Annotated in this window: 61 protein-coding genes, 1 tRNA gene, 1 other RNA gene and 2 riboswitches; of the genes, 3 read left to right on the top strand and 60 right to left on the bottom strand. The window is 30.4% G+C overall.

What is annotated here, in order from left to right; all coding sequences use genetic code 11:
• Positions 1-228: 228 nt before the first annotated feature.
• From rsmG to cobM, 14 genes are all read right to left on the bottom strand, one after another.
• Positions 229-951, bottom strand: a complete 723-nt coding sequence (gene rsmG, locus HMPREF1552_RS02640) for a 16S rRNA (guanine(527)-N(7))-methyltransferase RsmG (RefSeq protein ID WP_021743498.1) — start codon at positions 949-951, stop codon at positions 229-231.
• A gap of 54 nt (positions 952-1,005) precedes the next feature.
• The gene (mnmG, locus tag HMPREF1552_RS02635) at positions 1,006-2,928 is read right to left on the bottom strand and encodes a tRNA uridine-5-carboxymethylaminomethyl(34) synthesis enzyme MnmG (RefSeq protein ID WP_021743497.1); all 1,923 of its coding nucleotides are present in this window, start codon (positions 2,926-2,928) and stop codon (positions 1,006-1,008) included.
• Positions 2,929-3,129: 201 nt separating this feature from the next.
• Positions 3,130-3,468: a transfer-messenger RNA gene (gene ssrA, locus HMPREF1552_RS11755) on the bottom strand.
• 185 nt (positions 3,469-3,653) lie between these two features.
• The gene (locus HMPREF1552_RS02630; protein ID WP_039900996.1) at positions 3,654-4,160 is read right to left on the bottom strand and encodes a small multi-drug export protein; all 507 of its coding nucleotides are present in this window, start codon (positions 4,158-4,160) and stop codon (positions 3,654-3,656) included.
• A gap of 165 nt (positions 4,161-4,325) precedes the next feature.
• A complete protein-coding gene (locus HMPREF1552_RS02625) occupies positions 4,326-5,051 on the bottom strand; it encodes a bifunctional 2-polyprenyl-6-hydroxyphenol methylase/3-demethylubiquinol 3-O-methyltransferase UbiG (RefSeq protein ID WP_021743495.1) in 726 nt (241 codons plus the stop codon).
• 154 nt (positions 5,052-5,205) lie between these two features.
• A complete protein-coding gene (locus HMPREF1552_RS11750; protein ID WP_021743494.1) occupies positions 5,206-5,880 on the bottom strand; it encodes a cupin domain-containing protein in 675 nt (224 codons plus the stop codon).
• Positions 5,881-6,119: 239 nt separating this feature from the next.
• Positions 6,120-7,133, bottom strand: coding sequence for a type I glyceraldehyde-3-phosphate dehydrogenase (gap, locus tag HMPREF1552_RS02615; RefSeq protein WP_021743493.1), 1,014 nt, complete (start codon positions 7,131-7,133; stop codon positions 6,120-6,122).
• A gap of 214 nt (positions 7,134-7,347) precedes the next feature.
• Positions 7,348-7,422, bottom strand: a tRNA-Gln gene (locus HMPREF1552_RS02610).
• A gap of 244 nt (positions 7,423-7,666) precedes the next feature.
• The gene (locus HMPREF1552_RS02605) at positions 7,667-8,383 is read right to left on the bottom strand and encodes a hypothetical protein (RefSeq protein WP_051311977.1); all 717 of its coding nucleotides are present in this window, start codon (positions 8,381-8,383) and stop codon (positions 7,667-7,669) included.
• Between the two features lie 200 nt (positions 8,384-8,583).
• Positions 8,584-8,766: a hypothetical protein gene (locus HMPREF1552_RS02600; RefSeq protein WP_021743491.1), complete on the bottom strand. Its 183-nt coding sequence runs from the start codon at positions 8,764-8,766 to the stop codon at positions 8,584-8,586.
• A 26-nt stretch (positions 8,767-8,792) separates the two neighbouring features.
• Entirely contained in the window at positions 8,793-9,497 is a 705-nt protein-coding gene (locus tag HMPREF1552_RS02595; protein ID WP_021743490.1) for a hypothetical protein, read from the bottom strand.
• A 264-nt stretch (positions 9,498-9,761) separates the two neighbouring features.
• Complete coding sequence (locus HMPREF1552_RS02590) at positions 9,762-10,787, bottom strand: hypothetical protein (RefSeq protein WP_021743489.1); 1,026 nt, start codon at positions 10,785-10,787, stop codon at positions 9,762-9,764.
• Between the two features lie 35 nt (positions 10,788-10,822).
• Entirely contained in the window at positions 10,823-11,458 is a 636-nt protein-coding gene (locus HMPREF1552_RS02585) for a hypothetical protein (protein ID WP_021743488.1), read from the bottom strand.
• On the bottom strand, positions 11,458-12,219 hold the full coding sequence (cobM, locus tag HMPREF1552_RS02580; protein ID WP_021743487.1) for a precorrin-4 C(11)-methyltransferase: 762 nt from the start codon (positions 12,217-12,219) through the stop codon (positions 11,458-11,460). Before cobM ends, HMPREF1552_RS02585 begins: the two co-directional genes overlap by 1 nt.
• A gap of 266 nt (positions 12,220-12,485) precedes the next feature.
• Here cobM and HMPREF1552_RS02575 point away from each other — a divergent pair, with 266 nt between their 5' ends.
• Positions 12,486-12,899 carry a pyridoxamine 5'-phosphate oxidase family protein gene (locus HMPREF1552_RS02575; protein ID WP_021743486.1) on the top strand — a complete coding sequence of 138 codons (414 nt, stop codon included), beginning with the start codon at positions 12,486-12,488 and terminating at the stop codon, positions 12,897-12,899.
• A 20-nt stretch (positions 12,900-12,919) separates the two neighbouring features.
• Here the strand turns inward: HMPREF1552_RS02575 and HMPREF1552_RS02570 are convergent, their stop codons facing one another.
• The 15 genes from HMPREF1552_RS02570 to HMPREF1552_RS02510 all read right to left on the bottom strand — a co-directional run bounded on the left by HMPREF1552_RS02570 (position 12,920) and on the right by HMPREF1552_RS02510 (position 25,179).
• Positions 12,920-13,249, bottom strand: a complete 330-nt coding sequence (locus tag HMPREF1552_RS02570) for a helix-turn-helix domain-containing protein (protein ID WP_021743485.1) — start codon at positions 13,247-13,249, stop codon at positions 12,920-12,922.
• Positions 13,250-13,336: 87 nt separating this feature from the next.
• Positions 13,337-13,510: a hypothetical protein gene (locus tag HMPREF1552_RS11980; RefSeq protein ID WP_021743484.1), complete on the bottom strand. Its 174-nt coding sequence runs from the start codon at positions 13,508-13,510 to the stop codon at positions 13,337-13,339.
• Positions 13,507-15,144, bottom strand: coding sequence for an AAA family ATPase (locus HMPREF1552_RS02565; RefSeq protein ID WP_021743483.1), 1,638 nt, complete (start codon positions 15,142-15,144; stop codon positions 13,507-13,509). Before HMPREF1552_RS02565 ends, HMPREF1552_RS11980 begins: the two co-directional genes overlap by 4 nt.
• A gap of 106 nt (positions 15,145-15,250) precedes the next feature.
• On the bottom strand, positions 15,251-16,099 hold the full coding sequence (locus tag HMPREF1552_RS02560; protein ID WP_021743482.1) for a hypothetical protein: 849 nt from the start codon (positions 16,097-16,099) through the stop codon (positions 15,251-15,253).
• Positions 16,075-16,803, bottom strand: coding sequence for a precorrin-2 C(20)-methyltransferase (gene cobI / locus HMPREF1552_RS02555; RefSeq protein ID WP_021743481.1), 729 nt, complete (start codon positions 16,801-16,803; stop codon positions 16,075-16,077). Before cobI ends, HMPREF1552_RS02560 begins: the two co-directional genes overlap by 25 nt.
• Positions 16,804-16,895: 92 nt before the next feature.
• On the bottom strand, positions 16,896-17,192 hold the full coding sequence (locus HMPREF1552_RS12705) for a DUF4417 domain-containing protein (protein WP_231370732.1): 297 nt from the start codon (positions 17,190-17,192) through the stop codon (positions 16,896-16,898).
• A 97-nt stretch (positions 17,193-17,289) separates the two neighbouring features.
• The gene (locus HMPREF1552_RS12700) at positions 17,290-17,565 is read right to left on the bottom strand and encodes a hypothetical protein (protein ID WP_231370731.1); all 276 of its coding nucleotides are present in this window, start codon (positions 17,563-17,565) and stop codon (positions 17,290-17,292) included.
• 192 nt (positions 17,566-17,757) lie between these two features.
• Complete coding sequence (locus tag HMPREF1552_RS02545) at positions 17,758-18,996, bottom strand: ATP-binding protein (protein ID WP_021743477.1); 1,239 nt, start codon at positions 18,994-18,996, stop codon at positions 17,758-17,760.
• A 303-nt stretch (positions 18,997-19,299) separates the two neighbouring features.
• Positions 19,300-20,406 carry a cobalt-precorrin-5B (C(1))-methyltransferase CbiD gene (gene cbiD / locus HMPREF1552_RS02540; RefSeq protein ID WP_021743476.1) on the bottom strand — a complete coding sequence of 369 codons (1,107 nt, stop codon included), beginning with the start codon at positions 20,404-20,406 and terminating at the stop codon, positions 19,300-19,302.
• A gap of 139 nt (positions 20,407-20,545) precedes the next feature.
• Positions 20,546-21,202, bottom strand: coding sequence for a precorrin-8X methylmutase (locus HMPREF1552_RS02535; RefSeq protein ID WP_021743475.1), 657 nt, complete (start codon positions 21,200-21,202; stop codon positions 20,546-20,548).
• A gap of 149 nt (positions 21,203-21,351) precedes the next feature.
• Complete coding sequence (locus HMPREF1552_RS02530; protein WP_021743474.1) at positions 21,352-22,695, bottom strand: cobyrinate a,c-diamide synthase; 1,344 nt, start codon at positions 22,693-22,695, stop codon at positions 21,352-21,354.
• Entirely contained in the window at positions 22,692-23,498 is an 807-nt protein-coding gene (locus HMPREF1552_RS02525) for an energy-coupling factor ABC transporter ATP-binding protein (RefSeq protein ID WP_012806219.1), read from the bottom strand. The genes HMPREF1552_RS02530 and HMPREF1552_RS02525 overlap by 4 nt, the downstream gene beginning before the upstream one ends.
• The gene (locus tag HMPREF1552_RS02520) at positions 23,491-24,183 is read right to left on the bottom strand and encodes a CbiQ family ECF transporter T component (protein WP_012806218.1); all 693 of its coding nucleotides are present in this window, start codon (positions 24,181-24,183) and stop codon (positions 23,491-23,493) included. The genes HMPREF1552_RS02525 and HMPREF1552_RS02520 overlap by 8 nt, the downstream gene beginning before the upstream one ends.
• Entirely contained in the window at positions 24,170-24,472 is a 303-nt protein-coding gene (locus HMPREF1552_RS02515) for an energy-coupling factor ABC transporter substrate-binding protein (RefSeq protein ID WP_006805277.1), read from the bottom strand. The genes HMPREF1552_RS02520 and HMPREF1552_RS02515 overlap by 14 nt, the downstream gene beginning before the upstream one ends.
• The gene (locus tag HMPREF1552_RS02510) at positions 24,472-25,179 is read right to left on the bottom strand and encodes an energy-coupling factor ABC transporter permease (RefSeq protein WP_021743473.1); all 708 of its coding nucleotides are present in this window, start codon (positions 25,177-25,179) and stop codon (positions 24,472-24,474) included. The genes HMPREF1552_RS02515 and HMPREF1552_RS02510 overlap by 1 nt, the downstream gene beginning before the upstream one ends.
• 192 nt (positions 25,180-25,371) lie before the next feature.
• Positions 25,372-25,555, bottom strand: a riboswitch (cobalamin riboswitch).
• A 156-nt stretch (positions 25,556-25,711) separates the two neighbouring features.
• Between HMPREF1552_RS02510 and HMPREF1552_RS02505 the strand changes: the two genes are divergently transcribed.
• Positions 25,712-26,119, top strand: coding sequence for a hypothetical protein (locus tag HMPREF1552_RS02505; RefSeq protein WP_021743472.1), 408 nt, complete (start codon positions 25,712-25,714; stop codon positions 26,117-26,119).
• A 12-nt stretch (positions 26,120-26,131) separates the two neighbouring features.
• Complete coding sequence (locus tag HMPREF1552_RS02500; protein ID WP_039900994.1) at positions 26,132-26,578, top strand: MarR family winged helix-turn-helix transcriptional regulator; 447 nt, start codon at positions 26,132-26,134, stop codon at positions 26,576-26,578.
• Between the two features lie 440 nt (positions 26,579-27,018).
• Here HMPREF1552_RS02500 and HMPREF1552_RS02495 read toward each other — a convergent pair whose 3' ends face one another.
• From HMPREF1552_RS02495 to HMPREF1552_RS02345, 31 genes are all read right to left on the bottom strand, one after another.
• Complete coding sequence (locus HMPREF1552_RS02495; protein ID WP_021743469.1) at positions 27,019-27,573, bottom strand: hypothetical protein; 555 nt, start codon at positions 27,571-27,573, stop codon at positions 27,019-27,021.
• Between the two features lie 211 nt (positions 27,574-27,784).
• Positions 27,785-28,048, bottom strand: coding sequence for a Txe/YoeB family addiction module toxin (locus HMPREF1552_RS02490; RefSeq protein ID WP_021743468.1), 264 nt, complete (start codon positions 28,046-28,048; stop codon positions 27,785-27,787).
• Entirely contained in the window at positions 28,048-28,302 is a 255-nt protein-coding gene (locus HMPREF1552_RS02485; RefSeq protein WP_021743467.1) for a type II toxin-antitoxin system RelB/DinJ family antitoxin, read from the bottom strand. Before HMPREF1552_RS02485 ends, HMPREF1552_RS02490 begins: the two co-directional genes overlap by 1 nt.
• An 88-nt stretch (positions 28,303-28,390) precedes the next feature.
• Positions 28,391-29,194 carry an ABC transporter ATP-binding protein gene (locus tag HMPREF1552_RS02480; protein ID WP_051311976.1) on the bottom strand — a complete coding sequence of 268 codons (804 nt, stop codon included), beginning with the start codon at positions 29,192-29,194 and terminating at the stop codon, positions 28,391-28,393.
• Positions 29,187-29,972, bottom strand: coding sequence for an ABC transporter ATP-binding protein (locus HMPREF1552_RS02475; protein WP_021743465.1), 786 nt, complete (start codon positions 29,970-29,972; stop codon positions 29,187-29,189). Before HMPREF1552_RS02475 ends, HMPREF1552_RS02480 begins: the two co-directional genes overlap by 8 nt.
• A gap of 9 nt (positions 29,973-29,981) precedes the next feature.
• On the bottom strand, positions 29,982-31,547 hold the full coding sequence (locus HMPREF1552_RS02470; RefSeq protein WP_039900991.1) for an ABC transporter substrate-binding protein: 1,566 nt from the start codon (positions 31,545-31,547) through the stop codon (positions 29,982-29,984).
• Between the two features lie 48 nt (positions 31,548-31,595).
• Complete coding sequence (gene nikC / locus HMPREF1552_RS02465) at positions 31,596-32,417, bottom strand: nickel transporter permease (protein WP_039901019.1); 822 nt, start codon at positions 32,415-32,417, stop codon at positions 31,596-31,598.
• 11 nt (positions 32,418-32,428) lie between these two features.
• Positions 32,429-33,370 carry a nickel ABC transporter permease gene (gene nikB / locus HMPREF1552_RS02460; protein WP_021743462.1) on the bottom strand — a complete coding sequence of 314 codons (942 nt, stop codon included), beginning with the start codon at positions 33,368-33,370 and terminating at the stop codon, positions 32,429-32,431.
• Positions 33,371-33,617: 247 nt separating this feature from the next.
• Positions 33,618-33,801, bottom strand: a riboswitch (cobalamin riboswitch).
• Positions 33,802-33,820: 19 nt separating this feature from the next.
• Positions 33,821-34,561 (bottom strand): sirohydrochlorin cobaltochelatase, encoded by a 741-nt coding sequence (locus tag HMPREF1552_RS02455; protein WP_021743461.1) that lies wholly within the window; start codon positions 34,559-34,561, stop codon positions 33,821-33,823.
• Positions 34,562-34,836: 275 nt separating this feature from the next.
• Positions 34,837-36,216: a nicotinate phosphoribosyltransferase gene (gene pncB, locus HMPREF1552_RS02450; RefSeq protein WP_021743460.1), complete on the bottom strand. Its 1,380-nt coding sequence runs from the start codon at positions 36,214-36,216 to the stop codon at positions 34,837-34,839.
• Positions 36,217-36,354: 138 nt separating this feature from the next.
• Entirely contained in the window at positions 36,355-36,816 is a 462-nt protein-coding gene (locus HMPREF1552_RS02445; RefSeq protein WP_021743459.1) for a cupin domain-containing protein, read from the bottom strand.
• A 25-nt stretch (positions 36,817-36,841) separates the two neighbouring features.
• On the bottom strand, positions 36,842-37,939 hold the full coding sequence (locus HMPREF1552_RS02440; RefSeq protein WP_039901017.1) for an HAD family hydrolase: 1,098 nt from the start codon (positions 37,937-37,939) through the stop codon (positions 36,842-36,844).
• 83 nt (positions 37,940-38,022) lie between these two features.
• The gene (gene eutH / locus HMPREF1552_RS02435; protein ID WP_039900988.1) at positions 38,023-39,126 is read right to left on the bottom strand and encodes an ethanolamine utilization protein EutH; all 1,104 of its coding nucleotides are present in this window, start codon (positions 39,124-39,126) and stop codon (positions 38,023-38,025) included.
• A 263-nt stretch (positions 39,127-39,389) separates the two neighbouring features.
• Positions 39,390-40,043 (bottom strand): ethanolamine utilization microcompartment protein EutL, encoded by a 654-nt coding sequence (gene eutL / locus HMPREF1552_RS02430; RefSeq protein ID WP_006805299.1) that lies wholly within the window; start codon positions 40,041-40,043, stop codon positions 39,390-39,392.
• 44 nt (positions 40,044-40,087) lie between these two features.
• Positions 40,088-41,014, bottom strand: coding sequence for an ethanolamine ammonia-lyase subunit EutC (gene eutC, locus HMPREF1552_RS02425; RefSeq protein ID WP_021743456.1), 927 nt, complete (start codon positions 41,012-41,014; stop codon positions 40,088-40,090).
• Between the two features lie 13 nt (positions 41,015-41,027).
• Positions 41,028-42,392, bottom strand: a complete 1,365-nt coding sequence (locus HMPREF1552_RS02420; RefSeq protein WP_006805301.1) for an ethanolamine ammonia-lyase subunit EutB — start codon at positions 42,390-42,392, stop codon at positions 41,028-41,030.
• 30 nt (positions 42,393-42,422) lie between these two features.
• Positions 42,423-43,853 carry an ethanolamine ammonia-lyase reactivating factor EutA gene (eutA, locus tag HMPREF1552_RS02415; protein WP_021743455.1) on the bottom strand — a complete coding sequence of 477 codons (1,431 nt, stop codon included), beginning with the start codon at positions 43,851-43,853 and terminating at the stop codon, positions 42,423-42,425.
• 26 nt (positions 43,854-43,879) lie between these two features.
• Entirely contained in the window at positions 43,880-45,283 is a 1,404-nt protein-coding gene (locus HMPREF1552_RS02410; protein WP_039900986.1) for a sensor histidine kinase, read from the bottom strand.
• Positions 45,276-45,854 carry an ANTAR domain-containing response regulator gene (locus tag HMPREF1552_RS02405; RefSeq protein WP_021743453.1) on the bottom strand — a complete coding sequence of 193 codons (579 nt, stop codon included), beginning with the start codon at positions 45,852-45,854 and terminating at the stop codon, positions 45,276-45,278. The genes HMPREF1552_RS02410 and HMPREF1552_RS02405 overlap by 8 nt, the downstream gene beginning before the upstream one ends.
• 21 nt (positions 45,855-45,875) lie before the next feature.
• Positions 45,876-46,994 (bottom strand): 1-propanol dehydrogenase PduQ, encoded by a 1,119-nt coding sequence (locus HMPREF1552_RS02400; RefSeq protein ID WP_021743452.1) that lies wholly within the window; start codon positions 46,992-46,994, stop codon positions 45,876-45,878.
• A 118-nt stretch (positions 46,995-47,112) separates the two neighbouring features.
• On the bottom strand, positions 47,113-47,415 hold the full coding sequence (locus HMPREF1552_RS02395) for a hypothetical protein (RefSeq protein ID WP_021743451.1): 303 nt from the start codon (positions 47,413-47,415) through the stop codon (positions 47,113-47,115).
• Positions 47,416-47,419: 4 nt separating this feature from the next.
• Positions 47,420-47,689: a EutN/CcmL family microcompartment protein gene (locus HMPREF1552_RS02390; RefSeq protein ID WP_039900985.1), complete on the bottom strand. Its 270-nt coding sequence runs from the start codon at positions 47,687-47,689 to the stop codon at positions 47,420-47,422.
• A 1-nt stretch (position 47,690) separates the two neighbouring features.
• Complete coding sequence (locus tag HMPREF1552_RS02385; RefSeq protein ID WP_039901016.1) at positions 47,691-48,335, bottom strand: ethanolamine utilization protein; 645 nt, start codon at positions 48,333-48,335, stop codon at positions 47,691-47,693.
• 22 nt (positions 48,336-48,357) lie between these two features.
• Positions 48,358-48,996 carry an ethanolamine utilization phosphate acetyltransferase EutD gene (eutD, locus tag HMPREF1552_RS02380; protein ID WP_021743448.1) on the bottom strand — a complete coding sequence of 213 codons (639 nt, stop codon included), beginning with the start codon at positions 48,994-48,996 and terminating at the stop codon, positions 48,358-48,360.
• Between the two features lie 20 nt (positions 48,997-49,016).
• The gene (locus tag HMPREF1552_RS02375; protein ID WP_021743447.1) at positions 49,017-49,802 is read right to left on the bottom strand and encodes an ATP--cob(I)alamin adenosyltransferase; all 786 of its coding nucleotides are present in this window, start codon (positions 49,800-49,802) and stop codon (positions 49,017-49,019) included.
• 17 nt (positions 49,803-49,819) lie between these two features.
• Positions 49,820-51,286, bottom strand: coding sequence for an acetaldehyde dehydrogenase (acetylating) (locus tag HMPREF1552_RS02370; protein ID WP_021743446.1), 1,467 nt, complete (start codon positions 51,284-51,286; stop codon positions 49,820-49,822).
• Positions 51,287-51,337: 51 nt separating this feature from the next.
• Complete coding sequence (locus tag HMPREF1552_RS02365; RefSeq protein WP_021743445.1) at positions 51,338-51,634, bottom strand: BMC domain-containing protein; 297 nt, start codon at positions 51,632-51,634, stop codon at positions 51,338-51,340.
• A 2-nt stretch (positions 51,635-51,636) separates the two neighbouring features.
• Positions 51,637-52,389 carry a BMC domain-containing protein gene (locus HMPREF1552_RS11535; RefSeq protein WP_021743444.1) on the bottom strand — a complete coding sequence of 251 codons (753 nt, stop codon included), beginning with the start codon at positions 52,387-52,389 and terminating at the stop codon, positions 51,637-51,639.
• Positions 52,390-52,839: a EutP/PduV family microcompartment system protein gene (locus tag HMPREF1552_RS02355; protein ID WP_039900984.1), complete on the bottom strand. Its 450-nt coding sequence runs from the start codon at positions 52,837-52,839 to the stop codon at positions 52,390-52,392. It abuts the gene before it with no gap.
• Positions 52,840-52,841: 2 nt separating this feature from the next.
• On the bottom strand, positions 52,842-53,192 hold the full coding sequence (gene eutS / locus HMPREF1552_RS02350) for an ethanolamine utilization microcompartment protein EutS (RefSeq protein WP_021743442.1): 351 nt from the start codon (positions 53,190-53,192) through the stop codon (positions 52,842-52,844).
• A 26-nt stretch (positions 53,193-53,218) separates the two neighbouring features.
• Positions 53,219-53,481, bottom strand: a 263-nt coding sequence (locus tag HMPREF1552_RS02345) for a BMC domain-containing protein (protein WP_021743441.1), incomplete at its 5' end; no start/stop codon positions are given.

The following is a 53,481-nucleotide window of genomic DNA, read 5'->3' as shown; positions in this document are numbered from 1 at the left end:
ATAAAAATTAAAGAGCAGAAAAATCTCTGCCCTTAAAAAAACTTTAACTTTATATTATTTTTACTTTCTGTTGCACTTGACTTGACAATACACCGTTTTTTATAATTTTATACTAATCCTGTAACTTTTATTCCTCTGTTAACTATTGCCTTTATAGAGTTATTTCCTAAAAGTCTGTTGCTCCATACAAATGAATGCTTTATTTTTACAACTTTTTAATTCTTTTATCTATAACGGCTTCTTGGATGGAATCCCTATTTTTCTTGGGTATTTTTTGTCTGTTTTTTGTAGTTTTAAAATTTCCAAAATTATCCTTTTATCCATACTTTCTGGAAGATTAAATTCAAAAGTTTTGTTTATTTTTGCATTTAAAATCTTTAGAGCATTTTTCGATTCCCCTATTTCGTTTAAATTCAATTTTTGTGGTAAAAATCGTCCATTTACTTTTATGAATGGAATCATATACTCCAGTATTATTCTTAAATTTGCTACTCCTCGACAAAGAGCAACATCAAAACATTCTCTTCTATCTTTTATTAATCCTTCTGCACGTTCAAAACTTGTGGTTACATTCTGTAAATTTAATTCTTTTATTACTTCATTTATGAATTCTATTTTTTTCCTTACTGAATCTACTAACAAAAACTTTTTCTCTGGGTAATAAATGGCAAGTACAAGCCCAGGAAATCCAGCACCTGTTCCCACATCTATAAAAAATTTTTCGTCATCATTTATAACTTTTGTTAAAAGCAAAGAATCTATAAAATGTTTTTCCAGCATTCCTTTTTTCTCACGAATTGCTGTTAAATTCATAATTTGATTTTTATTATATAAAAGTTCTAAAAATTTCAGAATTTGTGTAATTTTTTCGTCTAATACTTTAATTTCTGATTTTGAAAGCAAGTTTAAGAAATATTCTCTTAAATTGGCTTCTTCGTTTATATTTTCCACTTTTTCTCCTTACGTTCCATTAATATATAAAAGTTTATTTTAAAATAGCTAGATTTATTTTAAAACTCCATCTAAATACATTAGCAGCACAGAAATATCTGCTGGCGTTACTCCAGACATTCTGGATGCCTGTCCTACATTATATGGTCTATTTTCTTTCAATCTTTGTTTTGCTTCTCTTGTAATTCCCTTCATACTGTCATAGTCAAAATTTTTAGGAATTTTTTTATCATCAAGTTTTTGCTGTTTTTCCATAATTTGGATGGCTTTGGCAATGTAGCCCTCATATTTTGTCTGAACTTCAATTTGATATTCAGTTTCATCGTCAAAATTTAGATTTGGAACATTTTCAATGATTTCAGCGATATATTTTATATCTTGATATGTAACTTTTGGACGACGTAAAATTTCCTTTAAAGTCGTTCCACTTTTGAGACTTTCGTTATATTTATCAAGAATTTCCATGAGTCTTTGGTTACTGCTTCCAAGTTTTATATTCTCAAGATTTTCTATTGTTATCTTAACATTTTTTTTCTTTTCCTGTACAATATCATAATATTTTTTATCAAGAAGTCCGATTTTATAAGCCTTTTCAGAAAGTCTTATATCAGCGTTGTCTTCACGTAAAATAAGTCGAAATTCAGATCTTGCTGTAAACATTCTATATGGCTCAAACAATTCCTTATTTATTAAATCATCTATCATTGTTCCAATGTATGAACTCTCCCTATCCAAAATAAACGGCTCTTCTCCTTTAATTTTTAAAGCTGCATTGATTCCTGCGATAATTCCCTGTGCAGCTGCCTCTTCATAACCGCTTGTCCCATTTAGCTGTCCAGCTAAATAAAGTCCTTTTACTTTACGGGTTTCAAGAGTGTAGTCAAGTTCGCTAGGGTCTACAATATCATATTCCACAGCATACCCGTATCGCATTATATGAGCATTTTCAAGTCCATCAATTGTATTTACTATCTTTTGTTGCAAACTAGCGGGATAACTTGTGGAAAGTCCACTTATGTAGACTTCCGCCGTGTCAAATCCTTCTGGCTCCAAAAACAGATGATGGCTGTCTTTATCATTAAATTTTACAACTTTATCTTCAATTGACGGACAGTATCTTGGTCCTGTACTGCTTATACTTCCGTTATACATTGGTGCTTTATCCAGATTATCCATTATTATTTTATGTGTATTTTTATTAGTTCTTGTCAAATAGCATGATAATTGCGGTTTTTCCAAAACTTCATCATTTGGCGTTCTCATTGAAAATTTTAATGGAATATTTGTTATTCCCGGCTGTTCTTCCAATTTTTCCAAATTTAATGTTCTAATATCAAGTCTAGGTGGTGTTCCTGTCTTGAATCTATCCATTTTAAATCCTAAAGATTTCAGGGAATCTGTCAAATCTTCTGCCGATAACTCTCCCATTCTTCCACCTTTTACCCTTTTATCTCCAATGTATAAAAGCCCTCTTAAGAATGTTCCTGTTGCAAGTACAACTGCCTTTGCAAAAAACTCCATTCCTGTCTTAGTTCTTATCCCTTTTATAACCTTTTCAATTCTTTTAGAATTACCTTCTAAAATTTCAATTTCTTCAACAATTAATTCTGTGACAATATCTTGAACAGTATCTAAATTTTGCTGATTTTCTATTGTTTTTTTCATTTCCCTTGCGTAAATTTTTCTATCTGCCTGAGCCCTTAACGAACGAACTGCCGGTCCTTTTTTTGTATTCAGAATTCTCATTTGTACAAAGCTTTTATCCATATTTCTTCCAATTTCTCCACCTAATGCGTCAACTTCCTTAGCCAGATGGCTTTTTGCAGGCCCTCCAACTGATGGGTTACAGGACATAACACCTATATTATCTAATGTTATTGTAAAAATTGCTGTATTCAACCCTAATCTAGCTGATGCCAATGCTGCTTCAATTCCTGCGTGTCCAGCACCGACTACAATTACATCATAATTTCTCATTTTATTTATAAATTGTAATTTTTTATACTCAAAATAACACTTTGACTTAAAATTACACTCTCCTTTCAATTCCAATTCTTTTTATAAATCCATTATATATTAATATTTTGTTTTTTTCAATAAAGTATTTTCAAAAAAGAAAAAACGAGTTATGCAACTCGCTTACAGTTTATTTAATAATTCGATTTTTATTTTCTGTTTTGGTGGAAATGACGGGAATCGAACCCGTGTCCAAAATAAAAAGTTCTTACTATCTTCTACAAGTTTAGTCTATTTAACGCTTTAACCATTAGATATTAAACAGACAAAAGTCTAAAGGCGAGATTATAAATTTTCCTTAGATGACATAATCATACATCCAAGTAAGCCATTAAAAATGACATCACCTAATGGAAAAATGGCGTTCCCAAAAGAGATGAGCCGCTATCTTAGGCAGCTAATGCGTAATTATCGTTTCCGATTATTTTTAAGTTGGATTTTAAAGCTCCCGCTTACTTGCCAATAGTAATCTTTTTATCCTGTCGAAACCAAAACATTCCCTTATTTTAAAATTTACTTTTTTTAGTATAGCATATATTTAAGATTTTGAAAAGATATTATTTAAAAATTATGTTAGCCTTGTTCGGAAACTTTATATTTTTTTATTTCTAATAAGATGTCTTGCCCCCCTTAGAGCAATATTTATCTCATTGTATTTTCAAATTCAATATAGTTATCGAACAGGTCTATTTTAAAAATCCTATCACTCCGTATACTCCCAATGTTACAAGAGCTGCTGCAATTAATACTCCAAAAAGAATATATAAAAAAGATTTTTTTCTGTCAAATTGAAGTAATGCCGCAATTAATGCTCCTGTCCAAGCACCTGTTCCTGGAAATGGAATAGCTACAAAAATCATAAGTCCCAAAAATTCCTTATTTGCGATACTTTCACTTCTGCTCATCGCCCTTTTTTCAATTTTTTCGATAAAGTTTACCAATATATTCTTCTTTTTCATAAATTCAAATAATTTTACTACAAATAAAAGAATAAACGGCACAGGAAGCATATTTCCAATAATCGAAACAATCATATTCAAGTACCAAGGTAATCCAATAGCTGCTCCAATCGGTATTGCTCCACGAAGTTCAATTATAGGCAACATTGATATAAGAAATATTCCTATAATTTTATTTAGAAGCGGAGCTCCAATTAAAGTTACCTTTATAAAATTTTTAAAAGATTTCATAATTTTTACTTTTTACTTTATAATAATTAAATTCATTAATTATCATAAATTTCTCCTTTATTGATTATTTACGTTAATTCAAGAGAACGCATACTCTATTTTATTATTTAAAATTTCATCTTAATTCTTACAAAAATTTATACATTTACAACATATTTCAAACTAAACCTAATCAGTTTTTGTAATCATAAATATTAATGGCTGTGACTTTTCCAAAATAAACTCAGACTCATTAAAGCCTCCAAATACTTTTACATTGATTATACCTAACTGTTCAAAAAATTTCATAAAATCAAAATAATTAACATTTGTTAAAATTTCCTCATTTTCAAGCTTATCATCCAAAATAGTTTTAAAAATTACATTATTATCAGAATTTTTGTAATAATAACGCTCAAATTTCACATTTTCATTTTCAATTAATGGTAAATTTCCTAAAAAATTAGATTCAGATTTTTGATTTTCAAAAAATTTATAAAAATTTATTAGCTGAATAATCAGTTTCCCATTATTTTCAAGCTGTGAATAAGCCTTTTTTAAAAATAAAAAAATCTCATCTTTGCTATTTAAATGCGGTAACGTATTTCCAACATTTATTATTGTGTCGAATTTTCCCAATTCATCGACTCTCATCATATCCAAATTTTTTACATCAACATTTTTTTCTCTAGCCTGCTCAATTAATTTTTCATTTATATCAATGGAAATTACATCATATCCTTCATTTTTTAGAAATTTTGACAAATTACCTGTTGCAGCTCCTACATCAAGCACTTTTTTTCCTGTAATATATTTTTGAAAAAAATTCTTCTGAACATCTGAAAGTGAAAAGATAAAATCGTATTTTTCTGCTATTGTATCGTAAAATTTCTTCATGTTTTCTTTATTTTTCATATTTTCTCCAAATTTTAAAATTTTTTGAATTTTAACAGCAAAGTTATAATTTTAGATTATTATAACATAAATTTTATAAAATAAGAATTAAATTTGCCCAACTTTTTGGGGTCAACACATCTATCTAATTTATATAATTTTTTTGATAAAATTCTTATTCTTTAACAAGTATTAACAACATCTTGAAATTTTTTGTTTCAGCTTCTACAGCATGAGGTATGTTTGCAGGAAGAACTGCACTTTCACCTTTTTTCACAACAAATGGTTTTCCGTCAACATAATATTTTCCTTCCCCATCAAGCACAGTAACCAAAGCATCTCCAGGTGCTTTATGTGGATCAAGGCTCTCACCTTTCCAAAAAGACATAATTGTCATTACTAAGTTTGGTTTTGCTACCAAATTTTTACTTACAATTTTTCCTTCCTGATAATCAACAACTTCAGCAAGATTAAAAGCACTTGCACTTTCCAGCATTTTTAATGTCTTATTTTCCATATTTCCATCTCCTATCTTTTCTCCAATTTCAATCAACTTCAAATTATCTCTTGCTTCAATAGAGTAATTATGATTTGCTGTGATTTCAAGAAAGTCTCCATTGGAAATTACTTTCTTATTATTTTCAATAAAAATCTTTCCATTACCGTTAAAGCAGTAATAATAACGATTTCCGAGCATAGCTTCTGCAGTTATTTCCTCATCTTTTGCTAAAGAGAATAAAGAAATATAGCTATTTGGCTGATTTAAGATTCTCATACTTACAACTTCGGCTTCCTTAGATGTGATAAGTTCATTAAAATTTATCGGTTTTGCTACTTCTATTTTAACCATAAAATATCTCCTTGTTATCTATAGTAACTTTTTTGAAATAATTTTATATAGTATAACATATATTTTATAAAATATACAGTCAATTCACTTAAAATTCGCAACAAATGCACGAAATTATTATGAGTTTTATTTTATTTTAAATTTGCTACATTTTATTATACAATCCATTATAAAAAAAGAAAACCGACTATTTCTAGCCGATTTTCAAAATTAATTTTTAAGATTTCTGTTTAAATCAATTATTTAGCAATTTTGCTTGCGAAGTATCCTAAAGTTCTGATTAATTGAGCTGTATAAGACATTTCGTTGTCATACCAAGATACTGTTTTAACTAATTGAGCATCTCCGTTTTGAACAATTTTTGTTTGTGTTGCGTCAAATAATGATCCGAAGTGAATTCCAACGATGTCAGAAGATACTAATTCTTCTTCAGTATATCCGAATGATTCGTTAGCTGCTGCTTTCATAGCTGCATTTACTTCTTCTACAGTTACTTTTTTGTTTAAGATTGATACTAATTCAGTTAATGAACCAGTTGGAACAGGTACTCTTTGAGCAGCTCCATCTAATTTTCCGTTTAATTCAGGTACTACTAATCCAATTGCTTTTGCAGCTCCTGTTGAGTTAGGAACAATGTTTACAGCTGCAGCTCTTGCTCTTCTTAAGTCACCTTTTCTATGAGGTGCATCTAAAGTGTTTTGGTCTCCAGTGTAAGCGTGGATAGTTGTCATTGTACCAGTTACAACACCAAAGTTATCGTTTAATGCTTTAGCCATTGGTGCTAAACAGTTAGTTGTACAAGAAGCTCCTGAAATAACTGTTTCAGATCCATCTAAAATTTCGTGGTTTACATTGTAAACAACTGTTTTAACATCGTTTCCACCAGGTGCAGTAATAACTACTTTTTTAGCTCCTGCTTTAACGTGTAATTCTGCTTTATCTTTTGTAGCAAAGAATCCTGTAGCTTCCAATACTACGTCAACACCTAATTCTCCCCAAGGTAATTCTTCAGGGTTAGCTTTTGCGAAAGTTTTGATTTCTTTTCCGTTTACTACGAAAGCTCCTTCTTTAACTTCGATAGTTCCATTGAATCTTCCTTGAGATGAGTCATATTTGAATAAGTGTGCTAACATTTTAGCATCTGTTAAATCATTAATTGCCACCACTTCAAATTTGTCTGTTTGTTCAGCCATTAATCTTAATGCTAATCTTCCGATTCTTCCAAATCCGTTAATTGCTACTTTAATTGCCATTTTAATAATACCTCCTAAAAATTTTAATATATTAAAAAAATATATTATTCTATACAATTTGAGTATATCACATTTTTATTGAATTTTCAACAGGTAGAAATCAATAAAATTTTATATTAAGATTACCAAAAAAATTATCTAAGTTTTTTGTTTTTTGTCAAAAAAAACTACTGATAAAATCAGTAGTTATATATTACACAATTTATATTCAAAATGGCTGGGCTGAATGGATTCGAACCATTGCATGCTGGAGTCAAAGTCCAGTGCCTTACCGCTTGGCGACAGCCCAACAATATTTCCTAAGACAAGAACTATTATACAAAAAAATTTTTATTTTGTCAACACTTTATTTTCAAACTTTTATATAATTTCTAAATTTATTTTATTTTACTGCTTAAATTCTGTTAATATTCAACTCTTTAAATTTTTATTTTAAAAGTAATTTTATTATAAAAATAGACCTCTAAAATATACTAAGAGGTCTTTTTCTTAATTTTCTTTCTCAATCTTCTGTTTACAAGAATATATTCCTTCTATTTTAATTCTATCCCATCTTCTGTAACTACAGGATTTGTAACTTTCCATTTCCCATTCACCCTTTGAAGTGTTGCTGGCAAATTATCTAGAATTACATCTTCATCTGTAATATTTTTTATTTCTTCAGCAAAACGGCTTACCAGCTCTTCCAATGCAACATTGTAAAAATTTCTTTTGGTAGGCTCATTTCCTCTTCTTTTCATAATTCTTTCCAGTTCATCCACGCTTCCAAATCTTCCACGCTCTACAACTCTTCCGATGATATCGTTGTTTATTGTCAGTCCATTCGTAGCCCTTGTCAAGTTTCTTGCTTTTATGTCAAAAACTACATCTACTTTATCTTCTGAAATGTGATTTATCTGTTTTGTTTCGAATCTCAAAGTTGATTCCTTTATTGCCTCCTTTGCCAATTCACGTACATATTTTTCTGCAATTTCACGTTTTAGTGAATTGCTTACGATATAATTTCTGTTAAACAGATTATTATACGCCTGTTTTTCAAGTTTTTTTTCATTTTCTCCTATCATAGCATTTACATAGCTGTAAAAAAAATCCTGTAAATCTCTTTGAAGCGTGTATTCAATTTCCTTTTTTTCCCAGTTTGCTGCTCTTTGCTCTTCCTTTTCCCTTCTGATTGTTTCCGATATGCTACGGTTTGACGCAAGGATATTTCCTGCCGCTGCTAGCATAATTACAAATAATATTTTTTTCATATTTGTCTCCTTATTCTGTTTTTTAGTTTCCACTAAATTATACCACACTTTTTAGTTAAAAGTATTAGTATATCCTAAGTCTTCAACTTGCCACTTTCCAATTTCTTTTTTCAAAATATCACTTATAATGTAATCTTTTTCAAAAAATTGTTCAAATGCCTCTTCGCCAATATTTCTTCTTGCTTCCGTAATTCCAAAGTTTATAACATAATCTGCAAAAGGTTTTGTTTCTTTTTGAACTGCTTCCTCAATCTCTTTTTTTTTTCGCTTTCCAATATTCTGCTTGCTATTGAATTTCTTATACTTTTAGTGTTTTGCGGCTTTGGTGCTGTAAATGTATTTCCTGTTACCGTTAACATTAGCGGAAATAATAATTTCTTCATGGGTTATCCTCATTTTTATTGATTTATTAATTAAAAGCGTTCCTTAAATTCTCCAAATTTTCTATTTCCCATTTTCCATTTACTTTTATTAAATTTACAGGTACATTGCTTAAAAATACATTTTCTTCTTTAATTTCACTCAAGTTTTCATTCAAAAGATTTATTATTTCTTCCAGTGCTACGTTATAAAAATTTCGTTTTTTATCTTCATTTCCTTTATTTTTCATAACTTTTTCAAATTCATCCACAAATTTATATCCTAATCTTTTAAAGCTTCTTTCGTAAAGTATATCATCTTTTCCTCCTATATCAAGCACTTTATCCAAATTTCTTGACGTGAAGTCCAAAGTTACATTTACTTTATTCTCTGAAATATAGCTAATTTGATTAATTTTAATTTTTAAATCAAAAGACTTTAAAATAAATTTTACTATTTCATCTGAATATTTTTTCAAGATTTCTTTTTTCAAAGACTCACTTATGACAAAGCCTTTTTCAAACAGGCTGGTATCTTTTTCAATTTCCTTTTTATAATCATTAATTCCGATACTTAAAAGCTTATTGAAAATAGGAGCCATATCCCTTTGAATGACATTTTCAATCTCCTTTCTATCATTTTCTGATATTCTGCTTGTTGTTACGGCTCTGGTGCTTTTAGTCTTTTGTGACTTTGGTGCTGCAAATGTATTTCCTATTATTGCCAGCATTACTACAAGTAATAATTTTTTCATAAATTCTCCTCTTTTTATCTTTTAGTTTTTTTACAAAAGTATAACATATTTTTATGAAATATTAAAATTAAAAATTATTTCAAAAGAAAAGTTATAAAATAAAGTGTTACTATTTAGAAATAAAAAAAATTATAAAAAAATAATCTATGCGATATAATACAGGAAATTTATGATTTATAAGGAGAGATTTAATGCCTAGAAACAAATAAAAACATGATTATCAAACTATTGTCAGTTTCTTTAATCATGTTATTTTTTACTATTTTACATATTTTTCAAATCACATCTTTTCCCAAATTCATCATATTCTTCTCTTGTTACAATCTTATTATTTTTATCAAAAAAAATCCAGTTATAAAACTTTCTCCCATCTCGTATAACACCTTCTATAACTGTCTTTTTTCTCAAATTATTATCTTTTCCCTTGCTAAACCATTTATTAAAATAACGAAAAAAATTATTTTTAATTTCCACAAAATCTGTAACTTCTATTTTTGCATTTATTTTTCTCCCATTTAACCTGTAAATCGAAACATCTTTTTCAAAATCTTTTTCTTCAATTTCAATAATATTATTTTCTGCTTCCAATTTTTTCCATTTCTTAAGATTATTCCATTCTTCCAAAGTCATTTTTATCATATCAAAATCTTTAATTGGCTTAAAATCACGAAATTCTACAATTATATATTCTCTAATAAATTTCCCTATTTCTTCATTTTCTAAAAACTCGCCATTCTCAAAGACAATCCTATTCACATTATTTTCTTCAATAAATTCCATTATCTTCTCAAAACCAATTTCCCGTGTTACAACATCATCAGAAATTTCTATTTTTTCTTTCCAAATTGATTTATACAGCCCAACTTTTTTCAGTTCTATCCGAAATTCCTTCTTGTTTATTTTTTCTCCCGCTTTTATTTTCTCAAGAAGTTCAATTAATTTTTTTGAAAAATCAACCTTATTTTTATGAATTATTTCTTTCAAATATCTAATTGTGCTATTTCTCAAAATATCATAATTTCCTAAAATTTCATTTTTCAATTTTTCATCATTCGTAACTTCATTTTCGTAACATTTCCACGAATAATCCTGCCCATCAAAACAATGAAATATTTTATCTCCCTTTTCTTTCTCAAAATCATAATAAGAACAGCTATACAGCGGATCATCTTCTCTTCTCAAATCAAATGCCACATAATTTTTATCTTCTTTTGCTTCTCCAATATGCAAAAAACATTCTGCTTCAAAAAAAGAATCATTTTTCTGATTTTCAAGTTTTATAATTTTCATATTTTTTAAATCCCTAGGTAATAAATAGTATTTTATCACTTCATTTTTTTTAACATTTCTTCAAATTTTTCCGCATCCTTAAATTTCCAGTCATTCCCGATTTTATTTAATTCATTCGTTACTTTATCTGTCACATAATTCTTAGGATTTCGCATTCCTTCTCTTAACATTTCATTCATTATATCTATCCATTTTTTTACTTCTGAAAGACTAAAAAAATCTTCAGCGTCTTTTATTTCATATCCATATTTTTTAAAAAATCTTTTTTTAATTTCTTTTTCATCTAAAATTTTATCCGAATCAAGAATAACTACTTCATAAGTAACAGAAACCTTTCTATTTGATAAATATTTTACAGTTTTTATATTAAATTTTGAATTGTTAAATATTTCAGAAAAAAAACTAGAAAATTCTTTTAATAGCAATTGTATACTCTCTTTTTCTTCTTTGCTCATTTCATTATTTACTTTATTTGATACAGAAAAATAATATGAAATCATTTCTTGTAATACTTTCTTAGGATATTTACTCACTGTTTCTTCAATTTTCTTATTCTCCAAATCAATCTGCTCTTTTGACAAAGTAACATTTTTTTGCTTTATTACTTGATACTGCCCTGCAAAAATTTGCATAGAAAATATAAATAAAATTATTGTTATTAGTTTTTTCATTATTCCTTAATTCCTTTTCTAAATTCATGTGAAAATGCCTTGTCATAAAGTTTAGACTTAGAATATTCGTTCCCCATAAAGTTTCCTACAAGAATTTGTGCCGTTTTTGTGATTTTTTCCTTTTTCACAAGTTCAGCAATTGTTTCTAATGTTCCCATAACAATTTTCTGATCTTCCCAAGTTGCTCTTTGAACAATTGCAATTGGTGTTGTTTTATCGTAATGTTTTAATAATCTTTTTACAACTTCATCTATCATTTGCACAGATAGGAATATTGCCATCGAACATTTATGTGAAGCAAGGCTTTCAAGACTTTCTGCTTCAGGAACAGATGTTCTTCCTTCCAGTCTTGTACAAATTATTGTCTGACTCACATCAGGCAGGGTAAATTCTTTTTTTATTGCAGCAGCAGCAGCTACAAATGAACTCACTCCTGGAATTACTTCATATTCAATCCCATATTCATCCAGAATATCCATTTGTTCCCTTATTGCACCATAAATGCTCGGATCTCCAGTATGCACTCTTGCTACCAGCTTCCCGTTTTTCTGTGCCTTTATCGTAACTTCCATCACTTCGTCCAAGTTCATTGAAGCAGAATTATAAATTTCAGCTCCATCCTTATGGCAATCAATAACCTCTTTTGGAACCAATGACCCCGCATAAATTATTACATCTGCTTCCTTTACAATTTTTTGCCCTTTTACTGTAATCAATTCAGGATCTCCCGGTCCTGCTCCTATGAAATATACTTTTTTCATAAATTACCTCTTTCTTTTTTAATTTTTTTATTTTTATAATATTTCATTTATTTGAAAACTTACTGATATTTCTGTATTCAAATATATTTTTTTATCTTTCTTAAAAAACGCTTCCCAGATTTTCCCATTTTCAAAACAAATTATTCTTTTTAAGTTACCATCTTGTTACCTTGTAATAAAAATGTACCTTCTCCACAATTTTTCTATTTTAAGCTATAATTAATATAGTTAGCTAACTCAAAAAAATATATCTGGAGGAAATTAAAATGATTGATTATAATAAAATATTAAAAGAAAACTCTTACGGAGTTTTAGCTACACTTGACGATAATAAACCTAAAACAAGAATTTTTCAATACCTATTTTCTGAAAAAGACAAAGTATATCTTGCAACTACAAATAATAAAAACGTTTATAAACAGTTAAAAAAATGTCCTTACGTTTCTTTTCTCTCTCATTCAAAAGATTATTTATCTTTTATATCTGTAAATGGAAATATTCATTTTACTGATGATATTAATCTTAAAACAAGAGTTTTAAATGAATATCCAGCAATAAAAGAACTTTTTAAAACTCCTGACAATCCTATTTTTGAACTTTTTTATATTAATGTAGAAGAGATCAGGACTTTTGATTTAAAAACTTATACCAATGAAAATTTTAAAATAGAAAAACCATAATTAATTTGATACAATCTTAGTTATTCATATTTTGTTTTTTCTCGGTAATTTATGCCCCATTTGTCCATACTTTCCAGTATCGGCTTTAAACTGTAACCTGTCTCAGTAAGAGAATATTCAACTTTTGGAGGAACTTCAGGATAAATCTTTCTTACAAGAAGATTATCTTCCTCCATTTCTCTCAAATTATATGTCAAAACTTTATTAGAAATTCCATTTATAGATTTTCTCAATTCTCCAAACCTTTTTGTTCCATCAAGTAAATCTCTTATTATAAGTATTTTCCATTTATTAGAAATTAAAGAAAGTGTTATTTCAACAGAACACTTCGGTAATTCTTTTTTATTCATAATTATTATTCTCTATTCTTTTTAATTTTATTTTTCTCATCATATTCCCCTAAAACTTTTTCCACCTCATTTTCAAGAACTTCCTCATTAGGAATAATGTGTATTTTGAAGCAAAAATTTGATTAGAAAGTTAGTGTATATTCGGACTGAATACCATTCTCTTTCATAAAATGCCCTTCCTTTATTATCAGATATACTCAAAATCTCACAATACTCTGCTTTCTCACTATTTTCCTGCTCATCTTCTATAATAATTTTCAATTTCTAGCAACCTTCACTAATTTTCCATAAAAAGCTATACCTACAAAAATAATATCCTTTATTCCTTTTTCTTTCAAGTTTACATCATACTTTTTAGAAATTATTTGTTCTACTGCTTCTTGGCTTTCTTTATTTAAACTTTCTTCACTTTTGGCAACTTTAAATTCTAAAATATAGGCTTTATCATTTTTATTCTTTGGCTCCATTACTAAGTCGTATCTTCCTAAGCCACTTTCTTTATTTGAACTTATATGATATTGATTCTCTAAATAAAGGCTCATTCCTAAAATTAATCCGTGATAAAAATCTTCATTTTTTGTATCATGGTAACTCGCTGAAGTCAACAAAATTTCTTGAAATTTTTCTTCAAAATCTTCTATTCTATTTTCAGTCAAAGCCTCCATTAAATCTATTAGTTTACTTCCTCTTCCAAAATATCTTTCTAGAAATGTTTTTCTAAAAAGATCCTTCACTTCTTTATTTGGTAATCTTAATGTGTAAATACTTTCATGAATATCTCCAATTTTTTCTTTAACTGTTAAATAACCGCTAAATAGCAGTAATTCCCATAATTCGTCCTCGCCTAACAACCTTGATAAATCTGATGTAGAAGATATATTTTGCTTTAAACCTTTTTCATTAAATAATTTTTCTAAAGCTCTAATGGTATATTTATTTGTTGTTTTAAGTACATTATTTATTAAATCATTTCCTGAAGTGTCTACCCAGTAGGCTCTTAATTCTTTAGATTGTAAGAAATTTAATATGCTCCAAGGATTATATACTTCACTTTTACCAAATTTATAGCCATTATACCAATCTTTAACATCTTGTATTTCATATTCTAAATTATAAGCTTTTAATGCCTTCTCAACTTCTTCTTCTGTTAATCCATAACAATCAGAATAAAAATCATTTAATATAGTATAAGTGCTTATATTATTTAAATCTGAGAAGATACCAGCTTTTATAACTCTAATAATCCCTGTCATTACTCCTATTTGTAAATAGACATTGTCTTTCATCACTGTGCTGTAAAAAGTTTTAAAAAAGTTTTTAGCCTTTTCATAATATCTGTTCATATATGCCGATACTAGAGGAGCATCGTATTCGTCTATTAATACCACAACTTTTTTATTATATTTCTCATATAATATTCTTGCTAAAAATTTTAATGAAGATTTTAATCCTTCAACTTCTATTTCCCTGTTAATAATTTTTTTGAAATTCAATAAATCAAATTCATCTAATTCTTTAGCTAAATTTTTATATTCTATAAATATATTTTGTAACAACTCTTTTATTCCAACTTGCATTTCTTCCCAAGTTTCAGCTTTTAAATCCTTTAAGGATAAAAATATAACAGGATATTGCCCCTGTCTTTTAAAACTTTCTGTCTTTTCTATATACAATCCGTTAAAAAGTTTTTTATTTTCTTTACCTTCCTTAATATCAAAAAAATATTTTAACATCGACATATTCAATGTTTTCCCAAATCTTCTTGGTCTAGTAAAAAGTTTTACTTGAGAGCCATCTTTAATAATCTCATCAATAAAATTTGTCTTGTCAAAATAATAATAATCTTCCTCTATTAAATACTTAAAATCACTTATTCCTATTGGCAATCTCTTCATAACGAGTCTCCTTTCAGAGAATTTTCTTAATAAAATAATAACATTTTTTATTACTTTATACAATTTTATATTTAATCCTAAATCTTCTCTGCCATAAATAATATTATTATTTTATTTTTTTTAAAGTCCCCAAATAAAAGCCCATATTAACAATCATAGCATAAACAAAGTACCTCGACTCTAACGTCTTTATAATCCCAACTTTTTCAATACTAATCTGAGCTTCTTCTAAATACATCAATACTTTATACGGAAAAGTATAAATTATTGCGTGATAGTCTTCTTTATACCAATTAAAGCCCATAAAAATAAATATTCCCATAATTATTAGACAACCTGCTATTGTCAGTATTCTTACAACTTCAATTTCTTCTTTATCAAAATACTTTTTTATAAAAAATCCAAAACAAATATTGATAACAACAAATGGAATTAAAATACTAAATTGGCTCATATCTCCATAAATTCCAAACATACTTTTTACTATTTCGACAAAAATTCCAAAGCAAATTGCAAAACCAGGAATTAAAAAGTACATTAAAATAAACCATAATATAATTTTTGAAACTTTGGACAAATAACTTTTTACTGTTACTTTACTTTGAAGTATTGCTAAAATGAAAAGTCCGTTGTAAAAACACAGTTTTATAACCCCAATAATGTCTATTCTAAATAATAATATTATTGACAAAATTATAAAAAATATTGGCAATTTCAAAATTTTATCATTTTCATAATTTTTACTTTTCCCCATTGAATAAAATATCCATCCAAAAATTATTCCTGTTATTGCTAAAAATATTCCACCAAATAATAACCGAAATGGCAAATCAAAGCCATAATCCCAATCATATTTTCCAATCCAGAAATAATACATAAATAATAAAATTTGTAAAACTATAAATATTATTATTTTAGGTTTTAACTTTTTTACGCTTTTAAAAATCTCTTCCATTCTTCTATTCCCTGTTTTTTAAGAATTAATGTAGAAAAATAATGTACACTTTCAACATTTTCAATATCTGTAATAATTTCTTCATTTTCTTTTCCACAGTTTGAAACAATAACTATATTTTCTTTATTTCCTGTTTCAATAATCGCTTTTTTTATTCTCTCAAAATCTCGGCTAATTTTCATTAACACTAGATTTTCGTTATTTTCAATTTCTTTATGAACATCAGTTTTTCTACTAACAGACACTATTTTTAAATCTTCATCTCCAACCATAAGCGGTATATTAAGCCTCGCTGCAATGCTGTTAAACGAAGTTATCCCAGCGATAGTTTCAACTTCCACATCATCTGAAATATGTTCCAATACATAAGTATAAGTACTATAAGTCATTGGGTCTCCTATTGTTAAAAACGCTACATTTTTACCTTTTTCCAATTCAGCACTTATTACATCCGCATTATTTTTACGAAAAACTTTTCTTGCTTCCACATCCCTTATCATCGGAAACTCCAAAAATAGCTGCTCTACTTCTGGCTTTACATATTCTTTTACAATATTAAAGGCTGTGCTTCCTTCTCCGCTTTTTGCCTCAGGCAGTACTATCACATCTACTTCATGCAGTCTTTTTGCTGCTTTAACTGTTATATTTTCAGGATCTCCTACTCCTACTCCTATTCCATAGAATTTACCTAATTTACTAGCCATTTTTTCTCCTCTAATTTTTATTCATTCCAAATTTTTTAGTTTCAAAAACTTTTTTTCAATAATTTTATATTATCTCTTCCTTTTTTACATTATTAAATTTTGAAAATAATTTCTATTTTTTCTCTGAATTCATTACTTGATTTTCCCCCATCTTTTCTTTTTCTATACCACCATCTTGAAGCAGGGTGACAAAAAGTGTAAGTTTTTTTTAAGGATTCTGAATTCTGTTTTTCAAAAATATAATAACTTTTTTTACTAAGAAATAATATATAATTCGGTTTCAACACTTTAATTACTTCTTCAAAATTATTTAAAGACTTTTCTTCCATTTCCTTTGTAGCTATTATTCCTCTACTTCCATTTGTTGAAGGAACTACAAAAAAATTCATGAATGAAACTCTTTCCCAAAAATGTTTTATATCAATATTTGCTTTTTCAAGTTCTTTTTTTATTCTTTGAAAAAAAACATTCCCTCTAGAAAAACATTCATCTACTACTCCTCTTGTATATATATTTAGGACAAGATAAAGAAATATTTCCTTTATCCCCATACCATTTTTCAAAATTATCTACTTTTTTTCTATCTTCTTCATTTTCAAGGTAATGACTTTCAGCAACTAATAATACTTTATATTCTTCATATTTAAAGCCAACATAAGGTAACATACATTGATGTATTTTTGAATCTTTATAAAATTCAATTTCTTTTAACTTAGCATCATAATTTTCACTACTTTTTAATTTCATAATTTCTAATTCCAATAAATTCATCCTCTCAATTAAAACTTAAAAAAATATATTAAATTTAATTTTTGAAAATTTTCCATACTTAACAATCAATTTGTTTTGAATATTAGAAACTTCCATTTTTTCCATTGATTGATTTTCAAAAGATAATGTCAAGACTAAAGTTATCGTAAACAAAGAAAATTTTCTTTAATTTTACGGTTTTACCTAATTCCTCAACAACCATTCCAGAGCATTTACAACCTTTATTCCGTCATAGTCAGTATTTACCATTACATCATCTAAAGTTATAAGATACTTCGGATAATTATCCTTAATATTTTTAAAGGCATCCAGTTCCCTTTTTAAAGTGTTTTCATCTAAGACAGTCAAAGCAACCTGATAATATTTAATTTCATTTGAATTAATAACAACAAAGTCAATTTCGTTTTTATCAAACTGTCCGACATATACATTGCCTTTTCTTCTAAGCAGTTCGAGATAGATTATATTTTCCAGTATATGCCCCATATCTATATTTCTGTTGCCTAAAATCATCTGTCTGAGTCCTAAATCTGCAACATAATATTTTGATAATGTGGACAGGAATTCTTTCCCTTTTATATTGTATCTGCTAACTTCATGCACAAGTAAACTGTCAGTAAGTCCTCTAATATATTTTTCAATGGTTTTTGTATCTGTTTTTCTTCCCATTGAAGTTAAGGTATTCGCTATTTTTGAAAGCGAAGTTAAATTACCGATATTATCAAATATATACTTCACAACACTTTCAAGTCTCATTACATCTGAAATTTTCAATCTTGCAACTATATCTTTTAAGAGTACAGAGTTGTATATCCCACTTAAATATTCATGTATATTTTTCAAATCACTGTCTAACTGTAAAGTATAAGGAAACGAACTGTTTACTATATATTCATTATAATATTGTATAAGTGTTTTTGATGTCCTATTTTCCTTCTGCTCCAGTTTTTCATACTCTAATTTAGCCTGATAATACTCCTTAAATGATAAAGGCAACATTTTCAGTTCTATATAACGCCCACTTAAAAGGGTTGCCAACTCGCTCGACATAAAATAGGCATTAGAGCCTGTTATATACAGGTCTGTATTTTCTTTTATAAAAAGGCTGTCTACAACTTTTTCAAATTTATCCACATGCTGAATTTCATCTAAAAATATGTAATTTTTTTTATCTCCAATCATTTTAGATTTTATATATTCATAAAGTTTTTTATAATCTGTAAGTTCTTCATAATCAATATCTTCAAAATTTATAGATATAATCTGATTTTTTGCAACTCCATTTTCAAGCAGAAAATCTTTATATATCTCAAAAAGAGTGGATTTTCCACATCTTCTTACACCAGATACGACCTTTATTATCTGTCTGTCTTTTGATTTTACTAAAAAATTTAAATATTCTTTTCTGTCTATTCTTATCATTTTAACACCTCATTTCCTTTTAAATTATACCCCTTTTTTATTTAAAAATCAATTTTTACAGAATATAATCCTGTTTTTCTATAAATTGTTAAAGTTTAAGGAATATATTCCATAAATTTTGAAGTTTTTAATTTTTTAAGGAATGTAGTCCTGTAATTTAAAAATTATCAATGAGGTTTTACTAACTTTTACTTCTCGTAAATTTAATTAAACTTTTTTTAAACTATATATCACAATATATAGCCGGATTTTTTGACCTATTGGCAATAACCATAACAACTTCTTTATCCTTAAAGCTATTTTTTAAAAATTATCAAAAAAGTGCTTACTATGCCCTATAACCTGTTTCTCAGCTGATAAAATCAATGTTTCCACTTCTAGATCCCATCCATTTTTTCTGCAATGTTCCTCACATTTTTGTTTTGCTTTTTCAGCTAGCAAGTTAAAAACTTCTTTTTTTTCAATGTATCCAGAAGCCTCTTCAGTTGTATTCGATTCTAGAATTTTATAGACATTTTCTAGTTTTTCACCCACTAACAATGCGTTTGCAGCCAAAATTTCCATTTTTGCATCAGAAACTCGACTGTGCGTATGAAAAATTCCTCCTGCCACTTTTACAAATTTTCCCAATTCTCCAATAAAATAAATTTTCTTAACTTCAAATTCACACGCCTTATCAAACATGTATCCCACAAAATTGCTGATTACAACACCTTCTTCAGATTTTTCTGGAAATTCCTTTTTCAAAAACATTTTTCCTCGATTTCCAAAAAGAAATATTGCTGTTTTTGTATTAAAATATGTTAAATTTTGCTTCAGCTCTATTGCAAGGGAAGCCTTCCATGACTCTTCAGACATCGGACGTACAATTCCCATTGTTCCAAGAATAGAAATTCCACCAATAATCCCTAATTTCCCATTCATTGTTTTTTTGGCAGCTTCTTCACCCAGAGGCACACTAATTTCAACATCTACTCCTTTTCCAGGCAGAAGAAGTTCCTTCACAATACCAGTCAGCATTTTCATTGGCGTTGGATTTATTGCTGATTTTCCAACTTCGACAGGAAGTCCGATTTTTGTGACTTTTCCGACTCCTTTTCCTCCAAAAATATTGATTTTATCATCTTCTCTAAAACTTACTTTTGATATGATTTCTAGACCGTGTGTCGCATCAGGGTCATCTCCCCCATCTTTTATGACAGTTGCTGTTGCATAATCCTCTGTCTTTTCAAAAGACTTAATCTTAATTTTTATCTTTTTACCTGCTGGAACATCTATTTCAACTTCTTCGACTTTTTCAGCTTTTCCTAGTAAAAGTAACAGTGCCGCCTTAGTCGCTGCTGTTGCCGAACTTCCTGTGGTATAGCCATATCGCAGTTTTCTACCGTTAAAATATACATAATTTTCCATTTTTATTTCTCCACAATTATACTAAAATATATCTGAAAATGCTCAAAACTAATAAATTTTCAGTGTTTTTGATTAAATAAAATCAAAATACTAAAAATAAAATAAATTTTGGATTTTCAGATATTTACAAATTCATTTATTAATTATTAAAATATTTATCTCTTTCATACATTTGATAAAGGATTCCGTGCATTACACCAACTGCAACTGTACTTCCACCTTTTGTTCCATTTGTTCGTATAAACGGAACATTGTATTTTGAAAGTTCTGCTTTAGATTCAGGACATCCCACAAATCCAACTGGAACTCCAACTATCAATTTCGGTACATTTTCCCCTTCTTTTTCCATTTTTTCAAGTAATGTAAACAATGCTGTTGGAGCATTTCCGATTACAAAAATTTTTGTTTGCGGATCTTTTAATGCTCTTTCCAATCCAACCATCGAACGTGTAATTCCTCTTTCCTTCGCTTCTCTAGCTACATCCGGATCTGCCACTAGACAATACGCCTCTGCTCCAAATTTTTTCAGACCATTTTTGTTCAATCCATTAACAATCATGTTTGTATCACAATAAATTTTGCAATTTCCAGCTTCTAATGCTTCTTTTGCTGATTCAATTGGATTATTATGAAATTCAACAATGTTCACATAATCAAAATCTCCAGTTGTATGAATCAATCTTTTTACGATTAATTGCTCTTCTTCACTAAAATGGTCTGCTTTCCCAGCCAGCCCTTCTGTAATCATCTCAAAACTCTTTACCTCAATCGATTTTGGATCTTTAATATACGACATAATTTATTCTCCTTTTCTTTATTTTTATTTATTTGAATATGTTAATAACTTTATTTTTTACTTTTGTTTATTTAATAATATTTTTTCATCTATATTTCTAATTTGTTTTCACGCAAAAGCAATGAACAACGTACTCTTACTTGAAAAAGTTACAGCTTTTCTATCAAGTATTTAAAAAACTCTATATTTGAATAAAACGAAATATGCGGGTATCCTGCTAGAAGACTATTTTTTCTATATCCGCAAACCCAATTTCTTCCATCATTTTTTTCTATTTTATAAAATTTTTCTTTTTCGTTATCTACAGAAATTTCTGAATAATGAAATTCGTGTCCTTTTGTACAAATTCCATTTTCGGCTTTTATATTTATATATCCAAATCTTCCGATATTCAGCCTATTTTTCATAGAAATTTCCACATCTATCAGTCCACAGAAATTTCCACTATTTCCATCTAGCAAATTCAGTTTATTTGTTAAGTAGATAAATCCGCCACATTCTCCGTAGATTTTTACTCCATTTTCATAAGCCTGCTTTATACTTTCCTTCATAGATACATTTTCAGACAATTCTTTCCAGTAAAGTTCAGGATAACCTCCGCCAAGATAAATCATATCAAGATTTTCTGGTATTTTTTCGTCTTTTACAGGGCTAAATTCTACTATTTCTAATCCTGAAAATCTCATCAGTTCCAGATTTGACTCATAGTAAAATGAAAATGCACCATCTTTAGCAACTCCAACACGTTTTCCTTTATATTTATTCTTTAAGTCCTTTATTGGCTCAAAACTGTCCATACTGCTTTTTGTTTCAAATTCTTCTGCTATTTCGTAAATTTTTTCTAAATCTAAGCAATTTTGTGCAATTTCCTTAAACAGCTGTTTCTTTTCCTCAAGCTCTTTTGAACCTTTCAATTCAAAAGCCTGTTTTAATCCCAGATGTCTGCTTTCCACCGATAATTTCTCATTTTTCGGCAAATATCCTACGCATTCTATCCCCGTAAATCTTTCTACCGCTTCCTTCAAGTTCAAGTATAGTTTTTCAGAAGAAACATTATTTAAAATAATGCCCTTTATTTTAACATTTTTATCAAACAGCTTGAAACCCAAAACTTCGGCAGCTATGCTTGTGGAGATTCCTTTTGCGTTAACTACAAGAATTACTGGTATATCAAGTATTCTTGATACATGAGCTGTACTAAAATTATCCTTTTCATGCCCAATTCCATCATAAAGTCCCATAACTCCCTCAACTATAGCGATATTGCTTCCTTTCGCTCCTGTTTCAAATATATGCCTTAACGTACTTTCATCAAACATAAAAGCATCTAAATTACGAGATTTATTTCCCGTGAACAACTCATGATAGCCAGGGTCGATATAGTCTGGACCAACTTTAAAAGGTGCCACATTTTCAAAAGCTGACATCAATATGCTGCTTACTGTAGTCTTTCCACCACCACTCATTGCTCCCGATATAAGTATTTTTTTCATAGCAAGTTTTTTTCCTCCAAAAATTTATAATAATCATTTTCATCAAGATTTTTATACTTGAGATAACTTTTTATTTTCAGTACATTTGGAATATTCAAATTTAATTTCTTCAAAAATTCAAAATCCTCAAAAACCTCGTCCCTGCTCCCTTGCCGTACAATTCTCCCTTTTTCAAGGACATAGATATAGTCAGCAAATTCATAGGCAAAATCTGTATCGTGAGTTGATACCACCATTGTTTTTCCTGCTTTGGAAAAATTATCTAGAATTTCTGATACTCTTTTTGTATTTTTAGAATCAAGCCATGCAGTTGGCTCATCTAGAATAAGAAGTTCTGGCTCCATTGCCGTAATTGCAGCTATTGAGACTCTTTTTTTCTGTCCATAGCTCAGATGATGACAAGGTCTATCTTTTAAATCTGTTATATTGATTTCTTTCATTGCCCTGTTTACATTTTTTTCTACTTCCTCTTTAGAATATCCAAGATTTTCAGGTCCGTAAGCTACTTCCTGAAATACTAAAGGTGCAAAAATCTGTATTTCAGGATCCTGAAAAATTATCCCGACTTTTTTTCTCAATTCTTCGAGATTTTTCTTTTTATGCTCTATTTTTTTCTCTTCAAAATAAATATTTCCCTTTTGTGCTTTCAAAAGTCCATTCATTATTAAAAATAATGTTGATTTTCCTGAGCCATTTTCCCCAAGAAATAATGTTTTTTTCCCTTTTTCAATATTTAAAGTTACATCTTTTAGAGCCTCTGTTTCTTCATCATATGAAAAAGTTATATTTTCAAGTCTAAGCATTGTATTTTACCACCAAATATAAATTTATTATAACTATTATTATTACGAATATTATTTCAAACCCGATTTTTTTATATTTTCTATGAGAAAAAATAAACTCCTTTCCCATTCTTGATTCCACAGCCTTTATAGAATTCAGATTATAGTAGTATGTTTTTTTTAGTATAGCAACTACTAGCATCGGAAATGATTTCATCCCATTTTTAAAACTGCTGTATCCTAGTCTTACTTCCTGTGCATTATGTAATTTTTCCTTATTTTCAAATAATAAAAATATATATCTGTAAATTAGTAAAAACATTTCCCTAAATATTTTAGGAAATTTCAGCTTTGCAAATATATAGTCCAAATCTATAATTGGAGTAGAACAAATAAGGAAATAAACTACAGCTATCGAGGAAAATGAACGTAGCAAAAATGTCCATATATCCGCTTTTATAAACAGCAAGGAAATTACAGTTGTTAAAATAAATAAAGCCGGAATAAAGTTCAGCTTTAACAAGTCACCTATTTTCACTTTTACGACAAACAAAAGAAGTAAATTAAACAGTATAAAATTAAAAACAAATACTATTTTACTTCCAGTATAAAGTAAAAATACTAATGTCGTCATTGACAATATAAACTTTACTCCGGGATTTATATTTTTTATGGGATTTGTGTAAGATACCTTATCTATTAGCATTTTTTCTTTCACCTTTGAAATAGCCTAACACATACCCTACAATTCCTGCACCTAATGCCGCCTGTAATGCAAACAGCAGACTTTCAGTTTCATCTCCTGGTAATTCTATTAAATTTTTAGCCCATGGCTCATAATCAGGTTTTATAGTTTTTATTACTTCTTCTCCCTTGTCATCAGATCCTCCAAATTCAGATTTTACGAGAAGCAAAGGAATAACACCTATTAAAATTATTGCAATTATTAAAATAATATTCTTTTTAAACACACTTTTGTTTTTATTTTCCGACATTAAGCTTCCACCTCTTTTACGCTATATTTTTCAAGTATATTCATCACCACGTTTGTAAGTAGCCCTTCGATAACTGCAAGAGGAACCTGAGTTACTGCAAATACCGCTCCAAATTTGATAAATGAAGCAACTACTCCACCTTGTGGAGATGGATATGCAAGTGCAAGCTGAATTGATGTTACCACATAAGTCGCAAGATCTCCTAACGCTGCTGCCAAAAATACCGCTAACGCCTTATTCTTTTTCTCAAATCCTTTATACACTAAATATGATACAATTGGTCCTGCAATTGCCATTGAAACAGCGTTTGCTCCCAAAGTTGTAAATCCTCCGTGTGCAAGCAATCCTGCTTGAAATATTAATACGATTGTTCCAAGAATGGAAGTTACAAAAGGTCCGTATAATATAGCAGATAGTCCTACTCCTGTAGGATGTGATGAACTTCCTGTAACTGACGGAATTTTTAGTGCAGACAATACAAATATAAATGCACCCGCTAATGCAAGCGTCATTTTTTCCCGCACGCTCCCTTTAGAAACAGATTGAAGCTTCTTTATTCCTATTATCCAAAACGGAATACACACTGCAAACCATACCATAACCCAATTTAAAGGTAAAAAACCTTCCATAATGTGCATTGAATAACCATTTACACCTATTAACAGCATACTGGTTAAAACTAAAAACAATAATGTTCTCTTTTTCATTTTCTCTCCTTCTCCAAATTTAATTTATCCTTCGGCAAGTTCCAAAAAAAAATCAGCCAAAGCTGAAGCCAATACACGTCAAAACTTCCACAACAATAACTATATCATCATCGTATAGTACGCTTATGGAACAAATCACCGTTGATTTATTTTTACATTGATGTATATTAAATCTTCCCTTCCCAGAAAATTTTATATAAAAAATTATTAGGCAAGTCTCCTGACTAACTTCATCCTACTCATACCCTTCCCAAAATATCCAAAATATTTCAGTGGTTTTGTGTACTTTCGTCAGTTTCACAGTAGTGGGGGCTGTATCGGATTCTAACCGATTTCCTTATTAAGTTTGTAAAACACCTATAATTCTTTACTATATTATACTCTCTTTCTTATATTTGTCAACCCTAAAAAAGCATATTTTTTTCAAATTTAAATAATTTATTAATATGATATTGGAGTATACAAAATATTGTTGACAAATATTATAAAATAATTTATAATAAGTACACATATAATATAAGGAGGAAATATAATGGAATTTAGTTTTACTTTAAAAATCAAAGCAAAAAAAGAAGATGCGTGGGAATACTATGCAAATATTGAAAAATGGTATGATTGGGAAAAAGACTTAAAAAATATCACATTGAAAGGTGAATTTAAGACTGGTTCATGTGGAACTATGGAACTTGAAGGAATGCCCCCTATGGAGTATAAACTTACTCTTGTAAAACCTTTTGAAGAATTTTGGGATAAAACAGAAACTCCATTTGGAGATATTCTTTTTGGTCATCAAATAATTGATAACAACGATGGAAGCATAAATATAAAACATACTGTAATTTTGGACAGTGAAGATGAACAGCATTTAGAATTTTTAAGCCAAGTTTTTTCAGATGTCCCTCAATCTATATTTATTCTAAAAAATTACTTGGAAAGATAAGGTGATTGATACTTGTTTACATCAAAATATAAAGATAATTCAGAAAAATCAACAGGATTGTTATTTATGAGGGTATACAATAAATGGCATTCTATGATAAAAAAAGAGCTAAAGAAAATGAACTTAACACACCCTCAATTTGTTGTTTTAGCTTCCCTTGCTTATTTATCACAAGGCAGCAACGAAGAAATTACGCAAGTTATGATTTCAAAACTCTCAGGAATAGATGTTATGACAGTATCTCAAATATTAAATTTATTAGAAAAAAATGATTTTGTAAAAAGAAAAGAACATTCAAAGGACACAAGGGCAAAAGCTGTTATTTTAAACAAAAAAGGAGAAGAAATATTACAAAAAGCCGTTCCATTAATTGAACAAATTGATGAAATTTTTTTCAAAAAGTTAGACACCGATGAAGAACAATTTAAACATTTTCTTGCTAGATTAAATGAAGAATAAGAAATATTATAATTAATAAATATGTCAAAATTACCATTTTTATTATTATATTTAAAATTCAAAAAATAAAACAATAATTTATTTCAATAGGACTATTTGCACCAAAATCTTATAGTCCTTTTTTTTATAATTTATCAATATATTCAAAACCAAAATAACTTGGTTTTAATACATAAGATAAAAAAGAAACGTGTTGATTTTCAAGTTTATTAAAACTTTCCAATGTTTTATTTTGCCAATATATAAAATAATCACCGTCTTTTACAACTATACTCAAACCTACTTAAAATTAAACTACTAAAAATTATATAAAATTTAGGGTTTGAGTAAAATAGTCATAACTTTTGAGTTTAGTTTTAAAGCAGTTTTACTATATTATTCAAATTTATTAAGTTAAAAAATTTCAATAAAGATAATTTTTAATTTTTTAAGATTTTTTATTACTTTTTACCACGTATAATTGCTGTAATTTCATTATAATCTTGATTATTTATCTTGTCTCTTTCTTTATATTCTAAATCTGAAATTTTATAAAAATCTTTAGAATCTTTTAGAAAAAAAACATCCTCTAAGTCAAATTCTAAAAAAATATCTCCTAAAGCTTGAAAATATATCACCATACTTCCTGATGGAAAAAAGCAATTACACAGTATCATAGTGTAACCTCTTTCTTTATTAAAGGCATCAAAAATTTTCGCTGCACGAAATGCATCTTTTGATTTATTAAATCCTATATCTATACTGTATGCTGTTAATCCTGTTATTGTTAATAAAGAAGACTTTAAATAAAAACTTCTAGTTTGATGCTGATCTAACATTTTTTTTAAAGTTTCAGGTAATTGATTGTATGTGCTATCCAATGTATCTAAAACCGTAGTATAAGTTCTTAAAAACATTTTATCACCTATAATAACTGGAACACTACTAAAACATTCCATTAAATCTAATTCAAACTCATCAGGGTCTTCTGATTGTAATCGTAATTTTATTTTCATTTTGACTATCTCCTAATATTTTAATATTTTTTTTATAAATCCAAGTTGCTCAAAATCCAATTTCTTCTTAAAAAATTCCTCATATATTTTTAAATTTCGTCGTGTTACTGTGACACACTCAATCAAAAAATACTTGTCAAAAATATTTAATAATTTAATGAAACTTATTTAAACCAAACTCAAAAAAAGGTAGAAAATTTTTCCACCCTTTTTATTTTTTCTTATAATGAGAACCGCATTGCAAAAACCAGATTTCACCATTTTCTATTTTATAAACAATTCTATTTCCTTCATTAATTCTCCTGCTCCAGTAGCCAGACAGTTCATGCTTCAAGCCTTCAGGTTTTCCGATACCAGCATATCCATTTCTATCAATGTCTTTTATAAGTTCTAATATTTTTTTAAAAACTTTCTTATCATTCTTCTGCCAAAAAAGAAAATCTTCCCATGCTTCATCAGACCATCTTTTTACCATTACAGCACCTCGTGAACTGTTCCACCAGTTTTTTCAATTTGTTCCTTTGCTTTTAGAAGTCTTGTAATATTTTCTTCACTGTAGAAATAATCATCTTTTTCTGACAAGTCAATTTCCAGTTTTCTCTCTCTAACCAATTTTTTGGCTGCCATTGTAAAAAAAACAGGTAGTGTTATTCCCAATTCTTCGCATACATTTTCCAAATCAAATTTTAAATCATCGTCTAATTTAAATGCATAAGTTGTTTTACTCATTTTTATCACCCCTATACATAAATATATATAACAATTATAGCATAAAAATTATAAGAAATAAAACTTTTGTTATATAAATAACAGAAACCTACTTAACTTCCACCATTTCTCCACGCACAGGAAAAATTGCATTCAATAGCGACTTTGTGTATGGATGTTTTGCTTTTTCAGAAATTTGTCCACCTTCTATTACTTCCACCACATCTCCGTGGTACATTACTACGATTTCGTGTGCAAAAGACTCTATTAGTGCAATGTCATGGCATATAAAAATCATTGTTATGTTTTTTTCTTTTTGTAATTTTACAAGAAGTTCCACTATGTTTTTTTGAATGGAAACATCAAGTGCGGAAGTTGCCTCGTCACATATAAGTATCTCAGGCTCAAGCGAAATTGCTCTTGCGATTCCAAGCCTTTGTCTTTGCCCACCACTCATATTTTGTGGATACTTTGTTACAAATTCTTCAGGCAAGTCAACCATTTTAAGAAGTTCTATAGCTTTTTGCTTTCTTTCCGATCTTTTTAGTCTTCCGTAGTTCATTAATGGTTCTGTGAGGATTTGCATAACGTTCATTTTTGGATTAAAAGCTGACCATGGATCTTGAAAGACTATCTGAATATTTTGTCTATTTTCCCACACTTCCTGTTTTGTAAACTTGCTTATATCCCTTCCGTGATACAAAACCTCTCCAGAAGTCGGCTTTTCCAAGTCCATAAGCATATTTACAAGTGTTGTTTTTCCTGATCCTGATTCTCCAACAATTCCCAAAGTTTTTCCTTTATGAATTTTTAAATTTACGTTGTTACAAGCCACCACTTTTTTATCATTTGATTTTTCATAAATTTTTGTAAGGTTTTTTGTTTCAAGAATTACATCATTAATATTAGACAAGCCTTTCACCTCCAATTTCAGGCACAGCTTCTAGCAATTTTTTAGTATATTCACTTTTTGGATTTTCTATAACTTCATTTTTATTACCTGCATCAACTATTTTTCCATTCTGCATAACAATTATTTTATCCGAAATATATGCAGCGACTCCCAGATTATGAGTTACCATTATGATAGAAGTGTCAAATTTTTTTCTCAAATCCATTATTTCCTTCACTATTTGAGCCTGCGTTATTACATCTAGCGCACTTGTAGGCTCATCTCCCAAAATAATTTTTGGATGGAAAGTTAGTGCCATTGCTATTCCTACACGCTGTTTCATTCCACCTGACAATTGGTGTGGGTAGCTTTTCATAATGATTTCAGGATCTGGCAAGTTTACTTTGGAAAACATATCTTCTGCTTTTTGTTCAGCTTCTTTTGCTGACATTTTGGAATGTGTCTGAATGTATTCGACAAACTGTTTTCCTATTTTTCTTATTGGATTAAGAGTTCCTCCTGAATCCTGTGAAATCATTGTTATTTCAGTCCCTCGCAGTTCCCTCCATTGATTAAGGCTTTTATTTAGCATTGACTCTCCATTATAAATTATATCGCCTGAAATTATTTTTCCTCCATTTGGCAATAGTCCCAAAATAGAAGAAAGAACGGTAGATTTTCCACTACCGCTTTCTCCAACTATTGTTATTATTTCACCTTTTTTCAATGAAAGAGAAAAATTTTCAACTACTGGAGGTTTATCCCCATACTGAATTGTCAAATCTTTTATCTCCAACATAAATTCTCCTTAATTAGCTTTTGCTACATCTTTTGTTATCCAGTAGTAATCCATTGGATACATTTTAAGCCCTGTTACCACTTTGTTGCTGTAAAGGAATGTAGTTTCATATCCAAAGAATAATGTCGCCGCATCGTTCATTATTAACTGCTGTATTTTTACAACAAGATCTTTTCTCTTAGCTTTGTCAAATTCTTTTGATAATTCATCAAGCATTTTATCAACTTCAGGGTTTGAATAACCTGTTTTGTTTGTTTCTGCTTTGCTGTACCAGTTTTCATGCAAGTATTTTTCAGGATCTCCAGTATTTGCAGCAAGTACGTTCCAAATTAACATATCAAAGTTTGAATCGTCTCTCATACTCAAAACTGTTTCATAACTCACAGGCTTTAATGTTACTTTGATTCCAATTTCCTTCATATCTGTCTGAAATGCCTGAGCATAAATTCCTAATTCTTCTCTACTTGTATAAATTACAAAGTTCAAGTCAATTTTTGATCCATCAGGACGTTCTACAAATCCATCTCCATCCACATCTTTATAACCTGCATCTGCTAACAATTTTTTAGCACTTTCACGATTATAAGCATTTTCATCCTTTAATTCATTAAATCCGAAGTCCAATGTCGGAGGTACTGGTGCTTTTCCTGGAGTTGCTCCACCTTGTAATAAGTTTTGTGTATAGTTTTCTCTATTTGCACCTCTTATTATTGCTTCTCTTAACACTTTGTCTTTAAGTCCTTTAGTTTGATTCATAAAGGCATAAGTTGATCTAAGTGATTTCAATTCATTTATTACAATATTTTTATCCCCTTCAAAATCAGCCTTATTAGTAACTTTCAAGTTGTACGCTACATCAATTTCTCCTGATTTTAACGATAATGCTCTTGTATTTTGATCATTTATATCTTTAAATGTTACTTTTGCCAATTTTGCTTTTCCATTCCAATACTTTTCATTCCTTACAACAACTGTCTGTTCACCAGGCTTAAATTCTTGAACAATAAACGGTCCTGTTGATATTGGTCCTTTTTGAGCAAACTCATCTGTATTAACTGATGTATCAACTATTAAGAACAACGGATCTGCCAATGATTCAGGCAATATCGCTACAGGCTCTTTTGTTTTTATTTTCAATTCTTGTCCATTGGCTTCTATTGAAGCATATTTAAAGAATGATTCTGCTCTTTTATTTTTAGCAAATACTCTTTCTATTGATTTTTTTACTGCCTCTGCTGTCAATGGATGTCCATTTGAGAAAGTTACTCCATCTCTTATTTTAAAAGTCCACTCTAATTTATCATTACTTAATTTCCAGCTTTCAGCAAGCAATGGCTGCAAGTTACCTTTTTCATCAAAAATTGTCAAGTTCTCTCCAACACCATAACGAGTTACAACCCAGCTAAAATACTGATCTGTAGGCTCAAGCGTATCTGCAAACGAAGTTACTCCAACTACAAGTTCATCTGGATTAGTTTTACTTTTTGTAGAACTACCTTTTCCCCCACATGCCACAAGCAGCATCAATACTGCTAAAATTAAAATTAAAAATTTACTTTTACGATTTTTTAACATTTTTTTCTCCCTATATATTTTATTTTTTATTACCATATTTTTTATAAATTACTCATTTTTTATATCAACTACATCTCTTACTGAATCTCCCAGCATATTGAATATAACTACAACTACTACTATTGCTAATCCCGGATACAGCATTACCCACGGTGCTCTACTAAGTGCTGATCTTCCTTCATTTAACATTGCTCCCCATTCTGGAGTTGGTGGCTGTGCCCCAAATCCTAAAAATGAAAGTGCAGCTATTTCCAGCATTAGTGTTCCCATATCCGAAACTGCTGTTACTATCATTGTTGTAATAATATTTGGAATTATGTATTTAAATATTATTGAATAATCCTTACTTCCTGTTATTTTTGCAGCTTCTACATAAAGTTCCTGCTTTATTTTCAGTACCATACTTCTTGCAAGCCTTGCATATTTTGTCCAAGTAACTGCAGCTATTGCAATAATCGAATTTTTAACACTTGGATTCAAAAGTCCTGCTATTGCTATAGCAAGAATAAGTCCAGGAAACGCAATCATCATATCTCCAATTCTCATTATGACTGTATCCACAACTCCACCAAAATATCCTGCGATTACTCCTAGTATCGTTCCTACTGCAAATATTACAAACATTAACGTTAAAGTCATAAATATAGAATATCTTGAGCCATATATAATTCTTGAAAATAAATCTCTTCCAAGATGATCGGTTCCAAAAATAAACCGATTTGATGGCCTCTGTAAACTTGGTCCTAATTGTTTAAAAGGATCCTTTGGAACTATAACTGGTGCAAAAATTGCCATTAATACCACAATAATAGCCAATACCAAAAATATTTTCAACTGAGTATCTTTTCCTATAAATTTTAATTTTTTCAATTTATTCAAATCTAAATTACCTCCTCAACTCTCGCATCCAAATATTTGTATGAAATATCAACTGTAATATTTACTAGTAAATATAAAAATGCAATTATAAGAACATAAGATTGAACTAATGGATAATCCTGTGATTTTATAGCAGCTACTGCCATTCTTCCCATTCCTGGCCAGTTATAAACTATCTCTACAACTGCAGTTCCTCCCAGAAGGCTTCCTAATGAAAGTCCAAGCAATGTTATTATTGGAAGCATTGCATTAGGAAGTACATGTTTCCATAAAATATCTCTTTCTTTTATTCCTCTCATTCTAGCCCCTGTCACATAACTTTTTCCAAGTTCTTCAAGGAATATATGTCTTATTTGACGTATATACTTAGCTGACATTGCTATCGCTATTGTAAATGCAGGTAAAATCATTGAACCAAAATCAGCATTTCCGCCTGAAACTGATACCAATCCTAGTTGCACTCCAAAAATACTCAAAAATACTAGCCCTAGCCAGAAACTAGGTACAGACATTCCCATAAATGTTATCATTCTTATCAAATAATCTTGCCATTTATTTTCTTTTACTGCCGCAAGTATTCCAAGCGGTATCGACATTGCACACATCATAAAAAGAGACAGAAAAGATAATGACAATGTAGGTATGAATGCCTGAGCAATTTTCTGAATTACAGGTATTCTTAATGAATATGACTTTCCAAAGTTTCCTTGCAGTACTCCAAACAGCCATTTCCAGTATTGAATATAAAAAGGCTGATTAAGCCCAAGTTCCGCCCTTGTTTGAGCCAAAAGTTCAGGCGTCGGAATATGTCCGCATTCTGTTAGCATTACTTTTGCAGGGTCTCCCGGTGAAATATACATAAGACAGAAAGTAAAAAAACTTATTCCAAAAAGTACAATTAATATTTGTGTAGCATATTTTGCTATTTTTTTATTCTTCGTCATTGGTCTAAACTCGTGATACTTATCACTTCCTCCTTCAAAAAATATGACTATTTTATTTATCTCATAGTATTAGTTATATTTTATTATTCCTATACTAAAAGAGATTTTTTTATATTTTTAAAATTTTACATAAACAAAAAAATCCAACTCAGAAAGTTGAACTAAAATTTATATATTAAAACAGATGAATAGTATTTATGCAGATTTACAGCAGTTTTTATATATTAAATTTTTCCCTTCCCGAAAAATATAATTTTTTAATATAGGCAAGTCTCCTGACTAACTTCGTCCTACTCGTACCCTTCCCAAAATATAATAATATTTCAGTGGTTTTTCAATACTTTCGTCAGTATCACAGTAGAGGTGGCTGTACCAGATTCTAACTGGTTTCCTTATTAAGTTTATGCAACACCTATAAAATTATAAATTTAAAATTATTCTTTTGCTATATTAATAAACTTCTTCTAATTTATCCATAAACATTTTACGTATAAACTGATATTCTCCCATTCCTTTTAATAAAGGTGTTACTTCATATCCTTCATTCTCAAGAACGGTTTTCCACGAATCGTCCTCATCAGAAGCCATATCATTTTTTGCATGATCTCCTGCGACTATCATAAATGGCTTTAACAATATTTTTCTAAAGCCTCTCCCTTTTAACCTTTGAATAACATCTTCAATTGTTACTTCCCCTTCAACAGTCGCTATAAAAATATTATCTTTTCCAGCCTTCACATATTCTTCTTGAAGTCGCTGATATGTACTGTCTGCGGCACTTTCGGATCCATGACCCATAAATACTATGGCATCATTTCCTTCAAGATTGTTAAATTCTTCATTGCTCACAACTTTTTTAAAGTCTTCATCAGTTGCTAAAAGTGGTTTTGAAATTTTTCCATACTTGTTATTAAGTTTTGAATACTCAATTCCATCTAGAATATGTAAAGACATTGTGATAATCTCATCATATCCTTTATTTTTTAAGGCTTCTAGCCCTTCCTCCTGATCAAATATGTGGATTCCTTCTTTTCTTTCCACTATTCGTCTTATAACTCCTGAAGTGTAGGCTCTTTCCACATTTTCAGTTCCATATTTTGCTTCCACTTCTTTTTGAATCGAGTCAAGGCATTTTTCTCTTGTATCCTTATGCGATGTACCAAAACTTGTTACTAAAATCGCCTTTCTCATAACACTTCCTTTCCATCTGAATTTATAAAATTATTTACTTTTTACTAACTAATTCACTAGCCCTTTATATTTGACTATCAAACTATCTTTTGTCTCTGTTTGTATTATAATAGTTTTTTCCATTTTTTGCAACTATTTTTTTAAATTATTTTAATATTTTTTGTTTTATCAAAAAAAATTATATACATCATCTAATCTTCTATTTATCAACATATTTTTGATACAACTTTGTTTTTCTTATATTTTATAATTAAATTATAATTAATAATAAATGTTTATTTTTTTGTTTCAAAAAGTAAATTTTTTAATTTTTCTAATTTTTCTGATAATTTTACTCTTCTAGTTTTCAGCTTTTCACTATAAATTTTTTTTAAGTAAATCAAATTGCTGTCATAATATTCCTTTGCCTTTTTTAAATCTAAAAGCTCATAATTTTTTTCTATTTTTTTACCATTTTCAATATAATTTATCGTTATTTTTTGTATATTCTCTATATTTGCCAATTTTTCTTCTTCTAATGCCACAACATCATAAAAATCCTGATTTTCATAAACCTTATATAATTCCTTATTTCCTGGCAATGATGTTTTTCCGCTTTCATCAGAAATTTTCATTACATCATTTTCATTAATTTTAGACATTTTATAGACAGTGCTTATTTCTCTTTCTGGCAATGCTATGGCATCTCCTACTCCAAATACATCAACTTCTGCCTGATTTTTTATTAGATTTGCTATTTTTTTGTCGTCAAGTCCGCTCGTTAATACAATTTTCGCCTTGTAAAGTCCATTTTTATCCAGTATTTTCCTACATTCTTTTGACAATTTCTCCAAATTTCCCGAATCTATCCTTATTCCATACATTCCTTCGTATTCATCATCTATGCCATTATCTTTAAATGCCTTCACAGCACTAATTATTCCACTCTCAAGAGTGTCATAAGTATCAATTAGCATTATAAGAGCCTGATTTTTGTTTCTATACATTTTTATAAAAGCATCAAAAGCCGTGTATTCAGCACTTTCTCCCATTCCAAAAGTCTGAATAAAGCCATGTGTCATCGTTCCTGTGCTTTTCAAGTCATAAAGATATTCTGCCGCAAGATTTGAGTGAGATATGCAGCCAGCTACATAGCTAGCTTTTGTCATTGTCATCGCTGCATCAAATCCAGCTGTTCTTCTTGTTCCAAATGAAAGTACTCCCCTTCCTTCAGCCGCTAGCACAATTTTAGAAGTGACTGTTGCCGCAAGTGTCTGAAAATGAAGAATATTCAAAATAGGCGTTTCAAGGATTTTCCCTTGTATAAGTGGAGCAGTAATCGTTAGTATTGGCTCATTTGAAAATACAATTTCTCCATCTCGTACCCCTTTTATCGTACCTGTAAATTTCATATTCGCAATATATTCGATAAAATCAGAATTATCAAATATTTTTGACAAATATTTCTTCTTATCGTCATAAGAAGTTTCGTTAAGTATCTCGATAAGCTCAAGAACATCAGATATCCCATATACTACAGCATAGTCATTTTCTTTTTTTGTACGCAAAAATACATCAAAAGTTGCAATTTCATTTTGCATATTATTTTTTAAATAAATCTCACTTTCTGTGTATTGATATCTGTCTGAATTTAAAAATTTAAAAAATTTTTCCATAAAATAACCTCATTTTGTATTTTTTCTATCTTTATCAAGTAATCTGTTTTATACATTATATTTTCTAAAATAAGTAAAGAGGCTGTTATTGTTATATCATTTTACAGCCTCTATTTTATTTAGGGGTATTTATTTAACTTATTTACAAGTGTCTTGCCAATTTGCAGGATAGATTACATATAAAAATCTTGCAAAGTTAGGAGCACTAAATTTTATTTTTGAACCTTTAGGGATTAAAATAGCATCTCCCCTGTTTCCTGTAACTTTACGTCCATCTACTATAATTTCTAATGTTCCATCTATTACATAATCTATTTCATCGTAGTTCAGTTCCCAATCAAATGCAGATTCTTCCATTTCCATAACTCCGCAACTCAATCTTCCACTTTCTTCTATTGTAAATACATCAGTTAAGAATACTTTGTCATTAGGATTTCCAGTATCAAATCTTTCAGGTTTTACTGAAGGAATTTTAACAACTCCTACTCCACTTTTATCAATATGTTTTTCAAATCCTCCAACTTTTCTTCCAAGTTCTTCTTGTACTACTTTTCTTAATATTTTTTCCAATGTTTCCTTATCTAAATTTTTTAAGTCCATTATTTCTTCCTCCAAAATCTTTCAATTAATTTTCAGGAACGAATAACCCTGTTTCTTCGTTTCTTGTTTGAATTAACGCTCTAGCATCTTTTGCAAGATTGTCAAGTTTTCCTTTTCTTTTCATAAGAAGAAGTGCCTTTGTACCTTTGTATTCAGAAAGCATATTTACATCTCCTTCACTATCTCCTGCCACTAGAAGCGGATCTTTTCCACCATGTTTAGGTTTCAAGTATTTATTAATTACTTCAACTTTTCCTTTAGTTTGTGTTTGTGGATAACCGTGCTTATATTCGGCAACATATTTGTCTCCGTTCATTTCAAGACGCATTCCATAAACACTATCAGAACTTAAATTATATCCATAAGACTTATTGCTTGCGAATACTTTTACAATATCTTCAAGAGAAGCTGAAACTATATATACTTTTATACCATTTTTTTCAAATTCATGAAATAAATTGGCTGTTTCAGGCTGAGTTCTCAAACCACTCTTATATTGATGGCTTACTTTACCTGCTTCACCTGTTAGTTTATCACTTGACTCAAGAACATATTTTCCAAGTTTATTCCCAATTCCAAAATCATTTGCTTCTTTAGCTAGTTTTTGAACTTCTGATACGCTCATATTTTCAAATAGGTAAAGTACCCACGGATAAGCTACATCATGTGAAAAACTGCCACCTATTGCTTCATAAAGAAATGCTAATTTTCCTCTAAAATCTTTAAATTCTTCAGTTTGCTTAATTTTTTCCAAAGACATTTTTTGAGTTTTTATGTAGTTATTGTAAAGAAAAGTGTATCTTTTATCCAAATCATTTGCTATTTTTGTAATGTTAATAGGCTGACCTTTTACATTAACATAGTCTTTTGCAAAGTTATCAAGCGGAATATCTTTTCTTATTGCTTTTGAAAATTGTGCCGGTGTCATTTTGAACTTTAAATTGTCTATCTGATATCTAAACAAATTTTCTTGTGTATCTTGATAAATTGATGTATAATCCCAGTCAAAGACTACATAATTTCCTTGATTTTTATTTTCATCTATAAGTTTTGATAAAGCTTCCCTGTTTTTGGGAACCCATCTCAATTCGTCCAAATTAGCAGCTGATAAAGCGAATGCCATAACTAAAAATACCAATAATCCAATCAATTTTTTCATACTAAATTTCATCTTTCATCTCCTCAGATAATCATTTTTTCACATTTTTATTTTGCAGTTTCTTTTTTGCAGAATAATATTTTTGCTACAACTATCGCTGTTACTCCTGCCACTAATTTTCCAACTATCATTGGGAAAATCATTTGAGTAAATCTTTCTCCATTTAATTCAAATCCAGCAGTAAAGCCTAAATGGTCTCCAAAAACAAATGCAGCACTTACTGCAAAAGCAATATTCATAACTTTTCCATTCGCATCCATATCTTTTAAAATTCCAAACATAGGGATATTATTAGCCAAAGTTGCAACTAATCCAGCTGCACCAGCTTCATTCATTCCAAGACTTTTTCCTAATACTTCAAGCGGTTTACCAAATACTTTTGTAATAAAATGTACTAATGGATATGCTCCAGCAAGAACTATCGCAATAGCTCCAACTGTTCCTAACCCATCTTTTATTGGAGCCATTCCAGGAATTACTACAAATCCTGTTAATTCTTTAATTATTGCTGCTACTAATCCTATTGTTATTATAGTTACTACTGCTTGTCCAAAAATTGCAAATCCTTTTGTCATTTTTTCAGGCATAAAAACTAATCCTAAAATAATTAATGCAGCAACAATTATTATTGGTATCAAATTCACTAAAATTAATCCTATTGGGTATCCAGCCACTAATCCACCTGCAAGTACTCCTAACGGTATTGTAGTAATTCCAGCTAAAATTCCTTTTGCCAAAAATGGCTTGTCATCTTTTTCAATAATTCCTAATGCTACTGGTATTGTAAACACGATAGTTGGTCCCATCATCGAACCTAATATAAATGCCGCTAATCTTCCAGCTTCTGGATTTTTAGCCATTCCTAATGCAAGCGGAGCTCCTCCCATATCATTTGCAAGAAGTGTTGTTGCAAACATAGCTGGATCTGCTCCTAATGCTGAATAAATTGGTCCTACTATTGGTGTTAAAATATTTCCTAAAACTGGCGCTAAAGAAATAATCCCAACCATAGCAACCGCAAGTGAACCCATAGCCATTATTCCTTCTTCAAATTTTTCACCATATCCCAGTTTATTTCCAAATATTTTATCTATTCCACCTATTGCCATAAAGATAGTCATAATAATAATTATTATTTTATCTATTCCCATTTTATATTCCTCCCAAATTTTCATTTAATTATTTTGTTTTAAATGAAAATACTCAAAATTATATTTATTCAAAATCATTTTCTATAAAATTCTTTTTATTAATTTGGATTACAAAAACTTTAATTACACAAATAAAACTATACTTAAAAATTTTTTAAATATTTTATAAAAATTTAGAATTGCCCAATAAAAATATTTTTTATTTAAAAATTTAATGCTATAAATTTACAAGGCAATTCTAGTTTATAACAATGGTTCTTCAATTAATAATTTAATGGATTATCTGCCACAGATTTTACTGCTTCAGCAAAAGCATCACATGCAGCTTTACATGCAGACTGACTTCCTGTTAAAAGCGCTCCACCAAAGTTTGTTTCTGAAGGTGGTCCGAAAAACGCAACTAAACTTACATCTGCTGCTTTTAATGCAACATCTAAAGCGTACATTGCTTCAAGCGGAGGTGCTATTAGGTATGCTAATGATTCCCCTTCTGCAATTCCTGCTGTTTTTGATAAATAACTTCCTGTTCTTGATACACAATGTGCATAATATGCAATGCTATCATCATCATTTGCACTTATGAATGCTCCTTCATTTTCAATAAAGTCAACTGCTGCAGCTAGTCCACTTTTTACTTCCGCAGGAGTAGGCCCTGACAATATTCCTATTACTTCTCCTGCAAGTTTTGTATTCGCATTTGCAGCTCCACCATAGAATGATTTTCCGTAAACTACATCAACTACAGCTTTTTTTGTAGCTTCATCAAGTGCAGTATATGTAACATCATCACAATCTGCTGTTATAATTCCTATACTTCTATGTCCTTCAGGTAATTCCAGCTCTTTAGCCATATCATTATCTACATTTGGAATTAATCTTACAGCTAGTACATTTGCTTTTAATCTATCGCCTTTCATTGTTCCTCCTAAAGTTTTTAATTTTTATTTTTTATTAAGTTAATTTATAATTTTAAATCTTGTCCACTTGCTTTTGCATCAATTACTTTCTTAATTAATGTAGCAACGTGAGCTCCTGCTTCTGAAGATGGAGTTCCATCCTTATGAATATTTGAAACAACTGTTCTTTTTGCTTCAGAAATTCCAGGACGAGCCTTGTAAGTAATGTAGGCACTCATACTTTCTGCAGTTGTAAGTCCAGGACGTTCTCCTATTAATATACAAACTACATCAGCATTTAAAATTTCTCCAACGTGATCTCCTGCTCCAACTCTTCCATATTTGATAAAAAATGGTGTTCCTGTCTCAATTCCATATCCTTTAAGCCCATTTAACAATGCAGGAATTATGTTTTTTGCATTTGCTTCAACTGCAGTTGAACTTAATCCATCTGATAATAATATTTGAACTGTTGGATTTTTTTTGCATTTTTCTTCTATTGTCTTTATTCCTTCTTCAGAAATTCTTCTTCCTAAATCAGGACGTGTGATATATTGGTCTCTGCTTTCACATTCAGTAGTAACTTCAAACAATCCAAGTTCATCAAGAAATTCTGTAGGCACGTCATTGAACACGGCATCTTGCGCTGCAGCGTGGTCTGCTCTTAATCTTAACAAAACTTCTGTTCTCATTCTTGTTCCAGCTCTTCCAATTCCAAGTCTTGCAGATGTTTTTTGTTTTAACTTCATATATTCTTCTCTGTCTTCAGGATTACCCACAAGCATTTGATCTTTTATGTTTATTTGTCCAATATCTCTTACTTCTCCGTTTACAATATGTGGATTTTCACGTGGCTCATCTCCACTTTCGATATAAACTGAGCTTGTACTGACAACTGGTGCTTTTTCTTCAACAGTTGTTGATGGTTCGTCTATTTTCATTTCACCTATTATTTTTTCAATTACGTCTTTTAGTTCTCTTTCTGATAACATTGATTTTTCCTCCCTATTTTAAGAAAATTGAAGCGTCTCCGGCTCTATCTGTAAGTTTTCCATCTTTCATTATTCCCATTTTTTCTAACCATTGTTCAAAAGGTTTTATAGGTCTTCTGTTACATAGTTCTCTTAATGTAGCATCATCATGATAAGAAGATGTTTGATAGTTAAGCATTATGTCATCTCCTGCAGGAATAGCCATAAAGTAGTTACATCCTGCTACTGTTAATAATACTTTCAAGTTTTCAATATCGTTTTGATCCGCTTTCATGTGGTTAGTGTAGCAAGCATCAACTCCCATTGAGATTCCAGTAAGTTTACCCATGAAATGATCTTCAAGTCCAGCTCTTATTACTTGTTTACTGTTATACAAATATTCTGGTCCGATAAATCCAACAACCGTATTTACAATAAATGGATCAAATTTTTTCGCAAATCCGTAACATCTTGCTTCCATTGTAACCTGATCGCAACCATGGTGAGCATCTGATGACAATTCTGAACCTTGTCCTGTTTCAAAGTACATTACGTTAGGTCCTGTCGCTGTTCCATGTTTTAATGCTAAATCTCTTGCTTCCTGAATCATTGTTCCATTTATTCCAAATGCTTCATTTCCTTTTTCAGATCCTGCAATACTTTGGAAAACTAAGTCTGTAGGTGCTCCTCTTCTAATTGCTTCCATTTGTGTAGTTACGTGAGCTAATACACATATTTGAGTAGGAATTTGCCATTTAGTTTTTATTTCGTGGAATCTGTGCAATACTCTCATAACACTGTCAACACTGTCATCAACTGGGTTTAATCCTAAAAGAGCATCTCCTTGCCCAAAGCTAAGCCCTTCATAAGTTGATAGCATAATTCCATCTGGATCATCTGTTGTATGGTTAGGCTGCAATCTTGTTGCAAGTATTCCTTCTCCACCTATTTCAGTATTACAGAATTTTTTAATTCTTATTTTGCTTGCTCCTTGAATAAGGTCCATATTACTCATAAGTTTAGCAACTGCTGCTACCATTTCACTTGTAAGACCTTTACTGATTCTCTTTATGTCATCACCACTTGTATGAGAATCCAAAATCCATTCTCTTAATTCACTTACAGTCCAGTTTTTTATTTCTCCATAAATCTTTTCATTTACAGCATCCTGGATAATTCTTGTAACTTCATCTTCTTCATAAGGTACTGCAGGATTGTTTCTTAAGTCTGCCAATGTTAACTCAGCCAACACAGCTTTTGCGGCAACTCTTTCTTCCGCTGTACTTGCACTTACTCCCGCAAGTTCATCTCCTGATCTAAATTCACTTGCCTTATTCTGTACATCTTTTACAGATTTAAATTCATATGTATGACCGAATAATTTTGTTTTTAATACCATCTTATTGCCACCTCTCTAAAATTTATTAATTTAATAACTGAATACCAATGTTTTTATTACGACAGGCAAAACATTTCCGTTTCCTAGCGGCGCTCCTATATCAATGTAGTCTCCGTCTCTTACTTTAACACTATCTATACAGATTATGTCATAATCAGCAAGCTCCAGTTTCATACATTGTCCAAGGACTTTTGCCATATCATTTTCAACTATGACGATTACAGGATGTTTTTTGTCATGCTTTCTTTTGATAATATCTGAAATTACTAAAGATAATTCCATTATTTCGTTATATGCCATATTATGCTTTCCTTTAAATGCAAGAGCCACATTTTCAAGTTCATTTTCAGAACTAAACCAGTCTAGCTTACCTTCTATCACTTTTCCCAGTTCATTAACAGGCAAATTCTCATCTGACTCAGACATTTTTAATACAGGAATATTTTTTATTGGGAAGATTCCTTCAGTATAAGTAATTGTGCTTCCGCTTATTTCTGTAGTATGGCTTCCTGCTCCAACTACTGTCGCTCCTATTGTTTCACTTAACTTCAAAGGCTCTATATTCAATTCTTTTAGAACTTTTACAATTTCTTCACCAAGAACTACTCCAATGTCATTATACTTGTACAAATCTTTTTCTACACGTCCATAGATGAAATCTGCAACTCCTCCAGTAAATGAGTAATGTTGAATGTCTTTATTGTGCTTTCTGAAGTCATTATATGTTACGATTTTATGATACAGTTCTGTTTTTGGAAAAATTTCTACACTTTCAAAAATAAGTTGTGCCATTCTTCTTGTTATTTTTCTCAAATCAGATTCACTTATAGGTTTTCCTAGTTCCAGCTTTACATTCACATCTTCAGCAATATCGTACATTTTTTTGAAAATATAACGTGTATTCCTGTTTTCATCAAATTTTATAAGTCGTCCTCCTATATCAAGGCAAGTAGTGTCTTCCACTTCTCCCCTATTAAAGACAACATTATTTGTAGTACCTCCTCCTATATCAAAGTTTACGATACTTGTATTTTTTTCTTCAGAATATCCATAGGCTCCCGAACCTTTTCCAGCAATAATGCTTTCAAGATCAGGACCTGCAGTTGCTACAACAAAATCTCCTGCCATTCCACTAAGTATCTGTAATACTTCCTTAGCGTTTTCCTTTCTTGCAGTATCTCCTGTTATTATTACAGCTCCTGTTGAAACATCCTTATATTGTATATTTGCTTTTTTGTATTCAGATTCTATTATTTCCTTAACTCTTTTTGCATCTATTTTTGTTTCATTTTCTAATGGGGTAATATAAATTTCACTTCTGTAAACAACTTCTTTTCCTATTATTTTTATTTGAGGAGCTGTAAAAGCGCTTCCTCTATTTTCTATATATATCTTTGAAAAAATAAGCTGTGTTGTGGAAGTTCCAATGTCTATCCCCACACTTAGTATTTCTTCTGTCATCTCAAGACTCCTTTGTCTTTAAATCATCAATTTTCAAATCCAAAACTAATCTCAGTTCCTTTATTACCAGTCTTTATATCCAGATTCCCATAAAGTTTCTCTTTCACAAGACTTTTAACTATTTGCAGTCCAATGCTTCCTTTTTCAAAATCCCTTTCATCCATTCCTATTCCATTATCACTTATGGAAATACGGGATTTTATTTCCCCTCTTTTCACTTTTATTATTATTTGTCCTTTAGTTTTTCCTTTAAAGGCATGCTTTATACAATTTTCTACAAGTTCGTTTACTATCAAGGCTATTGTTGTTGCCTTATCTGAACTTATTTCAAAGTTGTCTCCAATGACATCTATTTTAAGTTTCAGATGCCCGTCTAAATTCTCTCTCACTGAATTTTTCAGAATCTTATTTATAACTTCCTTTATTTCAAGCTCATCAAATCCATTCTGTGCAAGCAGTTCATGAGTAACTGAAATACTTAAAATCCTATTTATACTATCACTAAATGCAGCCTTTACAGCTTTATCATCAGTCTTTCTAGCCTGTATTCTAAGTAAACTTGCTATTGTCTGCAAATTGTTCTTTACTCGATGGTGTATTTCCTTTATTGCAACAGATTTTAGAACTAATTCCTTTTCCTTCACTTTAATTTCAGTAATATCTTTTATAAATAAGACTACATTTTTAACGCTCTTTGTTTCCTTTACTAATATATATTCAAGACTAAGAACCATATTTGATATATTTATATCAGATCTTTTATTTACTTTTCCACTTAGCACATCTTCAAATTCAACATTATCAATTACAATATTATCAAATTTTTCTCCAAGGAAAGAATCCTTATAGCCAATTTTTCTGTAAACATATTTTGCTCTGGAATTAGCATATATGCATATGCCTTCCTCGTTAAAGATTATAATTCCATCATTTATATAGTCAATAATTTTCCGCTCTCGCATCATTCCAACAGAACTCATAAGTATATCATCAGTTGCATTGTTCAAAAAACTCAGCCCCTTGCCGATATTTTCCTCATTCATTCCTTCTTCAACTATAAGAACGGCTATTATTTTTCCATCCTGTTCATCACTTCTTATGGGTACTACATTTTGCGTTACACTTTTATTTTCTTGCGTCAATGCCTTATAATCTCTTGATGGATGCCCAGTTTCAAGAGTTCTAAGTACAGCTGGTTCATTTTTCCTATAGGCAAATTTTCCTACTACACTTTGAGTATAGCTTGATCCTATTCTTGGTTTTGCCTCAGCAACTACAATTGCTGTATCTCTATTTTCTGTCATGCAGTCTATAAACACGTCTGCCTTTAGAAGTTTACTCATTACAGGCAGCCCTTCACATATTTTTTCCAGCTTTTCAATATCTTTATTTGAAAGTTGCGTATATTGTCTACATATCGTTCTAAGCATCTTCATCTCCAGATAAAATTATAATATCTGCTATTTTTCCCATGTCACATCTTTTATTCATACTAAGCGTTCTTATGTATTCATATGCCTCATTTTCAGTAAAGTTTCTTGTTTTTATCAAAATACTTTTGGCAATATCAATTTTTTTTCTATCCTCCAGCTTCTGACTTGTTTTTAAATATTTTTTTTCCAGCTTTTCAAATTCTTCTTGCTTATTAAATATGATTTCAAGATTAGGAATAAAGGATTTTTCATCAATGGGTTTTACTATATATCCTATTATTCCTATATTCTTGGCTTCTTCTATAAATTCCTTATTGGAATAGGCTGTGAGTAAAACAATACCTCTAGACAATTTTTCCTCTGTTATGACTTTTGCTGCTTTCAGTCCATCAAGTATCGGCATTTTGACATCCATTATTACAAAATCAGGTTTATATTTTCTGCTCTGCTCAATTGCATCAAATCCGTCTCCCGCCTGAGCGACTACATCATAATTTGCTTCTTTCAATATTTCACATATATCCATTCTTGTTATCGGCTCATCATCTACAACTATTATTTTTCTCATCTTTTTTCCTTTTCCTCAAATTTAATATAAATCTGTCAGTAGCTGCTTCATTTCTATTCTGCTAAATCTTCTTGGGTTTTCCCCAGTACACATATCATTTTCTATCTGATCAATTACGCTTTCCATTTCTGAAAAATATTGATCTTCAGGTATACCAAGCTCTCTTAAACTACCTGGTATTGACATTTTAGCAGCTCGCATTTTAATAGCTTTTGCTAAAATTTGTACTCCTTCTGCATCTTCCTTAGGTGCAAATCCCAATGCTTCAGCAATTTCACGATAATATCTAGCTGCATTCTTATTTTGTGCATTAAACTCTATAACTTTTGGCATTATTATCGCATTAAGCCGTCCATGCGGTTTATGAAATCTTGCGCCTAGCGAATGTGCTATACTGTGGTTTATTCCCAGTCCTGCATTGCTAAATGCTACTCCTGCCATACATGAAGCAATCTGTAAATCAATTCTTTCTCTTTCAAGTTCAGGATTTTCAAAGTTGCTTACTAAATCAGCAAAAACAGTTTTTATTGCTCCTATGGCAAGTGTATTTGTAAACAAGTTTCTAGATCTTGAAACATAAGCTTCTATAGCGTGTGTCAAAACATCCATTCCTGTATCCGCAATTATTGATGGCGGAAGAGTTTTTATAAACTCTGGATTTAAAATTGCTATATCAGGCAGCATTTCACTGTCACTCAACGGTATTTTTTTACTTTGAGTTGTAACAACTGCATAAGATGTTACTTCTGATCCTGTTCCACTTGTTGTTGGCACTGCAATAAATTTAGGCTTTTTATATTCTCCCATTGCCCTTTTTATTTTATTTGTAAAATAAATCATTGATTTACAGGCATCTATTGGTGATCCTCCTCCTAGTGCTATTATGCAATCAGGATCATAAGCGCTAAGCTCAAGCATACCCTTTATAATTTCTTCATCTGTGGGATCTGGTTTAACATCCGAATATATTTTAGCATCTATTCCTCTTGATTTTAAGATATTTGTTATTCTATTCACTACTTTTAGTTTAACCATATTCTCGTCTGTTACTAAAAATACTTTTTCGATTTCCATTGTTCTTAATATATCCAAAGAATTAGCTCCGTAATGAATATCCGGCTTTATTTGAAATAAACCCATTAAATCCACTTCCTTTCTATTGTACCCTCAATCTCCGTAACATTTAGCTAATAAATCTAAATAGTCTAGAGTTGAGAAAATAGTTATTACTTTTAAATTTTATTCTAAAGTAATCTTACTATAATTCCTTTAATTTGGATAATATTTTTCGGATTGTGTCAGAATCTGTAATTTTGTAATTTTTTACAAGTATTTCAATTACTTTCTTTTCAAAATCCTCACAATCTCTTGTATTTTTTCTGATTTCATTTCCCGATGCAGAGTTTGACACGCCACAAGTCTTTTCGTATCTCACTTCTATTCCTTGTTCTCTAATCATGTCTTTTGCTCCGGGAGTAATAATCATATCAGCCTGAACCACCAGTTCCTTATCTTGAATATATTCAAAAAGATTTTTTACTGTTATCAATCTTTTTCCCATTTTTTTACTCCTTTTCCGATTCCAAACTGTCTATTATTCCTACAATAGTCGCATCTACAGGAGTTTCAGCATCAAATACATGTCTTGCAGAACTTCCAGTAACGATTATTACCTTATCGCCCTGTCCAGCACCAATATAATCGGCTGCCACCATTTTTCTGCTTCCATGACCTTCGCCTGTACCTTCCACTTCAACTACCATAAGTTTTAGTCCTCTTAGCTTTTCATCCTTTCTTGTTGCCCAGACATTATCTACAACTTTTCCAATTAACATGTTATTGTCCTCTTTCATAGCACAGTTCAATGCTATTTTCTTTTATATAATCCATCGCAAGGGAAGTTACTTTAGATTTTGCATCAACTTCGAGTATCTGATTTTTTAATCCTAGCTTTCTAAGTCTGCTTTCTGTTACCAAACCTCTTAGATACACTTTTTCTTTAGCATCAAAAGTATTTTTTACTTCTGTTCTTTTCACAACCTTTATTCCAAATTCTTGAACTTTTTTGACATATTCATCATAAAGGCTTATTAATACAGCAGGTTTAGTATATTTTTTATATTCCAACCCTTCTTCCACAAGCAGAACTTCTCCTTCATTAAAAAGAAATTCTGTTATGATACTTTTTTTCCCTTGTGAGAGATCAATTAAATCATTTATTCCAAGAGTTGATACAACAAGTCTCTTTTTATTTTCATTTTTTTCTATTTCTTCCCATGTACTGTCCAACTTTATGTTGTCTACAACTGATGTCTCTTTTTTAAGTTCATCCTTCAAGACTTCATCATTTCCTAAAAAAGCTGTTATTATTGATTTTTCAGGAGAATGTTTGATATTTTCAGATAAACTTTGATTTTCTCTTTTGGCAATTTCCTTTAATACTTCCCTTGCAAGCACTTCTATTAAATCTTGAGTATCCATTTCATCTCCTGCCCTTTTCACTTTAATCTTTTACAATGCTTCCATTTACTCCTGAAGTATATCCACAAGCATTTGCTTCATCAAAATCAATATGCATGCTCAATCTGAAACTGTCCTTTACTCTTATTAAAACATCATCAAATATTAATGGTCTGTCACTATGAATTTTTACTTTCACAGTTTCACCATCATTTACAGAAAATCTTTTTGCATCTTCACTTGTCATGTGTATATGTCTTCTTGCGACTATAAGCCCTTTATCCAACTGTATATATTTATCACCTACACCTATAAGTATTCCTGGTGTCCCTTCAATTTTTCCACTTTCTCTTATTACTCCTTTGACTCCAATTTCACGGCAGTCAGTAAGTGATAACTCCACTTGAGAAAAATTTCTGCATGGTCCTAATATTGCAACACTCGAAAATTCTCCTTTTGGTCCAATTACTCTGACTCTTTCCTTTGCGGCAAACTGTCCAGGCTGTGATAAATCTTTTACAGGTGTCAATTCATATCCTTCTCCAAAAAGTGCTTCCACGTGTTCTTTAGTAAGGTGCACATGACGACCTGATGCTTCCACCATAAAGGTATCTTTTTTTTCTGTTGTCAGAATTTCCTGCAACTTATCTCTTATTATTCTCTCCAATTCATTTCTGTCCATAATATCTCCCAATTCAGAGCTTATGATTTATAATCTCCGTTATTTGCTTTCAACATCATCAAGTACAATATACTGCTCAGACGGTTTAGTGCCTTTAGCATATCTACTCTTTCCGTCTTCCCTTCCTTATAAAAAGCATCTACTGCAGCAACTTCACACTCTCTTGACAAAGCTCTAAGACAGTTTATATCAATGACTGCTTCATCAAAGTCAGCATTTATTTCAAAGAGATGTCCTGTTTTGTAATATTTAATTGTATTATGAGTTATATCTTTTAATGTATCAATGTCATATCCAAGAACATCTCTTTCCTGAAACGGTGTATCAGTCATTTCACTTATAAACAAATCTCTTACAAATCTGTATGCCTGTGCAAAGTCACTTTCCAATTTTTTATTCTTTTCATATTTTTTCCAGTATCTTATTACCTCAGCCTGCAAAATATCAAACTTACCTCGTAAAACAATTCTCTTATGATTTTTTACAACAAGTTCATTTCCAAACAGTTGAGTCATAAATTCAGGCTTTTTATCATAAGTTGCTCCTGTAATATAGTCTTTATACTGTCTTTTTGGAGGGGCTTTTTCTTCGGAAGTATTTGCTTGAGAGTCTTTAACTTTGTTTACATTGTCTGATTCGCTATTCACAACTTGATCCTGTGATCTTTTTATTCTAAAATCAATTTTTTTTACATTTAAAAACTCTCTTGCTGACGGTGTAAGGATGTCTTTTTCAGTTATATGTACTTTTTCAAGCTGCCCTTCCTTATCTAATTTTCTAAGCATTCCTTCTGTTATAACAGGCATTTTTTATCACACCCTATCTATTTTTTTATAATTCCGTCCAATACTTTTCTTATGATATCTTCAATTTCGTTTTCATTTACTCGTGAATTATCAACTGAACATGTATTTACACATGAACCTTCTTCTTTCAATTCTTCCAGTTCCTTTGTACCATAAGCTACTCTTCTAATATTTATAAGGTTTAATGGTCCAATATTGTCAGAAGTTGCACTTCCTCCAACAGTTCCACATCCTAATGTAAATGCAGGTAAAAGATTAGTTGTTGCTCCTACTCCTCCAAGTGCTGCAGCTGTATTTACAAGCAGTCTTGATACAGGTTTTTTCAATGAAAATTCTCTTACGATATTTTCATTATTTGTGTGCATTGACATTGTATGTCCAATTCCTTCATTTTCAAGAATTTCTATACATTTTTCACATGCTTTTTCCCAAGTTTCTTCTGTATAAAATCCTAATACAGGACATAATTTTTCTCTTGAATATGGATTTAAATGAGAAACTTCTGTTTCTTCAGAAACAAGTACTTTTGTAGTTGTAGGAACTGTTATTCCTGCCATTGCAGCTATATATAAAGCTGTTTTTCCAACTATTTTTGGATTCATTGTGTTGTTTGCACGCATAAGAATGCTTCCAACTTTATTTCTTTCATCTTTGTTAAGGAAATATGCTCCTTGTCTTTTTAGTTCATCTACTACTTGATTTTTAATTACTTCTTCTGTAACTATTGATTGTTCTGAAGCACAAATTACTCCATTATCAAAAGTTTTACTGTCAATAATTCTTTTAACGGCTTTTCTTATATCAGCACTTCTTTCAATAAACGCAGGTCCATTTCCAGGTCCTACTCCTATTGCAGGTGTTCCTGAACTGTATGCCGCTTTTACCATTGCTTCTCCACCTGTTGCAAGAATTAATGAAGTCTTTTTATGTTTCATAAGTTCTTGTGTAGCTTGTAATGTAGGTGTTTTTATAACTCCAATAAGTCCTTTTGGAGCACCTTTTCTTTCAGCAGCTTTTATCAAGTATTCTGCAGTCTTAATTATACAGTCCTTTGCATTTGGGTGAGGACTTACAATTACTGCGTTTCCTGCCTTTAATGCTATCATTATTTTATAAATTGTTGACGAAGTAGGATTAGTTGATGGAATCAAGGCTGCAATTATACCCATTGGAACTCCTATTTCAGTTATTCTTTTTTCCTTGTCATCAAGAATTATCCCTTTTGTCTTCTGATCTTTTATAGCTTCATATACTCCTACTGAAGCAAGTCTATTTTTTAGAACTTTGTCTTCCCAACGTCCAAATCCTGTTTCTTCATTAGCAAGTTTTGCTAGCTCAACTTCATGTTTTTGAGCTTCTTCACAGATTTCCCTTACTATTTCATCAATTTGACCTTGCGAGAACTGACTATATTCTTCAAATGCTTTACTTGCGCTATTTAATAAATCTCTTACTTCTTGTATTGATTGTAAATCTTTATCCATAGTTTGTCCTTTCTATAAATAATCACTGTTATCTGATTACTTTAAGTTCTCTTATTCACCCTCAACTACTCTTGATTTAGGCAATATAGCTTCAATTTCAGTATGAGGACGAGGAATTACGTGAATTGAAATCAATTCTCCTACTCTTTCAGCAGCCGCAGCTCCTGCATCTGTTGCAGCCTTAACTGCTCCTACATCTCCTCTTACTAATACTGTTACTAATCCTCCACCTACGTGTTCTTTTCCAATTAAAGTAACATTTGCAGCTTTTACCATTGCATCTGCAGCTTCTACTGCCGCTACCAATCCTTTAGTTTCAATCATTCCTAATGCATTTAATGTTGCCATCTCTATTCCTCCTGATTATTTTTTATCAAAATTTCTATCAATTTTTTCTTTGGCATTGTCTTTATCTGGTTCCAAGTATAGCCAAGTCTAAGGTTATTTACCTTTGTTTTTAAGTCGGCTACCTTCGTATCCTGATATTCTTTTCTCAATTTTTTTATTTCTTCTTCTTTTTTGGAAGTTTTCTTTAATGAGATTTCCTTATTTTCCTGATTATCATCATTTAATTCTGATTTTACTTCTTCTTGAAGCACATCTTCCATTTTTTCTATTGTTTCAATTTTTTCTGAAATTTCTTCAGATGCTTTTTCAAAAATTTCTTGAACAGGCTCTTTTACTACTATATCCTCCATTTGTTCAACTATTGCCTCTTTTTTATCTGTATTCTCAACTATTGATTGTTCCTCTATTTTCTCTTCTAGAGTTTCTTCAATAACCTTTTCTTCAGATTTTTCTTGGACAACTGTCTTTTCGTCTGATTTTTTTCCATTATCACTTATTAGGATTTTCTTCGTTTCAGCAGCCATTCTCGCAATGACATTGCTACTCAGGAAATTGCCAAGTCTTTTAGCACTTTCAACGGCGGCATCCACAGCGGCATTTACAGCTGCAACATCTCCCATCACTTCAATGGTTACAATTCCACCTTTTACATAGTAATAGTTTGTCAATGTTACATTAGCAGCTTTCAATGCAGCATCGGCAGCCTCTATTGCCGTCACAAGTCCCCGTGTTTCCACATATCCGTACGAATCCATTTATTTATCACCTTCTAACTGCCCGTTATCATCTTCCAGATATTTGACAAGCTCTTCAATTCCTTTATTTTCATAAGAACTTACAACAAAAACTTTTTGGGCTCCTGCGTTTTCTAATATTTCACAAGCTCTTTCTACATCTCCACCCAAATCAGATTTTGTTACAATTCCAATTACAGGTTTTGTAAAAGCTGTGGAAAATCCTGGCGGAAAAACATTATGCTCCTCATTACACGCCTGAACCATTCCTATAACATCACAGTCATACGAACTTATAATCAAAGCCTTGTAAAGCATTCTATTTTCCATATATTCACCAGGCGTATCTAAAATATCATCAGAATACTTTAACATCTGTGTCTTTTCATATTGTATATCCAGACCGTGTATTCTTTGAGTCAATGTTGTCTTACCGCACATTGATTTTCCTATTAAAAGTATCTTTTTCAATTTTATGACCTCGTTATCTGAGTTATGCTAAATCTTAGTACATTTTTAAAATATGAAACTACTTCATTTACAGCAGCTTCTACGCTTCCCACATCTCCGTTTATTACAACTGATCCTGTAAACCTGTCAACAAATCCTATTTCAACTCCTGCACTTTTAGTAGCCAGATCTGCCGCAATTATTGCCGCTTCTCCTGGAGTTATTGTAAGTATTCCTATTGCATTTGTATTATTTTCGGAAAGCCCTATCTTTTTTGATAAATCTCTTTGTGGATTTGCAATTATGTGAGCCAGAGTCAACTGTCTACCGGGCACATATTCCTGTATCATTCTCTGTTTTTTTTCTTCTTCCATCTGACAAATCCTTTCTAAAAATCCCTTTATCTAGGCAAAATAGTTTCAACTTCAGCATGTGGACGTGGGATTACATGAATTGAAATCAATTCTCCTACTCTTTCAGCAGCCGCAGCTCCTGCATCTGTTGCAGCCTTAACTGCTCCTACATCTCCTCTTACTAATACTGTTACTAGTCCTCCACCTACGTGTTCTTTTCCAATTAGAGTAACGTTTGCAGCTTTTACCATTGCATCTGCAGCTTCTATTGCCGCCACTAATCCTTTTGTTTCAATCATTCCTAGTGCAT

Origin of the sequence: Leptotrichia sp. oral taxon 879 str. F0557 (assembly GCF_000469385.1) — a bacterium.
Lineage (GTDB): Bacteria > Fusobacteriota > Fusobacteriia > Fusobacteriales > Leptotrichiaceae > Leptotrichia > Leptotrichia mesophila.
Note: the sequence above shows the minus strand (reverse complement) of the source record. Positions and strands in the feature narration are given on the sequence as shown.

Bases quoted from the DNA above. Each gene is read 5' to 3' on its own strand.
- mnmG (WP_021743497.1), bottom strand. From the start codon at position 2,928: ATGAGAAATTATGATGTAATTGTAGTCGGTGCTGGACACGCAGGAATT.
- HMPREF1552_RS02625 (WP_021743495.1), bottom strand. From the start codon at position 5,051: ATGAAAAATAAAGAAAACATGAAGAAATTTTACGATACAATAGCAGAA.
- HMPREF1552_RS11750 (WP_021743494.1), bottom strand. From the start codon at position 5,880: ATGGTTAAAATAGAAGTAGCAAAACCGATAAATTTTAATGAACTTATC.
- gap (WP_021743493.1), bottom strand. From the start codon at position 7,133: ATGGCAATTAAAGTAGCAATTAACGGATTTGGAAGAATCGGAAGATTA.
- HMPREF1552_RS02605 (WP_051311977.1), bottom strand. From the start codon at position 8,383: ATGAAAAAAATATTATTTGTAATTATGCTAGCAGCGGCAGGAAATATC.
- HMPREF1552_RS02600 (WP_021743491.1), bottom strand. From the start codon at position 8,766: ATGAAGAAATTATTATTTCCGCTAATGTTAACGGTAACAGGAAATACA.
- HMPREF1552_RS02595 (WP_021743490.1), bottom strand. From the start codon at position 9,497: ATGAAAAAATTATTACTTGTAGTAATGCTGGCAATAATAGGAAATACA.
- HMPREF1552_RS02590 (WP_021743489.1), bottom strand. From the start codon at position 10,787: ATGAAAATTATAAAACTTGAAAATCAGAAAAATGATTCTTTTTTTGAA.
- HMPREF1552_RS02585 (WP_021743488.1), bottom strand. From the start codon at position 11,458: ATGAAAAAACTAATAACAATAATTTTATTTATATTTTCTATGCAAATT.
- cobM (WP_021743487.1), bottom strand. From the start codon at position 12,219: ATGAAAAAAGTATATTTCATAGGAGCAGGACCGGGAGATCCTGAATTG.
- HMPREF1552_RS02575 (WP_021743486.1), top strand. From the start codon at position 12,486: ATGATTGATTATAATAAAATATTAAAAGAAAACTCTTACGGAGTTTTA.
- HMPREF1552_RS02570 (WP_021743485.1), bottom strand. From the start codon at position 13,249: ATGAATAAAAAAGAATTACCGAAGTGTTCTGTTGAAATAACACTTTCT.
- HMPREF1552_RS02565 (WP_021743483.1), bottom strand. From the start codon at position 15,144: ATGAAGAGATTGCCAATAGGAATAAGTGATTTTAAGTATTTAATAGAG.
- HMPREF1552_RS02560 (WP_021743482.1), bottom strand. From the start codon at position 16,099: ATGGAAGAGATTTTTAAAAGCGTAAAAAAGTTAAAACCTAAAATAATA.
- cobI (WP_021743481.1), bottom strand. From the start codon at position 16,803: ATGGCTAGTAAATTAGGTAAATTCTATGGAATAGGAGTAGGAGTAGGA.
- HMPREF1552_RS12705 (WP_231370732.1), bottom strand. From the start codon at position 17,192: ATGAATTTTTTTGTAGTTCCTTCAACAAATGGAAGTAGAGGAATAATA.
- HMPREF1552_RS02545 (WP_021743477.1), bottom strand. From the start codon at position 18,996: ATGATAAGAATAGACAGAAAAGAATATTTAAATTTTTTAGTAAAATCA.
- cbiD (WP_021743476.1), bottom strand. From the start codon at position 20,406: ATGGAAAATTATGTATATTTTAACGGTAGAAAACTGCGATATGGCTAT.
- HMPREF1552_RS02535 (WP_021743475.1), bottom strand. From the start codon at position 21,202: ATGTCGTATATTAAAGATCCAAAATCGATTGAGGTAAAGAGTTTTGAG.
- HMPREF1552_RS02530 (WP_021743474.1), bottom strand. From the start codon at position 22,695: ATGAAAAAAATACTTATATCGGGAGCAATGAGTGGTGGTGGAAAGACT.
- HMPREF1552_RS02525 (WP_012806219.1), bottom strand. From the start codon at position 23,498: ATGCTTAGACTTGAAAATATAACTTTTTCATATGATGAAGAAACAGAG.
- HMPREF1552_RS02520 (WP_012806218.1), bottom strand. From the start codon at position 24,183: ATGCTAATAGATAAGGTATCTTACACAAATCCCATAAAAAATATAAAT.
- HMPREF1552_RS02515 (WP_006805277.1), bottom strand. From the start codon at position 24,472: ATGTCGGAAAATAAAAACAAAAGTGTGTTTAAAAAGAATATTATTTTA.
- HMPREF1552_RS02510 (WP_021743473.1), bottom strand. From the start codon at position 25,179: ATGAAAAAGAGAACATTATTGTTTTTAGTTTTAACCAGTATGCTGTTA.
- HMPREF1552_RS02505 (WP_021743472.1), top strand. From the start codon at position 25,712: ATGGAATTTAGTTTTACTTTAAAAATCAAAGCAAAAAAAGAAGATGCG.
- HMPREF1552_RS02495 (WP_021743469.1), bottom strand. From the start codon at position 27,573: ATGAAAATAAAATTACGATTACAATCAGAAGACCCTGATGAGTTTGAA.
- HMPREF1552_RS02490 (WP_021743468.1), bottom strand. From the start codon at position 28,048: ATGGTAAAAAGATGGTCTGATGAAGCATGGGAAGATTTTCTTTTTTGG.
- HMPREF1552_RS02485 (WP_021743467.1), bottom strand. From the start codon at position 28,302: ATGAGTAAAACAACTTATGCATTTAAATTAGACGATGATTTAAAATTT.
- HMPREF1552_RS02475 (WP_021743465.1), bottom strand. From the start codon at position 29,972: ATGTTGGAGATAAAAGATTTGACAATTCAGTATGGGGATAAACCTCCA.
- HMPREF1552_RS02470 (WP_039900991.1), bottom strand. From the start codon at position 31,547: ATGTTAAAAAATCGTAAAAGTAAATTTTTAATTTTAATTTTAGCAGTA.
- nikB (WP_021743462.1), bottom strand. From the start codon at position 33,370: ATGACGAAGAATAAAAAAATAGCAAAATATGCTACACAAATATTAATT.
- HMPREF1552_RS02455 (WP_021743461.1), bottom strand. From the start codon at position 34,561: ATGAGAAAGGCGATTTTAGTAACAAGTTTTGGTACATCGCATAAGGAT.
- pncB (WP_021743460.1), bottom strand. From the start codon at position 36,216: ATGGAAAAATTTTTTAAATTTTTAAATTCAGACAGATATCAATACACA.
- HMPREF1552_RS02445 (WP_021743459.1), bottom strand. From the start codon at position 36,816: ATGGACTTAAAAAATTTAGATAAGGAAACATTGGAAAAAATATTAAGA.
- HMPREF1552_RS02440 (WP_039901017.1), bottom strand. From the start codon at position 37,939: ATGGCATTCGCTTTATCAGCTGCTAATTTGGACGAATTGAGATGGGTT.
- eutH (WP_039900988.1), bottom strand. From the start codon at position 39,126: ATGGGAATAGATAAAATAATAATTATTATTATGACTATCTTTATGGCA.
- eutL (WP_006805299.1), bottom strand. From the start codon at position 40,043: ATGAAAGGCGATAGATTAAAAGCAAATGTACTAGCTGTAAGATTAATT.
- eutC (WP_021743456.1), bottom strand. From the start codon at position 41,014: ATGTTATCAGAAAGAGAACTAAAAGACGTAATTGAAAAAATAATAGGT.
- HMPREF1552_RS02420 (WP_006805301.1), bottom strand. From the start codon at position 42,392: ATGGTATTAAAAACAAAATTATTCGGTCATACATATGAATTTAAATCT.
- eutA (WP_021743455.1), bottom strand. From the start codon at position 43,853: ATGACAGAAGAAATACTAAGTGTGGGGATAGACATTGGAACTTCCACA.
- HMPREF1552_RS02410 (WP_039900986.1), bottom strand. From the start codon at position 45,283: ATGCTTAGAACGATATGTAGACAATATACGCAACTTTCAAATAAAGAT.
- HMPREF1552_RS02405 (WP_021743453.1), bottom strand. From the start codon at position 45,854: ATGAGAAAAATAATAGTTGTAGATGATGAGCCGATAACAAGAATGGAT.
- HMPREF1552_RS02400 (WP_021743452.1), bottom strand. From the start codon at position 46,994: ATGGGTTTATTTCAAATAAAGCCGGATATTCATTACGGAGCTAATTCT.
- HMPREF1552_RS02395 (WP_021743451.1), bottom strand. From the start codon at position 47,415: ATGGGAAAAAGATTGATAACAGTAAAAAATCTTTTTGAATATATTCAA.
- HMPREF1552_RS02390 (WP_039900985.1), bottom strand. From the start codon at position 47,689: ATGTTAATTGGAAAAGTTGTAGATAATGTCTGGGCAACAAGAAAGGAT.
- HMPREF1552_RS02385 (WP_039901016.1), bottom strand. From the start codon at position 48,335: ATGGATACTCAAGATTTAATAGAAGTGCTTGCAAGGGAAGTATTAAAG.
- eutD (WP_021743448.1), bottom strand. From the start codon at position 48,996: ATGGACAGAAATGAATTGGAGAGAATAATAAGAGATAAGTTGCAGGAA.
- HMPREF1552_RS02375 (WP_021743447.1), bottom strand. From the start codon at position 49,802: ATGCCTGTTATAACAGAAGGAATGCTTAGAAAATTAGATAAGGAAGGG.
- HMPREF1552_RS02370 (WP_021743446.1), bottom strand. From the start codon at position 51,286: ATGGATAAAGATTTACAATCAATACAAGAAGTAAGAGATTTATTAAAT.
- HMPREF1552_RS02365 (WP_021743445.1), bottom strand. From the start codon at position 51,634: ATGGCAACATTAAATGCATTAGGAATGATTGAAACTAAAGGATTGGTA.
- HMPREF1552_RS11535 (WP_021743444.1), bottom strand. From the start codon at position 52,389: ATGGATTCGTACGGATATGTGGAAACACGGGGACTTGTGACGGCAATA.
- eutS (WP_021743442.1), bottom strand. From the start codon at position 53,192: ATGGAAGAAGAAAAAAAACAGAGAATGATACAGGAATATGTGCCCGGT.